General features: G+C 62.0%; 53 protein-coding genes and 6 pseudogenes (2 of these 59 only partly in view). 28 read left to right on the top strand and 31 right to left on the bottom strand.

Annotated features, from left to right (window positions below):
- Positions 1-50: the 5' end (the start) of a cytochrome b gene (locus J2J99_RS28770; RefSeq protein WP_168300457.1), read on the bottom strand. It extends 454 nt beyond the left edge of the window; only the first 50 of its 504 coding nucleotides appear in the window; its start codon is at positions 48-50; the stop codon falls past the left edge of the window.
- Positions 51-204: 154 nt separating this feature from the next.
- Here J2J99_RS28770 and J2J99_RS28765 point away from each other — a divergent pair, with 154 nt between their 5' ends.
- The 4 genes from J2J99_RS28765 to J2J99_RS28750 all read left to right on the top strand — a co-directional run bounded on the left by J2J99_RS28765 (position 205) and on the right by J2J99_RS28750 (position 2034).
- A complete protein-coding gene (locus tag J2J99_RS28765) occupies positions 205-531 on the top strand; it encodes a hypothetical protein (protein WP_168300458.1) in 327 nt (108 codons plus the stop codon).
- 37 nt (positions 532-568) lie between these two features.
- On the top strand, positions 569-1000 hold the full coding sequence (gene copM, locus J2J99_RS28760; protein ID WP_168300459.1) for a CopM family metallochaperone: 432 nt from the start codon (positions 569-571) through the stop codon (positions 998-1000).
- Positions 1001-1011: 11 nt separating this feature from the next.
- Positions 1012-1344, top strand: a complete 333-nt coding sequence (locus J2J99_RS28755) for a four-helix bundle copper-binding protein (RefSeq protein WP_168300460.1) — start codon at positions 1012-1014, stop codon at positions 1342-1344.
- A 141-nt stretch (positions 1345-1485) separates the two neighbouring features.
- On the top strand, positions 1486-2034 hold the full coding sequence (locus J2J99_RS28750; protein ID WP_281410846.1) for a cytochrome c: 549 nt from the start codon (positions 1486-1488) through the stop codon (positions 2032-2034).
- A gap of 19 nt (positions 2035-2053) precedes the next feature.
- On the opposite strand, the gene cueR is transcribed toward J2J99_RS28750, so the two are convergent.
- Positions 2054-2506 (bottom strand): Cu(I)-responsive transcriptional regulator, encoded by a 453-nt coding sequence (gene cueR / locus J2J99_RS28745; RefSeq protein WP_168300461.1) that lies wholly within the window; start codon positions 2504-2506, stop codon positions 2054-2056.
- Positions 2507-2559: 53 nt separating this feature from the next.
- Positions 2560-5034: a heavy metal translocating P-type ATPase gene (locus J2J99_RS28740; protein WP_168300462.1), complete on the bottom strand. Its 2475-nt coding sequence runs from the start codon at positions 5032-5034 to the stop codon at positions 2560-2562.
- 87 nt (positions 5035-5121) lie between these two features.
- Between J2J99_RS28740 and J2J99_RS28735 the strand changes: the two genes are divergently transcribed.
- Positions 5122-5886: an adenylate/guanylate cyclase domain-containing protein gene (locus tag J2J99_RS28735; RefSeq protein WP_246638777.1), complete on the top strand. Its 765-nt coding sequence runs from the start codon at positions 5122-5124 to the stop codon at positions 5884-5886.
- A gap of 54 nt (positions 5887-5940) precedes the next feature.
- On the opposite strand, the gene J2J99_RS28730 is transcribed toward J2J99_RS28735, so the two are convergent.
- On the bottom strand, positions 5941-6141 hold the full coding sequence (locus J2J99_RS28730; RefSeq protein WP_168300463.1) for a heavy-metal-associated domain-containing protein: 201 nt from the start codon (positions 6139-6141) through the stop codon (positions 5941-5943).
- Between the two features lie 541 nt (positions 6142-6682).
- Here J2J99_RS28730 and J2J99_RS28725 point away from each other — a divergent pair.
- Positions 6683-6850 (top strand): annotated as a pseudogene (locus J2J99_RS28725) (IS5/IS1182 family transposase); the annotation flags it as partial.
- On the opposite strand, the pseudogene J2J99_RS28720 reads toward J2J99_RS28725, so the two are convergent.
- A pseudogene (locus tag J2J99_RS28720) lies at positions 6827-7686 on the bottom strand (glycine cleavage T C-terminal barrel domain-containing protein); the annotation flags it as partial. The pseudogenes J2J99_RS28725 and J2J99_RS28720 overlap by 24 nt on opposite strands.
- 2 nt (positions 7687-7688) lie before the next feature.
- Here J2J99_RS28720 and J2J99_RS34245 point away from each other — a divergent pair.
- The 4 genes and pseudogenes from J2J99_RS34245 to minE form a co-directional block, all read left to right on the top strand.
- Positions 7689-7784, top strand: a pseudogene (locus J2J99_RS34245) (TetR/AcrR family transcriptional regulator); the annotation flags it as partial.
- A gap of 314 nt (positions 7785-8098) precedes the next feature.
- Positions 8099-8821: a septum site-determining protein MinC gene (gene minC, locus J2J99_RS28715; RefSeq protein WP_168300493.1), complete on the top strand. Its 723-nt coding sequence runs from the start codon at positions 8099-8101 to the stop codon at positions 8819-8821.
- Between the two features lie 83 nt (positions 8822-8904).
- The gene (gene minD / locus J2J99_RS28710; RefSeq protein ID WP_041683996.1) at positions 8905-9720 is read left to right on the top strand and encodes a septum site-determining protein MinD; all 816 of its coding nucleotides are present in this window, start codon (positions 8905-8907) and stop codon (positions 9718-9720) included.
- The gene (gene minE, locus J2J99_RS28705) at positions 9717-9977 is read left to right on the top strand and encodes a cell division topological specificity factor MinE (protein ID WP_168300465.1); all 261 of its coding nucleotides are present in this window, start codon (positions 9717-9719) and stop codon (positions 9975-9977) included. Before minD ends, minE begins: the two co-directional genes overlap by 4 nt.
- Before the next feature lie 80 nt (positions 9978-10057).
- Here the strand turns inward: minE and J2J99_RS28700 are convergent, their stop codons facing one another.
- Together J2J99_RS28700 and J2J99_RS28695 are read right to left on the bottom strand one after the other, a co-directional pair.
- Entirely contained in the window at positions 10058-11089 is a 1032-nt protein-coding gene (locus J2J99_RS28700) for an aldo/keto reductase (RefSeq protein ID WP_168300466.1), read from the bottom strand.
- Positions 11090-11306: 217 nt separating this feature from the next.
- Positions 11307-12575, bottom strand: a complete 1269-nt coding sequence (locus tag J2J99_RS28695) for a flavin monoamine oxidase family protein (RefSeq protein WP_168300467.1) — start codon at positions 12573-12575, stop codon at positions 11307-11309.
- Between the two features lie 117 nt (positions 12576-12692).
- Between J2J99_RS28695 and J2J99_RS28690 the strand changes: the two genes are divergently transcribed.
- From J2J99_RS28690 to J2J99_RS28665, 6 genes are all read left to right on the top strand, one after another.
- Complete coding sequence (locus tag J2J99_RS28690) at positions 12693-13673, top strand: 3'-5' exonuclease (protein WP_168300468.1); 981 nt, start codon at positions 12693-12695, stop codon at positions 13671-13673.
- Positions 13674-13830: 157 nt separating this feature from the next.
- Positions 13831-13977: a DUF1127 domain-containing protein gene (locus tag J2J99_RS28685; protein WP_168300469.1), complete on the top strand. Its 147-nt coding sequence runs from the start codon at positions 13831-13833 to the stop codon at positions 13975-13977.
- A 153-nt stretch (positions 13978-14130) separates the two neighbouring features.
- Positions 14131-14451, top strand: a complete 321-nt coding sequence (locus J2J99_RS28680; RefSeq protein ID WP_168300470.1) for a hypothetical protein — start codon at positions 14131-14133, stop codon at positions 14449-14451.
- A 124-nt stretch (positions 14452-14575) separates the two neighbouring features.
- Positions 14576-15412, top strand: coding sequence for a 5-dehydro-4-deoxy-D-glucuronate isomerase (gene kduI / locus J2J99_RS28675; protein ID WP_168300471.1), 837 nt, complete (start codon positions 14576-14578; stop codon positions 15410-15412).
- Positions 15409-16173 (top strand): 2-dehydro-3-deoxy-D-gluconate 5-dehydrogenase KduD, encoded by a 765-nt coding sequence (gene kduD, locus J2J99_RS28670; protein ID WP_281438378.1) that lies wholly within the window; start codon positions 15409-15411, stop codon positions 16171-16173. Before kduI ends, kduD begins: the two co-directional genes overlap by 4 nt.
- Before the next feature lie 177 nt (positions 16174-16350).
- Positions 16351-17097: a FadR/GntR family transcriptional regulator gene (locus J2J99_RS28665; RefSeq protein WP_168300473.1), complete on the top strand. Its 747-nt coding sequence runs from the start codon at positions 16351-16353 to the stop codon at positions 17095-17097.
- A 2-nt stretch (positions 17098-17099) separates the two neighbouring features.
- Here the strand turns inward: J2J99_RS28665 and J2J99_RS28660 are convergent, their stop codons facing one another.
- The 3 genes and pseudogenes from J2J99_RS28660 to J2J99_RS28650 all read right to left on the bottom strand — a co-directional run.
- Positions 17100-20387, bottom strand: a complete 3288-nt coding sequence (locus tag J2J99_RS28660) for a GH36-type glycosyl hydrolase domain-containing protein (protein WP_168300474.1) — start codon at positions 20385-20387, stop codon at positions 17100-17102.
- Between the two features lie 105 nt (positions 20388-20492).
- Entirely contained in the window at positions 20493-22034 is a 1542-nt protein-coding gene (locus J2J99_RS28655) for a DHA2 family efflux MFS transporter permease subunit (protein ID WP_168300475.1), read from the bottom strand.
- A 146-nt stretch (positions 22035-22180) separates the two neighbouring features.
- Positions 22181-22426 (bottom strand): annotated as a pseudogene (locus J2J99_RS28650) (flagellin); the annotation flags it as partial.
- Positions 22427-22647: 221 nt separating this feature from the next.
- Here J2J99_RS28650 and J2J99_RS28645 point away from each other — a divergent pair.
- A complete protein-coding gene (locus tag J2J99_RS28645) occupies positions 22648-24669 on the top strand; it encodes a beta-N-acetylhexosaminidase (RefSeq protein WP_168300476.1) in 2022 nt (673 codons plus the stop codon).
- A gap of 154 nt (positions 24670-24823) precedes the next feature.
- Positions 24824-25846 (top strand): class I SAM-dependent methyltransferase, encoded by a 1023-nt coding sequence (locus J2J99_RS28640; protein ID WP_168300477.1) that lies wholly within the window; start codon positions 24824-24826, stop codon positions 25844-25846.
- Positions 25847-25863: 17 nt separating this feature from the next.
- Here J2J99_RS28640 and J2J99_RS28635 read toward each other — a convergent pair.
- A pseudogene (locus J2J99_RS28635) lies at positions 25864-26148 on the bottom strand (sugar kinase); the annotation flags it as partial.
- Here J2J99_RS28635 and J2J99_RS34775 point away from each other — a divergent pair.
- Positions 26122-26286, top strand: a pseudogene (locus J2J99_RS34775) (family 20 glycosylhydrolase); the annotation flags it as partial. The pseudogenes J2J99_RS28635 and J2J99_RS34775 sit on opposite strands and share 27 nt — an antisense overlap.
- An 18-nt stretch (positions 26287-26304) precedes the next feature.
- Here the strand turns inward: J2J99_RS34775 and J2J99_RS28630 are convergent.
- Positions 26305-27168 carry a helix-turn-helix domain-containing protein gene (locus J2J99_RS28630; protein WP_485064286.1) on the bottom strand — a complete coding sequence of 288 codons (864 nt, stop codon included), beginning with the start codon at positions 27166-27168 and terminating at the stop codon, positions 26305-26307.
- A 151-nt stretch (positions 27169-27319) separates the two neighbouring features.
- Between J2J99_RS28630 and J2J99_RS28625 the strand changes: the two genes are divergently transcribed.
- Positions 27320-28234, top strand: coding sequence for a DMT family transporter (locus tag J2J99_RS28625; protein WP_168300478.1), 915 nt, complete (start codon positions 27320-27322; stop codon positions 28232-28234).
- Between the two features lie 3 nt (positions 28235-28237).
- On the opposite strand, the gene J2J99_RS28620 is transcribed toward J2J99_RS28625, so the two are convergent.
- The 5 genes from J2J99_RS28620 to J2J99_RS28600 form a co-directional block, all read right to left on the bottom strand.
- On the bottom strand, positions 28238-29440 hold the full coding sequence (locus J2J99_RS28620) for an ROK family transcriptional regulator (protein WP_168300479.1): 1203 nt from the start codon (positions 29438-29440) through the stop codon (positions 28238-28240).
- A 75-nt stretch (positions 29441-29515) separates the two neighbouring features.
- Complete coding sequence (locus J2J99_RS28615) at positions 29516-30739, bottom strand: MFS transporter (protein WP_168300480.1); 1224 nt, start codon at positions 30737-30739, stop codon at positions 29516-29518.
- Between the two features lie 103 nt (positions 30740-30842).
- On the bottom strand, positions 30843-31619 hold the full coding sequence (locus J2J99_RS28610) for an SDR family oxidoreductase (RefSeq protein WP_168300481.1): 777 nt from the start codon (positions 31617-31619) through the stop codon (positions 30843-30845).
- Positions 31620-31644: 25 nt separating this feature from the next.
- Positions 31645-32508 (bottom strand): MurR/RpiR family transcriptional regulator, encoded by an 864-nt coding sequence (locus tag J2J99_RS28605; protein ID WP_168300482.1) that lies wholly within the window; start codon positions 32506-32508, stop codon positions 31645-31647.
- 22 nt (positions 32509-32530) lie between these two features.
- Entirely contained in the window at positions 32531-32920 is a 390-nt protein-coding gene (locus J2J99_RS28600) for a RidA family protein (protein WP_168300483.1), read from the bottom strand.
- A 111-nt stretch (positions 32921-33031) separates the two neighbouring features.
- Between J2J99_RS28600 and J2J99_RS28595 the strand changes: the two genes are divergently transcribed.
- The 4 genes from J2J99_RS28595 (at position 33032) to J2J99_RS28580 (ending at position 37596) form a co-directional block, all read left to right on the top strand.
- On the top strand, positions 33032-33514 hold the full coding sequence (locus tag J2J99_RS28595) for a hypothetical protein (RefSeq protein WP_168300484.1): 483 nt from the start codon (positions 33032-33034) through the stop codon (positions 33512-33514).
- Positions 33515-33545: 31 nt separating this feature from the next.
- Positions 33546-35021 (top strand): M81 family metallopeptidase, encoded by a 1476-nt coding sequence (locus J2J99_RS28590; RefSeq protein WP_168300485.1) that lies wholly within the window; start codon positions 33546-33548, stop codon positions 35019-35021.
- Entirely contained in the window at positions 35022-36122 is a 1101-nt protein-coding gene (locus tag J2J99_RS28585) for a D-TA family PLP-dependent enzyme (RefSeq protein ID WP_168300486.1), read from the top strand.
- Between the two features lie 568 nt (positions 36123-36690).
- On the top strand, positions 36691-37596 hold the full coding sequence (locus J2J99_RS28580) for a macro domain-containing protein (protein ID WP_343229144.1): 906 nt from the start codon (positions 36691-36693) through the stop codon (positions 37594-37596).
- Positions 37597-37674: 78 nt separating this feature from the next.
- Here the strand turns inward: J2J99_RS28580 and J2J99_RS28575 are convergent.
- The 4 genes from J2J99_RS28575 to J2J99_RS28560 all read right to left on the bottom strand — a co-directional run bounded on the left by J2J99_RS28575 (position 37675) and on the right by J2J99_RS28560 (position 41725).
- Positions 37675-38864, bottom strand: a protein-coding gene (locus J2J99_RS28575; protein WP_132576271.1) for an IS3 family transposase whose coding sequence is annotated in 2 segments (ribosomal slippage) — positions 37675-38612 and positions 38612-38864 — 1191 coding nt in all. Because the reading frame shifts where the segments join, the coding sequence is not laid out codon by codon here.
- Between the two features lie 438 nt (positions 38865-39302).
- Positions 39303-40922 carry an IS66 family transposase gene (tnpC, locus tag J2J99_RS28570; RefSeq protein WP_168302452.1) on the bottom strand — a complete coding sequence of 540 codons (1620 nt, stop codon included), beginning with the start codon at positions 40920-40922 and terminating at the stop codon, positions 39303-39305.
- Between the two features lie 75 nt (positions 40923-40997).
- Positions 40998-41342, bottom strand: a complete 345-nt coding sequence (gene tnpB, locus J2J99_RS28565; protein ID WP_168302453.1) for an IS66 family insertion sequence element accessory protein TnpB — start codon at positions 41340-41342, stop codon at positions 40998-41000.
- On the bottom strand, positions 41339-41725 hold the full coding sequence (locus tag J2J99_RS28560) for a transposase (RefSeq protein WP_168302454.1): 387 nt from the start codon (positions 41723-41725) through the stop codon (positions 41339-41341). The genes tnpB and J2J99_RS28560 overlap by 4 nt, the downstream gene beginning before the upstream one ends.
- Positions 41726-41786: 61 nt before the next feature.
- Between J2J99_RS28560 and J2J99_RS28555 the strand changes: the two genes are divergently transcribed.
- Positions 41787-42338, top strand: a complete 552-nt coding sequence (locus J2J99_RS28555) for a hypothetical protein (RefSeq protein ID WP_168302278.1) — start codon at positions 41787-41789, stop codon at positions 42336-42338.
- 325 nt (positions 42339-42663) lie between these two features.
- Here the strand turns inward: J2J99_RS28555 and J2J99_RS28550 are convergent, their stop codons facing one another.
- From J2J99_RS28550 to J2J99_RS28530, 5 genes are all read right to left on the bottom strand, one after another.
- Positions 42664-43797: an ABC transporter ATP-binding protein gene (locus J2J99_RS28550; RefSeq protein WP_168302277.1), complete on the bottom strand. Its 1134-nt coding sequence runs from the start codon at positions 43795-43797 to the stop codon at positions 42664-42666.
- Between the two features lie 154 nt (positions 43798-43951).
- Positions 43952-45157, bottom strand: a complete 1206-nt coding sequence (locus J2J99_RS28545; protein WP_168302279.1) for an ABC transporter substrate-binding protein — start codon at positions 45155-45157, stop codon at positions 43952-43954.
- A gap of 72 nt (positions 45158-45229) precedes the next feature.
- Positions 45230-46087, bottom strand: a complete 858-nt coding sequence (locus tag J2J99_RS28540; protein ID WP_168302276.1) for a carbohydrate ABC transporter permease — start codon at positions 46085-46087, stop codon at positions 45230-45232.
- The gene (locus J2J99_RS28535) at positions 46084-46968 is read right to left on the bottom strand and encodes a carbohydrate ABC transporter permease (protein ID WP_168302275.1); all 885 of its coding nucleotides are present in this window, start codon (positions 46966-46968) and stop codon (positions 46084-46086) included. Before J2J99_RS28535 ends, J2J99_RS28540 begins: the two co-directional genes overlap by 4 nt.
- A gap of 13 nt (positions 46969-46981) precedes the next feature.
- A complete protein-coding gene (locus J2J99_RS28530; protein ID WP_168302274.1) occupies positions 46982-48139 on the bottom strand; it encodes a Gfo/Idh/MocA family protein in 1158 nt (385 codons plus the stop codon).
- Positions 48140-48425: 286 nt separating this feature from the next.
- On the opposite strand from J2J99_RS28530, the gene yghX reads away from it, so the two are divergent.
- Complete coding sequence (gene yghX, locus J2J99_RS28525; protein ID WP_168302273.1) at positions 48426-49313, top strand: YghX family hydrolase; 888 nt, start codon at positions 48426-48428, stop codon at positions 49311-49313.
- Between the two features lie 57 nt (positions 49314-49370).
- On the opposite strand, the gene J2J99_RS28520 is transcribed toward yghX, so the two are convergent.
- Both J2J99_RS28520 and J2J99_RS28515 read right to left on the bottom strand, forming a co-directional pair.
- Positions 49371-49811 (bottom strand): DMT family transporter, encoded by a 441-nt coding sequence (locus J2J99_RS28520; protein WP_168302272.1) that lies wholly within the window; start codon positions 49809-49811, stop codon positions 49371-49373.
- Entirely contained in the window at positions 49808-50287 is a 480-nt protein-coding gene (locus J2J99_RS28515) for a DMT family transporter (protein WP_168302271.1), read from the bottom strand. Before J2J99_RS28515 ends, J2J99_RS28520 begins: the two co-directional genes overlap by 4 nt.
- 618 nt (positions 50288-50905) lie before the next feature.
- On the opposite strand from J2J99_RS28515, the gene J2J99_RS28510 reads away from it, so the two are divergent.
- Positions 50906-51130 carry a hypothetical protein gene (locus J2J99_RS28510; protein ID WP_168302270.1) on the top strand — a complete coding sequence of 75 codons (225 nt, stop codon included), beginning with the start codon at positions 50906-50908 and terminating at the stop codon, positions 51128-51130.
- Positions 51131-51283: 153 nt separating this feature from the next.
- Here J2J99_RS28510 and J2J99_RS28505 read toward each other — a convergent pair whose 3' ends face one another.
- Both J2J99_RS28505 and J2J99_RS28500 read right to left on the bottom strand, forming a co-directional pair.
- Entirely contained in the window at positions 51284-51547 is a 264-nt protein-coding gene (locus tag J2J99_RS28505) for a DUF982 domain-containing protein (protein WP_168302269.1), read from the bottom strand.
- A 179-nt stretch (positions 51548-51726) separates the two neighbouring features.
- The gene (locus tag J2J99_RS28500) at positions 51727-52686 is read right to left on the bottom strand and encodes a glucokinase (protein ID WP_168302268.1); all 960 of its coding nucleotides are present in this window, start codon (positions 52684-52686) and stop codon (positions 51727-51729) included.
- Between the two features lie 151 nt (positions 52687-52837).
- Here J2J99_RS28500 and ppsA point away from each other — a divergent pair, with 151 nt between their 5' ends.
- Positions 52838-55219: a phosphoenolpyruvate synthase gene (gene ppsA / locus J2J99_RS28495; RefSeq protein WP_168302267.1), complete on the top strand. Its 2382-nt coding sequence runs from the start codon at positions 52838-52840 to the stop codon at positions 55217-55219.
- Between the two features lie 50 nt (positions 55220-55269).
- Here the strand turns inward: ppsA and J2J99_RS28490 are convergent, their stop codons facing one another.
- A protein-coding gene (locus J2J99_RS28490) for a ribose-phosphate diphosphokinase (RefSeq protein ID WP_168302266.1) crosses the window boundary here: on the bottom strand, positions 55270-55964 show its end. It continues 793 nt past the right edge of the window; 695 of the gene's 1488 nt are visible here — the last part of the coding sequence; the start codon falls outside the window, past its right edge; its stop codon occupies positions 55270-55272.

Genomic DNA, 55964 nt, shown 5'->3' with positions numbered 1-55964 from the left:
GCGACCAGCCAGTGAAGTCCTATCTGGGCCAGCGAATAGCCACGTTTCATCGGGTTCTCTCCAAGCGAGGGGCGCAGAGTAGCGGGCGAGGGTTAAACTTTCCTCGTCGGCCGATTGCCAACACGCCTCGCCGCCACAGATCATCGGATACGCGGAACATTTCTGCTGCGGCATGGTTCTGCCGTGGAAGGGAAAGCCATCCAAATGGGACTTGGGAGCATATTCCGTTACGCGCAGGTGTTCGTCATCGCCCTGATGATGGCAGTGAATCCTTTCGGCATCGCCACGCCGTTGGCGGCTCTCCAAGGTCAGCACAGTGCGGTCGCCGCGGAGCATCACCACGGCCGGGATTTATGCGGACACCAGACGGCGTGCTGTTCGGCAATGCACTGCTGCCAGATACTCCTGGAACTCGCTGCCATTGCGGCTCCCCAGACCGAATCCATGCGCCACGACAGCGTGCCGGAGAGCTACCAGCCGCTACTGTTGATCCGGCCAATCGATCCTCCTCCTCGAGATTCTCCTGCTTGAGCCCAATCCATCCTCAATCATTTATAGGAGCACCATTATGAACACACTCGCCACTCTCGCCTTTTTGGCGACCGCCGCCACTGTCTCGTTCGCAGCCCTTCCCTCGGACGCTTCCGCGCAGTCGACGATGGCCTATCCGGAGAAATGCAAGTCCGAAGGCATGATGATGGACAAGTCGAAGGACGACATGTCGTCGGGAGGCATGCAGGTGACCGACTACCAGAAGGCGTCGATGGACGGCATGAAGGACATGAACATGAACATGATGCAGGGAATGATGAAGAAGGATGCCGACGTCTCCTTCGTCTGCGGCATGATCGCTCACCATATGGGCGCGATCAGCATGTCGGAGGTTGAGCTCAAGTACGGCGACAACGAAGAGGCCAAGCAGATGGCCCAGAGGATCATCGAAGCCCAGAAGAAGGAGATCGAAGAGATGTCCAAATGGGTGGACAAGGAAGTCAAGTAGGAGATTCCGCCATGCATCGTATCTCGACCGAGATGAAGGCCTGCATCGACAACTGCTTGGCCTGCTACAGCGAATGCCTGTCGATGGCGATGGGCCATTGCCTGGAGTTGGGCGGGGAGCACACCAAGCCCCCCCACTTCAAGCTGATGATGGCCTGCGCGGAGATCTGCCGGACCTCTGCGCATTTCATGCTGATCGGCTCGGACCACCACAAGCATGTCTGCCGGGAATGCGCCGAGATCTGCGCCCAGTGCGCCGACGACTGCGAGCGGATCGGCGACATGCGGAGCTGCGTCGACGCCTGCCGGCGTTGCGCCGATAGCTGCCAGAAGATGGCGGCGTGACTGGAAGAGGGCGCGGTGCGCCCTCTTTTCGCTCAACTTCGCGGCAATACGATGGATCATCGATTAGGATTCGGCGATGTCTTCCGGCATCTCCGGATCCGGTCACCACGATCGACTGCCCATCACCTGCGCGAGGTTCCTTTGACCACTTCAAGAACGGCTCTCGTCCTCGGCCTCATTGCTATCAGCTCCGTAATCGCCCCGTCGGCGCCTGCGGAAGACGATGTCGTCGCGCTCCGGCAGGCCGACATGAAGGCGATGTCCGACGCAGCAAAGACCATCTCAGATATGTTCCGGGCTCCCGAGTCCTATTCATCGACGGAGTTCAGGCGGGCGGCCGACGTCATCGTGGACCGATCCGGCTCGGTATTGGCCGGCCACTTCGCCGACGGTATGGGCGATCCGAGGTCGAAGGCGAAACCGGACATCGTCCAGGAGCGCAACCGCTTCGACCGTCTCGCCGATGACCTGCGGAACTACGCACTGGCGCTCGACGCAGCGGGTGAAGCCAACCCAGGACCGATGACCGAGCGCATGCGGATGAAACCCGGCGAACCGATGGGCGGAGGTCCGCTTGGGATTCACGTCCGGAGCGAGGCGGAACTTTCCTCCATCCCCGCAGAGCACGTCTTCCACCTGATGCTGCAGACCTGCACGACGTGCCACGCGGCGTTCAGGATCCACCGGTGAGGGCGCCGATTGCGTTTCGCTACTCGGCCCTTAACCCGTTGACGCCGAATCTCGTATCGATGGAAGGCAGGTCGCTCCCTGCGCCCGAGTTGGCAATCTCGTCGATGATCGGACAATCGGGCCGGTCGTCGCCGTGGCAGTGGCTGGCGAGGTGTTTGAGCGTTTTGGTCATCGCAATGATCGCCGCCGCCTTCCGTTCCAACTCGGCAACGTGTTCCAGCGCGATCGCCTTCACGTCGGCGCTGGCCCGCGTCCGGTCGCGCCAAAGCGCCAGCAGCGTCCTCATCTGCTCGACCGAGAAGCCAAGGTCGCGTGCTCCGCGGACGAAACGGAGCGTGTGGACGTCGTTGTCAGTGTAGGTCCGGTAGCTGGACTGTGTCCTGTGCGCGGGCGTGATCAGTCCGATCTGCTCATAATACCGGATCATTTTGGCGGAAACTCCGCTCGCCTTTGCGGCCTCTCCAATGTTCATTCTGTGCTCCTGTCGACGTGTGGCGCGCAGCCGATGGCCACGCTCTGCATTCTTCAAGGTTGGATACGGCGAAGGCGAAGGGCGTTGCAGAGGACGAACACGCTCGACATTGCCATCGCGCCGGCGGCAAAGACCGGCGAAAGCAGGGTGCCGTTGACCGGATAGAGGAGGCCGGCCGCAACGGGCACGAGGCCGGCGTTGTAGACGAACGCCCAGAACAGGTTCTGCTTGATGTTGCGGATCGTCGCGCGGCTCAGCCCGACGGCCCTGACGACGCCGGTGAGGTCTCCGGACATCAGCACCACATCGGCGCTCTCGATGGCGACGTCAGTGCCTGTGCCGACGGCGAGTCCCACGTCCGCCTGCGTGAGGGCCGGGGCGTCGTTGATGCCATCGCCGACAAAGGCGACCTTGCCGCCTTCGCGCAGCCGCTTGACGGCCTCAACCTTGCCTTCCGGACGCACCTCCGCGATTACCCTATCGATGCCGAGCTGGGCGGCGACGGCCTCCGCGGTGCGACGGTTGTCTCCCGTGATCATCGCCACTTCGAGGCCAAGGGCATGCAGGGACCTGATCGCTTCGGGCGTCGTCTCCTTGACGGGGTCTGATACCGCCACGATCGCCGCAAGCTTGCCGTCAACGGCGACATAGATGGGCGATCCTCCCTTGCTGGAGAGTTCCTCGGCGAGCGGGGCGAAACCTTCCACGGACACTCCCGCGCGAACCAGCGCCCGATCCGCGCCGACGAGCAGCGACCGGCCGGCGACGGATCCTTTCACGCCATATCCCGGAGACGCCTCGAATCCTTCCACGCCGCCGAGCGCCAGTCCCTCTGCCTCGGCGGCCTTCACGATGGCTTCGGCGATCGGATGCTCCGACAGCGCCTCGATGCTTGCGACCCAGGCGAGCACCTCCTCGCGCCGGAAGCCTTCGGCGACCCGGATATCGGTCAGCTCCGGCTCGCCTTTCGTCAGCGTTCCGGTCTTGTCCAGGGCGACGATGCGGGCCTCACGCAGGCTCTGCAGCGCTTCGCCCCTGCGAAACAGGATCCCAAGCTCGGCCGCGCGGCCCGTGCCGACCATGATCGACGTCGGCGTCGCGAGCCCCATCGCGCAGGGGCAGGCGATGATCAGGACGGCCACGGCGTTGACCAGCGCGAAGCTTAGGGCCGGGGTGGGTCCGAGGATCATCCACGCGCCGAACGTCAGCAACGCGGCGAGGATGACAGCGGGAACGAACCAGCTTGTCACCCTGTCCACCAGAGCCTGGATCGGCAGCTTGGCCCCTTGCGCGGCCTCGACCATACGGACGATCTGGGCGAGAACCGTGTCGGCGCCGACCTTCGTCGCGCGGAATGTGAACGAGCCCATCTTGTTGATCGTGCCGCCGACCACATCGCTTCCAACGGACTTCGCTACAGGGACGGGTTCCCCGGTGATCATGGCCTCGTCGACGTACGAATTGCCGGAGACCACCGTGCCGTCCACCGGAACCTTCTCGCCGGGGCGGATGCGGATCACGTCCCCGACCACGACCTCCTCGATCGAGACTTCCTCGAATTTGCCGGCCCGCTCCACGAAGGCAGTCTTGGCCTGCAGGCCGAGCAGGCGCCTGATCGCCTGGCTCGTCTTTCCCTTCGCGCGAGCCTCGAGATAGCGGCCGAGCAGTATGAGGGTCACAATGACGGCTGCCGCCTCGTAATAGACGTTCACAGTTCCTGGAGGCAGGGCGGCCGGGACGAATGTCGCCACGGCGGAATAGGCCCAGGCCGCGGTGGTCCCGAGCACTACCAGCGAGTTCATGTCGGGAGCCAGCCGGAGGAGATTGGGAACGCCCTTCCGAAAGAACGCCAGACCAGGCCCGAACAGGACGACGGTTGCCAGCGCGAACTGCAGGTACAGGCTCTCCCGCATCCCGATAGTGTCCATGACGAGCTCGTGGACGCCCGGGATGAAGTGCGAGCCCATTTCGATCACGAACAGCGGCAGGGTGAGAATGGCGGATAAGACAAGTCGGACCGCGAGCGAACGCATCTCGACGTCGCGGCGGTCGGCGGCCGCGGACTGATGCGTCTGGATTTCGGATCTGGGCTCGTATCCGGCTGTTCGGATGGCGCTCTCCAATGCGCGGACGGACGCCGTACCCGCCGCGTAGCGAACCGTCGCCTTCTCGGTCGCCAGATTGACGGCCGCGTCGACCACGCCAGGCACGGCCTTCAGAGCACGCTCGACACGGGATACACACGAGGCACAGGTCATGCCCTCGACAACCATCTCGAGAGTGTCGATCCGGGCCTCGTAACCGGCGCCTTCTATGGCTTGCAGGACAGCGGTCGCGTCCACCGTGTCCTTGAATGTCACCGTCGCACGTTCAGTGGCGAGGTTCACCGACGCCGCGTCGACGCCGGGAACGGCCTTGATTGCCCGTTCCACTCTGGCCACGCACGACGCGCACGACATGCCCTCGATCCCGAACTCGGTCGGAATGGGTAACGAGGTCAATTTCTCGATCTTGGAAGCTGCAGTCATGGGAACGTCCCTTGTTGAACTGCACATATAGGTAATCCTTCCCATGGTAGGAAGGTCAAGGGGCGCCTTGTTTTCCGAAATGGCGTCTTGCTTGAGTTCGGTCTTGATATCTTCGATGATCGATGTGGAGATTTTCGTAACTTCCAGCAGCGCTTTCAAGCGCCGATAGGAGCGGTGATGGACAGCCATTCGAGGCAGCGAGAGGATTCGGTTAAAGCACAGGCCACCGTTGCTTTCATAGATATCGCGGGATTCAGCGCGATTGCGGACATTTATGGAGACGCAGCCGCGCTCGACGTGCTTGAGATATTCGAGAGCATGGTCCGCGACGCCCTGAGCGGCTATGAGCCCCCGATCAAATGGATCGGAGATGAGGCAATGATCTCGTTTCCTGAGCCCGAAACAGCGATCCAGGTACTCGGAACGCTGTTGCAGGCATGCCGTAGGGAACCACGGCTGCCGCTCACCCGGGCGGGGCTGAACCATGGACCGGTCATCAGTAGAGGTGGCGATCTCTTTGGATCGACCGTCAACATTGCGGCACGAATCGCCGCATTGGCGTCTCCCGGTCAATTGCTTGCCACTCAAGCCATTGCCGAGGCGGCTGTCGCCCGAGGCATCCTGGTGCGAGACCTCGGGATGGTGGCGCTTAGATCCGTGGCCGACGAAGTCCCTCTCTATGAGATCGAGCTTGCTCCGTCGGCTGACCCGGCCTGGATCGACCCGGTGTGCAAGATGCATGCACCGTATTCATCCTATAGACGGGCCGCGCCGCAGGGGCCGTGGTTTTGTTCGCCGCGCTGTGAGGAGGCATATCGACAGTCGCCGCAGACCTATGAGTCACCCCGGTGACCGTTTGGGACTTCGGCGCGGAACATCTGGTCAACCAGGCGGTCCGCTGCGAAATCAAATCTGCCTGAAGCTGGACGGATAACCCGCTTTCTCGATGGCCGTGTTGATCGCGGCTGGATCCTTCGTCTCAACCTTGGCAGTCCTGGCTGCAAGATCGATGCTGGCGGAAGCTTCCGGATCGGCCGTCTTGATCGCCCTTTCCACCGTGCTCGCGCAATGGCCGCAGGTCATATTCTGGATTTCGAATTCGTACATGGTGGTCTCCAATCGTGTGACCGCTCCGATATGGGGTTTCCAACCATGGGAAGGTCAAGTCCGATCCTGCACAAAATGGAACTCCGCGGCTTCGACGGCTTCCCAGAGCGCCTCCGGCGACGCGCGAAATCCTGTGTGTGTGCCAGCAACCCCCGCGGCGGATCCGGAAGGATTCAGATCATCGGGAGCCGATGCCGCCCTGGAGGTTCTCCTCTCCGAAGCCAAGCCTATCGACATGGAACGCCGACTTGTGAGTCAGATACAGGCTATACGACAAGGTGGCGACAACCGCGGCACCCGGAACCGGCCATCGTTTGGGACATGCTCCAGGACAAGCATGGCGCCAAGGATGAGGGCGATCCCGATCGAAATGAGCGGAACCCGGCGACTGGAAAGAGGTATTGGCGCGGCCTACCGCTGCTCCAGCTCTCCAATCTGCTTTGTCTTCCCTCAGAGTCTGCCTCAAAAAGAATTGGGTGATTTCAGTCAGTTGTGAGTCTGTCGGATTTGCGAAGATTCGGTGGAGACCACGATGGCCTAGACTGAAACCACCCGGCGGCACTACGAGCGCCGGACGAGCCGGTACGCAAGCGACGCCACAGATCGCGAATGGGAATTTGTTGCCGCGTTCATGCCTGCGCCACGCCGTCTCGATCGTCCGCGCAAGACCGATTTGCGCAATATTTCAAACGCCCTTCTCCACATTGCTTTGCACCGCATCGATGAATTCATTGCGCAGGCCGTTCCAGACCGTCACCTTTTCGCCGATGCGCTCCGGCCCGCGCTTGACGAGCGCCAGGCCGATCGTATGGCCGAGCGTCGGCGAGAAGGCGCTCGATGTGACGCAGCCCTGATCGTTTTCGAGTGCCGCCGCAGTGCCCTCGGCAAGGATATGCGAGCCGGTGCGGAAGCTGCTCGCCGGATTGAACGGCTTGACGCCGACGAGGCGCGGGCGCTCGGGGTCCTGAAGGCCGTCGCGGGCGAGCATCGCCTTGCCGATGAAATCCGGCTTGGTTGATGAAACCATGCGGCCGAAACCGAGATCGTTGGGGGTGACCGTGCCGTTGATCTCGGCATGGGTGACGTGGCCCTTTTCGATGCGCATGACGCCGAGCGCTTCGATGCCATAGGCTGAGATGCCATGTTTTCGCCCGCCGCCACGATGGCATCGGCAACGGTTTCGCCGTAGCCGGCCGGGACCGCCAACTCGTAAGCCAGTTCGCCCGAGAAGGAGATCCGGAAGAGCCGGCCTTCGAGGCGGCCTGCAAATAGCGACACCTTGCGGGCGCTCATCAAGGGGAAGAACGCATCGGAAACATCCTCGTCGACGGCCTCCGAGAGGATCGCGCGCGACTTCGGCCCGGCAACGGCCATCTGCGCCCATTGGTCAGTCGAGGAGGCGAAGCAGACGTCGAGTTCGGGCCAGAGCGTCTGGGCGCGGAATTCGAAATGGGTCAGCACCCCGGCGGCAAGCGTCGTCGTCGTCATGAAGAAATGATCGCCGCTGAAGCGGCTGGTGGTGCCATCATCATGGATGAAGCCGTTCGGGTGCCGTAACCATCTCTCGCATCATGACCGATCAGGCGATGTCGGAGCGTCTGATCGAAGCCGCAGTTGATGCAGTCAAACGGATCGCGGGCGAAAAGCGGAGGAATGAGATCCCGGCTCTGCACCGTCATTGCCGAAAGGGATGGGTGCAGGCGCATAGGGCGAGTCGCCGAGCGGTTAACGCAGCGCTAAGAACTGCGGCGAGGCTATGGACGTGGCTACCGAGCTACAGATCACCATTCCAGTCATATGTGAGGATCATTCATCCTTGCTTTAATTCAACTATTTCATCCACTTAAGTAAAATCCTCGACGGAAGGAAGCGGCATTACGTTAGGGAATTTCGAAGCGGCGTTAACTTTTTGTTAACCATGTCGGCGGTAGACATGGTCAACGATTTCTTCACACAGATGACCAAAGTGCTAACAGACGCTCGCTCTATCCGCATCAAGGGCCGCTCCTTCCTGGCCGTCATGCTCTCCCCGGACCTTCCGTTCGACGATTGGCTGGCGAGGCTGGACGATCTGGCCGCACGTTCGGCCGGCTTCTTCCTGGGACGCCCCGTAGTGCTCGATGTGACGGACCTGCAAATCGACAAGCCGCAGCTGAAGGAGCTCATTGCCGAGCTCGGCAAGCGCAATGTCAGCATCATGGGCATCGAAGGCGCGCGGCCGTCCCTTCTCGGCGCAGGCATGCCGCCGGCGCTCAAAGGCGGCCGCTCCGCTTCCGACATCGAGGTTCAGGCGAGCGAGCCTGTCGAATCGTCGAGCAAGCCGTCGGCTCCGGAGATTCGCCCGGCAACGACGCAATCGATCGTCATTCGCGAGCCGGTGCGCTCCGGGCAATCGGTGATCTTTCCGGAAGGCGACGTCACCATCGTCGGGTCGGTCGCCTCGGGCGCCGAGGTCATCGCCGGAGGCTCGGTCCATATCTACGGGGCACTGCGCGGCCGTGCCATGGCGGGATCGATCGGCAACGCCTCGGCACGGATCTTCTGTCGCAAGCTCGAGGCCGAGCTGGTCGCAATCGACGGTATCTACAAGATGGCGGAAGACATGGCGCCAAATCTTCGCGGACAGGCCGTCCAGCTCTGGCTCGAAGACGATGCGATCATGGCGGAAAAACTGATCTGACCACAGCGCCGCGCGTCCTCAAAAGACGCGCAAAGGACGCGGCGTAACACTTGAATTATTGCGGCACGGCAAAGGAGAGAGAAATGGGGAAAGTGATCGTCGTCACGTCAGGCAAGGGCGGGGTCGGAAAGACCACCTCGACCGCCGCATTGGGCGCGGCGCTGGCGCAACGCAATGAAAAGGTCGTCGTCGTCGACTTCGACGTCGGCTTGCGCAATCTCGACCTGGTGATGGGGGCCGAACGCCGGGTCGTCTACGACCTCATCAACGTCATCCAGGGCGACGCCAAGCTCACCCAGGCGCTGATCCGCGACAAGCGGCTGGAGACGCTGTTCCTGCTGCCGGCGTCGCAGACGCGCGACAAGGACAACCTGACGGCCGAGGGCGTCGAGCGCGTCATCAACGATCTGAAGCGCTATTTCGACTGGATTATCTGCGACAGCCCCGCCGGCATCGAGCGCGGCGCGACACTTGCCATGCGCCATGCCGACGTTGCCGTCGTCGTCACCAACCCGGAAGTTTCGTCGGTGCGCGATTCCGACCGCATCATCGGCCTGCTCGACGCCAAGACCGCCAAGGCCGAACGCGGCGAGCGAATGGAAAAGCACCTGCTGCTGACCCGCTACGACGCCAACCGCGCCGAACGCGGCGACATGTTGAAGGTCGACGACGTTCTGGAAATCCTGTCCATTCCGCTGCTTGGCATCGTGCCTGAGAGCATGGATGTGCTGCGCGCCTCCAACGTCGGTGCGCCGGTCACGCTGGCCGAAAGCCGCAGCCCGGCTGCCATGGCCTATTTCGATGCCGCACGCCGTCTCGCCGGCGAGACCCTGCCGATCGCCATCCCCGAGGAAAAGCGCAATATTTTCGGCAAGCTTTTCGGACGGAGGGCGGCATGAATATTTTCCGTCTCTTCAACAAGCAAAGAACCGCGCCCGCCGCCCGCGAACGCCTGCAGGTGCTTCTCGCCCACGAGCGCGCCTCGGCAGGATCGGACCTGGTCAGCCTGCTGCGCGAGGAAATCCTTGCGGTGATCGCCAAGCACGTCGAACTCGACCACGACAAGGTGCAGGTGACGATCGACCGCAACGAATTTGTCTCGACGCTCGAGATCGACGTCGAAATCCCCCTGAACGCAGCCGTACAGGCCGCCTGACGGCAACGACGACGCACCGGTCAGCCTTTCCGAAAGCCGCCATGGAAGCATGGCGGCTTCTCGTACTTTCGCCGCAAGGTTCAGCGGCCGCCCTCGATCTTGCGGTGGCGCTGGTTGGTGCCGCCCTTGCCGTAGGGATAGTCCATCGGTTGCGGGGCGCTGACCTCGTTGAGCTTTGCCATTTCCCCGTTGGATAGCTCGACCTTCATGGCGCCGAGGTTGTCGGCAAGCTGCTCGGGCGTGCGGGCGCCGAGAATGACCGAGGTGACCGCCGGCTGTGCCGCCGTCCAGGCGAGAGCCACCTGCGCCATGCTGACGCCGCGGGCCTTGGCTATCTCTTCGACCGTGCCGATGATCGCCCAGGTGCGTTCCTGGGCGTTGCGCGGCGCATAGGATTCGCTGCCGCGATTGGGGTTCTCGCCGAGGCGGGTGGCGCCGGTCGGCATCTGGTCGCGCTTGTACTTGCCGGTCAGCCAGCCGCCGCCGAGCGGCGACCACGGCAACAGGCCCATGCCGGCATCCTGGCAAGCGGCGACGATTTCGAGCTCGATGTCGCGCGCCAGCAGGCTGTATTGCGGCTGCAGCGTCACCGGACGTGTATAACCCCGCGCCTTCGCGATCTCCGACGCCTTGGCGATGTGCCAGCCGACATAGTTGGAAAAGCCGTAATAGGCGATCTTGCCTGATGAAACCGCGTCGTCGAGGAAACGCAGCGTCTCTTCGATCGGCGTCAGCGCGTCCCAGGCATGCATCTGGTAGAGGTCGATCTGCTCGAGGCCGAGCCGGCGCAGCGAATCGTCGAGTGCCTGACCGAGATGGCGGCGCGACAGGCCGATATCGTTGGGCCCGTTGCCCATCGGAAACCGGCCCTTGGTGGCGACGATCGCCTGGCGGGCCTCCGTCGGGCGCGCCTTCAGCCAGCGACCGATGATCTCTTCCGACTTGCCGGCGCTGTAGACATCGGCGGTATCGATGAAATTGCCGCCCCAGGCGAAATAATCGTCGAGCAGCTTGTGCGAGGCCGCTTCGTCGGCCTCCGCCCCGAAGGTCATGGTGCCCAGGCAATAGGCGGTAACGACAGTCCCGCTGGGACCGAGCTTGCGATAATCCATTTCTTCCTCCTCATGCGGGGCCCGCAGCCGACGCGCAAAATCGCCGGGGTAGAAGCCGGGGCTTCCGCAATCCAATGACAATATCGAGCTTGAGGCGGCCGCTTGCCGCCGGATGACGTATGGCGCCCTGGGCTCATCCAGCGCAGGGGCGAGGGCAGCATAACCAATCCCGCCCGTGCCACAAGTGGGAAAACATATTCCCGCGGGCGGGCGCCGGTTACGGATTTTTCGAAAACGAGGCCGCGAGCAGCTCGGCTGCCGCGACGCCGGTCTCGTAGGCGCCGTGCGCCGTCGAGTAACGCGCATGCGAACAGGCTTCGCCGGCAAAAAAGATCCGTTCGTCATGCGGTGCGGCGAGTACCGCGCGCAAATCGGAGGCGCCGGGCTCGGCATAGGAATAGGAGCCGCCGATATGGGGTGTAGCGGCCCAGGCCGAGATCGCCGCCAGCGACAATTCCTTACGGATGTCCGCGCCGAATTGCCCCGCCAGCTCATCGGCGGCGAAGGCAAAGGCGGCCTCTTTTCCCTCCCGCTCCAGATCGTACGCGAGGTCGCCGGCAAAATAGGCTTCGACAACGGCATTGCCGAGCGGCCGGAGCTGATAGGTGCCGGTTGCACCCCGGCTGATGGCGCCGAGCATATGGGTATCGGCCGGCAGTGCCTCAGGATGCGCAAGCCCGAGGAAGAGCTTGTCGGCGAGCCCGAGCGGCAAACGGGCGGCCGCCTGCGTTTTATCCGGCAAGGGCGGGTCGAAAGCAATCTTTTCGGCGGCAAGCATATTCGTCGAAACGGTCACCAGCACGGCGCGGGCACTCAGCATCCCCAAGGTCGTCTCGATGCCGATACGGCCAGCATGACGATGGTCGATGCGCCTGACGTTGACGCCGAGCCTTGCCGGAACCGGCTTGCCATAGAGCGAAACCAAGGTTCCATAACCCTCGCGCACCCGCCAGTCGGGGCCGGGGCCTGGGTCATATCTGTTGTAATCGGCGACCGACGAACGCTCCAGTTCGGCGCCGGTGACATAGGTGCCGATCGCCCGGATTTGGCCGTTCCAGGGATTGCCGGGCTCGAGCACCGCGGCCAGATCCGTATCATCGCCTTCATGGCTGTCGAGCCGTTCGAAATAGGCGCCGATCGCCGCTTGCGCGGCTTGGGTCTCGGCGTCGTTCCGCTGCAGCCGCCGTCCGCCGTTCCAGGGCGCCGGTGTGCGGTCGACCGTCAATCCGACCGCCTCGGCAATCGCCGTCCAGGCATTGGTCCGCGCCCCATGCAGCCAGCCGCAGCCGAGATCGAGCGCGACATCCGATGCTCCCGGCAGCCCGACCGTCCAGGCCCGGCCGCCGAGACGGTCGCCGGCTTCCAGCAGGAGGATGGAAAGATCCGGGCGGATCGCTTGCAGGCGCCGGGCGGCGGCAACGCCGGCGGCGCCACCGCCGATGATCACCACGTCCTTGTCGGCGCCCTTGCCATTGTCACCGGGCATGTCTTCTCTCCTGGCTGCTCACCCGCAGCTAAACTTTCCTGTCCATTAAAGGCAAGGGCTGGGTATAGCGCCCCGCGGGCGGTGGATTAAAGCGCGCCTGCGTGACATATAACTCCGATGAGCGTGCAGAGAGATTCGCAACTCGACATGTTTGCCAAGCCGTCGCCGGCGGCAGCGAAGGCGCGCGCTCCTTCGCGTCGGCCGCCGTCGCAACCGGACGCCCGCTCCGATGAAGACATGGCGCGGGCGCTCGAAGAGAGCGGCAACTACCGCATCCTCAGGAAACTGACCGGCCGGCCGATTGCCTCGGTCAGACGGCCGGAATTTTCGCGGCTCGGCGTCGTTCTCGACACGGAGACGACCGGTCTCAACCATCGCAGCGACGAGATCATCGAAATCGGCGCCGTCGCCTTTACATTCGACGACGGCGGCGCGATCGGCGATATTGTCGGCATCTATGGCGGCCTGCAGCAGCCGTCGCGGCCGATCCCGCCGGAGGTCACCCGGCTGACGGGGATCACCGATGCGATGGTTGAAGGACAGGTGATCGACATCAGATCGCTCAGCGATCTGATCGAACCCGCCGATCTGATCATCGCCCACAATGCCGGTTTCGACCGGCCGTTCTGCGAGGCCTTCTCGACGGTCTTCACCGGCAAGGCCTGGGCTTGTTCGGTGTCGGAAATCGACTGGAGCGCCCGCGGCTTCGAGGGCACCAAGCTCGGCTATCTCGTCGGCCAGGCCGGTTATTTCCATGACGGCCATCGAGCCGTGGACGACTGTCACGCGCTCTTGGAAATCCTCGACCGACGGCAAGGTGAGGGTGAAAGCCCCTTTGCCGAGCTCTACCGAGCCAGCCAGCGCTCGCGCATCCGGATATTCGCCGAACACAGCCCGTTCGAAATGAAGGATCATCTGAAGGCGAGGGGCTATCGCTGGTCTGACGGAAGCGACGGCCGCCTGAAATCCTGGTGGATCGAGGTCGGCGAAGACGACCTCGGTAACGAACTCTCCTATCTGCGCACGGAAATCTACAGATGGAGAGAGGCGGACCCGCCGACCGTGCGGCTGACAGCCTTCGATCGTTTCAAATCCTGAACACCCTCTGACACGACCCATGCAAACGCCGCATAGGTGCAGTGATGCATTGGCGCTGCAATAACCGCGGTTCCCATATTATATACAGCTCATCGAAGCGAACGAAGCGCCAAGGACTGGCAGCTAGGCTTCGAAAGCCCACGGAAAGGGGATCATCATGAACGTAGCACGCTCTTTCAACAATTGGCGCAAGTACCGTCAGACGGTCGCTGAACTGGGCCGTATGTCCACGCGCGAACTGGAGGACCTCGGCATCGGCCGCGGCGAAATCCGTAGCATCGCCCGTGCAGCCATCGGCCGCTAACGGCCTGACAGACGACCATCTTCGAGCCTTTGCCCAGCGCCTGCTTCTCACGAGCGGGCGCTTTGCTTATGCGGCGTCTGCCAGCCATGAGCATTTCGCATAATGCATGGCTGCCCTGCAAAGAAATGCCTATCAACTGGGCAGAAAATAAGTATGATTATTTTCATCGAAGCGATGCATCTCCTCCCGCATCCCTTCGATATGCAGGCTCCCATCCTCCTCCCAGGGCTCCTGCGGGAACGACAGCACTCCTCCTCCCAGCTGTCGTTCGGTTCTTTTCGAAAGCCTGCCGCACCTCCTCCCGCGGCAGGCTTTTTCGTTTTGGCGACCGGCAACCGGACCGCGCCGAGAGCTCCCGGTGGCGATGGGGATGCCGTCTTCAATCCCAGGCAAATTCTCCTGTCTGTTCTCAACTCGCTTGAGCGCTCCTGCCGTCTCGCCTCTCCTGCGGCCAAGCGCGGACAAACCTGTTGACACCGAACTTGTCGTACAACTATGTAACCAGACGGATACCACCGCCGCGGAGAAACGTCCGATATGACCCGCTTTCGGCAATAGCGGTGCCGCCTGACGACAATGAAGCTGAAGGAAAACTGACATGCAGATCGACGTGAGGCACGCCTCCCATCCCGAGGCCGTGCGCGGTTACGACACCGAAACGCTGCGGCGTCACTTTCTGGTGGAAACCATCTTCGAAGGCGGCGAGATCCGGCTGACCTATTCCCATTACGACCGCATGGTAATCGGCGGCGCCACACCGCTCGGCACCGGGCTGACGCTGACGGCGCCGACGGCGATCGGACAGGAAACCTTCCTTGCCGAGCGTGAACTCGGCGCGCTCAATATCGGCGGCGCCGGCCGCATCATCGTCGACGGCGCAAGCTACGATCTTGCCAAATATGATTGCCTCTATGTCGGCAAGGGCGCCAGGGACGTCAGGTTCGAGAGCGCGGATGCCACCAACCCGGCCAAGTTCTATCTGGTCTCGACGCCTGCCCACCAGACGCACCCGACCGTACTGCTCACCCGCGAGAAGGCCCGCCACCTGACGCCGGGCGAAGCCGCGACCGCCAACAAGCGGTCGATCTACCAGTTCATCCACCCGGAGGTCTGCCAGTCCTGCCAGCTCACTTTGGGCTTCACCATGATCGAGCCTGGCAGCGTCTGGAACACCATGCCGGCCCACACGCATGACCGGCGCATGGAAGCCTATCTCTATTTCGATCTCGAAGCCGAGCAGCGCGTCTTCCATTTCATGGGGGAGCCGCAGCAGACCCGGCATATGCTTGTCGCCAACGAGCAGGCGGTCATCTCGCCGCCCTGGTCGATCCATTCGGGCGCCGGCACCAAGAATTACAGCTTCATCTGGGCCATGGCCGGCGACAACAAGAGCTTCACCGACATGGATCATATCGCCATTGCGGATCTGAGGTGAGCACCGTGGCCAATCCCTTCGACCTTTCCGGCAAGACGGCCGTCGTCACCGGCGCCAATACCGGCATCGGCCAGGCCATCGCGGCGGCGCTGGCTGCGGCCGGCGCCTCGATCGTCGCAGTCGGGCGCTCCTCGATGGACGAAACCGAAGCATTGGTGAAGCAAACAGGCAGCCGCTTCCATGTCATCAAGGCCGATCTCGCCACCATCGAACCGGTCAAGGGGATCGTCGCCGACGCCGTCCAGATCTTCGGCGGCCTCGATATCCTCGTCAACAATGCTGGAATCATCCGCCGCGCCGATGCGCTCGACTTCACCGAGGAAGACTGGGACGCGGTGATCGACGTCAACCTGAAGACGGCCTTCTTCCTGTCGCAGGCGGCCGGCCGCCACATGATCGACAAAGGCAGGGGCAAGATCATCAACATCGCCTCGCTGCTCTCCTTCCAGGGCGGCATCCGCATCCCCTCCTATACCGCCTCGAAAAGCGGCCTTGCCGGCCTGACCAAGCTGCTCGCCTGCGAATGGGCAGGTAAGGGCGTCAACGTCAACGCCATCGCGCCGGGTTACTTCGTCACCAACAATACGACGGCCTTGCGCGAGGATCCGGATCGCAATGCCGCCATCCTCGCACGCATTCCGGCCGGACGCTGGGGGAAGCCTGATGAACTCGGCGGGGCGGCCGTCTTCCTGGCATCGTCGGCATCCGACTATGTGCATGGGACGGTTCTGCCCGTCGATGGCGGCTGGCTGGCGCGGTGATCCGCCGCCCGGAACGACGCCTGCACAATTCAAACGATAGCACCGCGTCCGAAGAGCCGCGCGGCGCTACAGTGTAGAGAGGCCGTAACCGACGTCGTTTTTGCCTTTCCCGTCGGCATGCGTTAGCAAAGGAAATGAGGCTGGCGCGGCCGCATCGACAGGCAGGATCGACACAGGATGACGGACAGGGACAAGGCGGTCTTCAATACTTTTCGCCAGCCGCCGAACCTGCGCAGCGGCCTTGCCGATACGCTGATGGCGCAGATCGAATCCGGCGACCTGAAACCCGGCCAGCGCCTGCCGACCGAACAGGCGATCATGGCGGCGACCGGCGTCAGCCGGACGATCGTGCGCGAGGCGCTCGCGACCCTGCGCGCCAAAGGCCTGATTACCACCCACCAGGGTCTCGGGGCTTTCGTTTCCAACGATCCCAACCCGCGATCCTTCTCGATCATCCCCAACGATCTGCAGTCGATCGATGAGGTTCTGCGGGTGCTGGAGCTGCGCATGGGGGTCGAATATGAAGCCGCCGGTCTTGCCGCGCTGCGGCGCACACCGGAGGATATCGACCGCATGCAGGATCGTCTCGACGCCCTCGACAAGGCGCTGGAAAAGGGCGGATACGGCGCGCAGGAGGACTACGCCTTCCACCGGTCCATCCTTGTCGCGACGCAGAACTCCTATTACAGCCGCCTGTTCGACACGTTCGGCGATATCATGGTGCCGCGCCAATGGGCGCGCCTCGACAAGATGACGAGCTTCGAGCGCAAGCGCCATGCCGCCCGCATGCGCAGGGAACACCACGCCATCTTCGCGGCGATCCGCGACGGCAACGAAGCGGCCGCGCGCCGCGCCATCCGCAGCCACCTGTCGAAAAGCGCCGCGCGCTTCGAAGAGCTGCGCGACGCGACCCACCTTTCCTGAATTCACATTTGCGGCTTCGGCTTCATCAACCGCCGCCAGGCGGCGTGATCCGTCTGCAGATCGAGGCCGGCGTGCGCCGCCGGCAGAAGCGGTTTGCGGCGGCGCCGGCCGAAGCGTCGTTTGAAACCCAGGATATTTTCGACGAAGCTCCTGGTGTAGAGGCCGGGTCCGCTTGAATAGATGCGCCACCCGCCGTCGACGGCGATCTTGCCCGCCTTGACGCGCGCCCAGTCATCCGCCGCCTGATAGCGGTCATGGAAGGCGGCGTCGCTGCTGCTGAAATAGGTATTGCGCTGGCGCAGCGAAGCATGCGGCAAGGCCGTCGTGACGGCGATCGGATTGGCGACGGCAATCGCCTTCCAGAGCGCATCCGCCGCAGCGTCCAGGGCAAGTGTTTCGCAATAACGCAGATGCGCATGCACATACATCAGCCCGATCTCGCGACCGAAGAACGAGGAAGATTCGGCCCGGCGGAACAGCGTCTCCGGCCCGCCGGCATAGGTCGCAGGCTTTTCCATCAGCCGCACGCCGTCGGGAAAAAGCAGATGCTCCTCGATCAGCCGCATATGATGGCGCCTCTGCGCCGGCGTGAAGAGCTTGCCGAGCATCGCCTGCGTCATGGCGATCAGCGAGAAGGAGAGGCCGGTGCGCGTGTCGCTCGGATGCAGCAGCAATTCGACGCCGTCATGGGCGGGATCGAAGATGCCATAGCCGGCAACGACGCCGTCACGCACCAGATGGCGGTTGAAATCCCGGCGCATCGCCGTTGCGATCGTCCTGAGGGACTTTGCCTTCTTGCCATGGCCGAGGCGGCGCTGGATGGCGGAATAACGGACGATCTGCTCGTAGAGCAGCGCGACGGTCCAGCTGCTGACCATCCAGTCGCGCAGATGCGGATCGGCCGGCTGCAGGGAATCGTTCCAGTCTCCTTCGCCATAGCGGATCAGACGGGTTCCCGGGATGAAAAGCTCGCGGACGGTATCGAGCAGCTTTTCGACATGGGTGGTGATGGTGTCGGCCTCGGGCGACTTCTGCATGGTCTTTTCATCGCGCCAGGGAACTTTCTCGTTGAGGATGGCGAGGTCGCCGGTCGCTTCGATATAGTCGCACAGCGCTTTCAACGGCCAGACGATGATGTCGCCGTGGCTGTCGCCCGCCCGGATGTTGGCATAGGGCTCCAGCATGAACCATTGCGGCCAATCGCCTTTTTCCAGGTACTGTTCGCCGAAAACGGTTTTCAGCACCTCTTTGGCCTCGCGGTCATGCTCATAGGCGAGCAGGAATTCGATCGGCCCCTGGCAGGCGTCGCGCGTACCCCAGGCCGCACCCGTATATTGTTCAAGCCCGTGCGGTACGCTGAGATGCACGATCGCGTCATGCGCGAGCCAGGGCAGGAGGGTCGCCTGGGCGGCAAGGTCGGGTGAGACGCTGCCGATCCGAATGCCGCGCACGGCGTTGCGCCAGAATGCCGATGCCGGCGCCAACATGGTTTCATGGCTGACGCCGGCCTCATACCGTTGCGCCAGCCGCTCGGCGGCTTCAGCATCGGTCATCGAGCCGACGACGGCGAATGACAGGGCCTGCGTCGGCTGCGAGCGTAGCGCGACGAAAGCGCCCTTGCGCGCAAGACCATCGGTATAGAGCAGCTCGTCGCCGCCGATCTCGTCGATGGCGTCGGGCGTCGAACTCACCAGCCAATAGACGGCATGGGGATAACGCTCGCCCCAGAGCCAGGCCGGGTCCGGCCGGAAGGCGATGCGTTTGCGCGAGGGGTCGAAGTCGATCCGCCCGCCCGCATCATATTCGCGCTCGCCGAGCACGACATGGCCGAAGACCAGGAAGCGGCACGGCTTCCCTTCGACGGAGATGCTCCATTGCATCGCCGCATCCTCGCCGGAGGCGAGCGCCGTGACGATGATCGTGTGCTCGGGGCATTGATAGATCCAGCGGCAATCGCTCAAGCCCATTTCGAAAGCCGACGGCACCGCCAGAAGCTGCCAGCCGGCGCCGAGATCGGCCATGATGCGCAACCCGCTGGCGCGCGTGAGGTTGTAGGGATCGCGCGAGACGGAAAAGAGCTTGTGGAAGGAGGTGTTGCCGATCGTCAGCTGCGCGGCGAAAATACCCTGCATCCAGCAGGTGGCGGCAAGCGTGGCGTCATCCAGCAGCATGTTCTGGCCGCTTCGAACGATCGCGCCATGACGCCGCGCGACGATGAGCTCCTTGTCGCGCAGCACGACGTGGCGGTTGAGAGCACCGTCCGGCACAAAAAACGAAAGCAATTTTCCGTGGCCGCGCTCTTCCAGACTCCGCTTGGGATAGAGCCGGCTGATCGTCTTTTTGTCGAGTGTCTCGACCTCCAGCAGAGGAGCGTCCTGAAGCAGGCTCCGGACTGGGGCCGCCGCCTGCGGATGGGCGGCCGCATCTTCCGCAGGCGCGATGCCGTCGAGCCGTGAAAGATCGGCATCGCTCGACGCCTCAGGATGATCGGCGGCGAACAGGGCAAAGAAAGTCGCCGTCGCACCCTCTGGTGTGACGGAGAGCGATCTCGATTGAAGGGCAGGGCAGGACGTCTCCTGCTGCCACCGTTCGCTCGGCAGCCGCGTGCCGAAAGCGCCGACCAGCAGGTCGTCCAGCCGGTCCTTTGCCTGCACCAGCTGGATCGCATCGGTGGCATAGGCGACAGCCCCGTCGAGACATCCTTGCGCGAGCCAGGGATTGCGGGAGCCCGACTGCTTGAGGTTTTGCCGGTTTATGACGACGCAACCATAGGCCCTGTGGTCGGCGACGTGGTGATCGACATATTGCGAGGCATAGGCCTCGCTGTTCATCAGGAAGCCGCGGTCGCCGAGTCCAACATCCTGGATCAGCACCAGATCCGCCGGCAGCGCTCCCTTTTTCAGATGCCGGATCGAGGCACGCCAGAACCATGCCGTTTCGGAGGGATGAAGCGAGAGGCGGACGTCATAGGCGATATCGCCTGTCTTGCCGCTCCAGGAGAAGCTCGTCGCATCATAGGCGAAACTGCCTTTGGCACGCGGCCCGACGATCTCAACGACATCGGGCCGGGCGCCGCCGACGCGCAGATAAAGACGGCCAATGCCGCCGATGAGCGGCGAGCCCTGGATCTGGTTGATCTGCACCGACCCCTTGTCGTCGGCATATTCGATGGCAAACAGCGTCCCGTTCGGCAGCGCCGATATCGACAGGCCGGAACCGTTGCTGATCGCAAAGAGGCCAAGCTCCTCGCGTCGTGGCATTTGCAAACTGCGCGTCCGGTCGGGGGCCATTGAGATCTCGTCGATTGATGTCAGAGCGGTGTCAGAGGATGGCGCAAAAAGAGTGAGAGAAATCTTACCAGTGATCGGAAGATCGACAAGGTGTCGCGACGATCTTCAACCCGGCGCCGGCCGCTTGGCGAAGGGCACGCAAAGCAGGGCGCAGCCGGTCAGGATGGCAACAGTCATCCAGGCTTCGTTGATGGCCTGAACGATTGCCGCCGTCTGGATCAGCGGATCGAGCAACGCCGTGGTATCGGCATCGAAGCTGCCGCCATGTCCGGAGATCGTCTGAAGTGGTGCGCCGACGAAAGTCGCCGCGTCGATGTCGCCGGCTTGAAGCCGCGCCCACAGGCCTTGGCCCAGCGGTTCGGAGCGCGTGTAGATGATGGTGTCGATCAGCGCAATGCCGATGGCGCCGCCGAGGTTGCGCATCAGATTGAAAAGGCCGCTAGCGTCGGGAATGCGATCGGCCGGCAGCGTGCCGAGCGCCAGCCGTGTCGGCGGCAGTAGGCAAAACATAATGGCGACGCCGCGCACGATCTGCGGCCAGAACATCACATCGTAATCCGAACGCGGATCCTGAAAGGCGCTCATGCCGACACCGACCGCAAACAGGGCGAAACCGACAGCCGACAGCAGCCGCGCATCCATGCGTTTCTCCAGCGCAACTGCGACCGGCGCGGTGACCAGCTGCGCGATGCCCGTCACCAGCATCGTCATGCCGATTTCGAGCGCATCGTGGCCCCTGACGAAAGCGAGAAAGACCGGCATGAGATAGACCGAGCCGAAGAGGCCGATGCCAAGGACGAAACTCAGGACCGAGCCGACGAGAAAGTTGCGATCGGCGAAGTTGCCGAGATCGACGATCGGCCGGCGCCGGCGCAGCGTCCGGCCGATGAACGCGCCTGCCGACACAAGACAGACCGCCAGCAGGCTCAGCACATAGCCCGAAGACCAGCCGCTGGTCGGCGCCTCTTTCAGGCTGAGCTCCAGGGTCGTCAACGCGGTCGCCATCAGGAGAAGCGACAGGCCGTCGAGATGCCTGAGTTCGGACGGGTCGGCCGCCTGCCGCGGCAGGAAGCGGGCCGCCAGGATGGCCGAGGCAATGCCCGGAAGAATATTGATCAGAAACAGCCAGTGCCAGGAATAGGTTTCGGTCAGCCATCCGCCGACGATCGGCCCGATGGTCGGCGCCAGCACCGCCAGCACGCCGGCGATCGTGGTCGCCAGCGCCTGCCGCTCGTTCGGGAACAGGATGAACACGGCCGAAAACACCGAGGGGATCAGCGTCCCGCCGGAAAAGCCCTGAAGCACCCGCCAGGCGACCAGGGTGCCGAAACTGCCGCTGGCGGCACAGCCGGCCGAGGCAATCACGAACAGGGTGATGGCGGCAACGAACAGCCATCGCATCGTCAGGAGCCGCGTCAGCAGACCGGTAAGCGGGATCGCGATCACTTCGGCAATGAGATAGGCTGTCTGTATCCAGCTCATCTGATCCGGATCGATATCGAGCGCCGACTGGATGGTCGGCAGCGACGTCGCCACCACCTGGACGTCGAGGATGGCCATGAACATGCCGACACACATGGCCAGGAAGCCCAGCCAGACGATGGCGGGCGTTCGATCAGGACGAACAGCTTCAAGTTCAACCGACATGCGACGATCCCACCGGCGCGGCATCCAAGGTGTCATGTTTGCGATCGAAACGATCGGCCTGTCAATCGGCAGCTTGAGCAAGACGCGATGCCCGGCGCAAGCAGCAGAAGCCGAAACGCAACCGAGCCTGGCGCGAAAGACCAGGCTCAGGGTTCGGTCAGCGAATGTGGGTTGACCAGGATCGACAGGATGTCCTGGGAACACGAATTCGCGATCGACAGCGACTGGATCGCCAGCTGCTGTGTCTGCAAGGCGGACAGTTTGCTCGATTCCTCCTCCATATCGGCATCGACCAGCCGGCCGACGCCCGAGTCGATCGAATTCGACGGCGCGCCGACGAAGTCTTCCTGCAGGTCGATGCGTGTCGAGATCGAACCCAATTGCGCACCGGCGCCCGCCGGTCGGCGATCGCACAGGAAAAGCCTTGCCCGTTGATCGGCAGTAATCAATTGAGCTCGAGATCGGCCGCAAAATTTCCGCGTCGCCGATTGACGCCCCGGCGAAAGACCGACTATCAATATTAACTCAATTTGATTGACTTCAAATCGCATTCCCATCCCGGCGACCGTGCCGGAACGCTCAAAGCCTGGTTTCCCTTGAAGGAAGAGTGACGATGTCGACACCGCGACCGAACGCCCTGCGGCTTGAAACCCTTTGGAACCCGCCGGCCGACGGCAAGGAATTCTCCTATGTCCTGCGCCTCAGGAACCTCGGCAGCGGGCCGCTTTCAGCTTTCTCGCTCTGCATCAGCGGTCCGGGCCGGGTCGATCCGGCCGGGCGGGTCGAAGGCGCGACGGTCTCGAAGCGGCTCTCCAATTTCACCGAATTCCAACCGCCGGCCGATTTCGTTCTCGGCGCCGGCGAGACCTGGACGATCTCCGTCTATGCGCTGAACTGGCAGTTCCGCCACTGGACGGATGGGGCGACGAGCGCCTATCTCGCACTTCCCGATGGCAGCACCATCATGCTCGGCGTCGAACCGACGCGCTCTTCGGTCAGCAATGCGGCCCTGAAGCGCGGCGCCGAGATCTATCCGGTTCCCGCCAACGCGCCGGTTCAGGTGTCGGTCATTCCCTGGCCGAACCATGTCGCGGTCGCCTCGCGCCGGCCGCTGCCGGCCGGTTTTGCGCCGCAGGCGCAGAGTGGCGAAGGGGAGGCTGCGGCGAAAGGCTTCGCGGCGCTGGTCGACCATCTCTTCGCCGTCGAAGGCATCGTGCGCACCGAGGCGGAAGGCGCAGTACCCGTCATTCTGAAGGATGCCGCCGGCTTCGCGCCGGAAGCCTATCGGCTGAGCTTCGACGAGGAGGCCCTGACGGTGGAAGCGAGCGGCAGCACTGGCTTCCTCTACGGCCTCGTAACACTCGGCCAGATCTGGCGCGGCGCCAGGCTGCATCCCGGTGTCTTCCAGTTTCCCGCATCCGGCGAGATCGTCGACGAGCCGGTAATGGGCTGGCGCGGCCTGCATCTCGACGTTGCCCGTCAGTTCTATGGCGCCGCCGAGGTCAAGAAGCTGCTGGCGGTGCTTGCCTGGAACAAGCTCAACCGCTTCCACTGGCACCTTTCCGACGACGAGGCCTGGCGCGTCGAGATCGACGCCTACCCCGCCCTGACCAAGATCGGCGCCTGGCGCGGCCACGGCCTTGCCGTTCCGCCGCTCCTGGGTTCGAGCCCCGCCCGCACCGGCGGTTACTATACCAAAGCCGTCATCCGCGACATCGTCGCCGAGGCGAAGAGCTTCGGCGTCGAGATCGTGCCGGAGATCGACATGCCCGGCCATTGCTACGCCATGCAGCAGGCGATACCGGAACTGCGCGATCCGGCCGAGAAGGGCAGTTATTATTCGGTCCAGGGCTTCCCGAACAACTGCATCAACCCTGCCCTCGAGAAGACCTACGAGATCGTCGAGACCATCCTTTCGGAACTGATCGAGCTCTTCCCGTTCAAGGTCATTCATCTCGGCGCCGACGAAGTGCCGCTCGGCGCGTGGTCCGGCTCGCCGGAAGCGCTCGCGCGCCTTCGCGCCGTCGCCGGCGATGCGGTTGCCGATGCCCATGCCAAGCGGCTGAACGTCGTCACCAATACACACGGAGCCGACGATATCCACGGCTCGGGCGCGGCGATCCTGCAGGCCGAATTCCTGGAGCGCGTGCAGCGCTTCCTGGCGAGCAAGGGCTGCGTCACCGGCGGCTGGGAAGAGGCCGCGCATGGCGACGTCATCGACAAGGCGAAGAGCTATCTCTGCAGCTGGCGCAATGTCGAGGTCTCGGCCGAGCTTGCCGAACGCGGCTATCGAATGGTCGTCTGCCCCGGCCAGGTCTACTATCTCGACATGGCGCTGCGGCCGGACTGGGACGAACCGGGCGCCAGCTGGGCGGGGAATTCGGATGCGGAAAAGCTCTATATGTTCGATCCGCTCAGTGGCTGGACGGCGAGCCAGAAACGGCAGCTCCTCGGCATCCAGGCCTGCATCTGGTCCGAACCGATGACCGACCGCGCCGTCTTCGACCGACTCGTTTTCCCGCGCATCTCGGGGCTTGCCGAAACCGGCTGGACGAAACCGTCCGCCAAGTCATGGGAACGCTTCAAGGCGCTCGCAGGGCTGATGCCGCTGCTTTACGGGCTGCAGGAGTCGTAAGGTGACGATCGGGACCGTGATAAAACGGTCCTGATCAGCCTCTGGGGCACCCGATCGGGTTAGCGCGGTGAGTATTGTAGAATATGCTCATGTCCGCATAATTTCGGCGGCTGGCGCTGCCAGGCAGAACGATCGCGAACCCCGGGGTAATGCCATGGAAACAATCGCCGAAGACGCCCGTGCCGGCGCCGTTTCGCCCGAACTCGTTGTCGATGCCCTGTTTGCATGCCGAAAGACGGCAGCGATGAGGGCGGCCATCGAGCTCGATCTCTTTACCCATATCGGCGAGGGCAAGACGACAGCGGCGCTGGCGTCGGAGACGAGCGCCTCGGAACGTGGGGTGCGCATCCTGTGCGACTACCTCGTCGTCCACGGCTTCCTGACAAAGGAGAGCGGACAGTACCGGATGACGCCCTCGACCAGAATGTTCCTCGATCGCAATTCGCCGGCCTATATGGGCTCCGCTGTCGAGTTCGTCGCCGCTCCCGAAGTCCTGGACAATTTTCTGCGCGATCCGGCCGCGGTCGTGCGAAACGGCGGATCGGCGGGGCTTGCGAACCTGTCGGCCGACAACCCCGTCTGGTTGAAGTTTGCGCGCGGCATGGGCTCCTTTACCGGGCTCAGCGCCAAAATCCTGGCCGGCGAAATCTCCGGCTGGGGAAAGTCCTTCAGGAAAGTTCTGGACATTGCCGCAGGTCCGGGCATGTTCGGGATCGAGATCGCCAAGGCCTTTCCGTCTGCTGAGATCGTCGCCGTCGATTGGGCCGGCGTATTGGAGCTGTCGCGGCAGAATGCGGAAAGACAAGGCGTGGCTGACCGGTACCGCACGGTCGCCGGCAGCGCCTTCGATGTCGACTGGGGGAGGGATTACGATCTCGTCCTGCTGCCGAATTTCCTGCACCACTTCGACCTGCCGACATGCGCAGGGCTGCTGCGGAAGATCATCGCCAGCCTTGCGGAGGGCGGCCGGATCGTCGCGGTCGATTTCGTGCCGAACGAAGATCGCGTGTCGCCGCCTTTTCCGGCGGCCTTCTCCTGGGAAATGCTCGCCGGCACACCGGCGGGCGACGCCTATACGCAGAGTGACCTGACCGAAATGGCAAGACAGGCCGGCCTTGCCGGCGTCACGGTCAAACCGATGCCGCCAACGCCGGCAAGCATCATTCTGTTTGAATAGGCCGCGACCGAAGCGCGGTTGGTTTCGGAAAAGATCGGCAGGGCGGCGGCGCCGAGGACGGCGGTATCCTTGCCGGTCATGCCGATCATGACGCGGGGCAGGCTGCCCTTGCGGTTGGGATCGATCGGCACGTGCAGCGGCTCCAGCCGTTCGGCCAACCGGCGCATCAGCGATGTCGACAGGCTGCCGCCGAGCACGATGGTCTGCGGATCGAAGGCAAGTTCGAGAAAGTCGAGGGTCTGCCGCAGAGGCTGGACGGCCTGGTCGAGCCAGGCGTCGAGATCGACGCCTACCCCGCCCTGACCGAGATCAGCGCCTGGCGCGGCCACGGCCTTGCCGTTCCGCCGCTCCTGGGTTCGAGCCCCGCCCGCACCGGCGGTTACTATACAAAAGCCGTCATCCGCGACATCGTCGCCGAGGCGAAGAGCTTCGGCGTCGAGTTCACCCGCGGTGGCATGTCACAGTCGCTGCCGGTAGGCAGAGGGCGTGACGCCTGCGCCCAGCTTGAATGCCCGGGTCATGTGGCTCTGGCTGCTGAAGCCGCAGGCCGAAGCGATCTGCGCGATGGGGTCCTTGCCGCGCAGCATCGACTTGGCGCGCTCGACACGCCGGTGGGCCACCCAGCCATGCGGGGACACACCGTAGCTTGCCCGGAACATCCGCTGAAAATGAAAGGCGCTGAGCTGCCCGATCGCCGCCAGATCCTGCAAGCGGATCGTCTCGTCGAGATGGGCCTCGATATAGTCCAGGATCCGGCGCCTGATATGAGGAGCGAGCCCGCCGCTGATGGCGCGGGAACGCATCCCTCCGTAACGGGGATCAACGAAGAAATCCTTGATCGTCTGCGTCATCGCTTCTTCAGCCATGAGATGATCGCCCGCCGACATCGCTTGCGTCATCTGCCGAAGCGTGCGCGCCAGGGCGGGCGCATCTGCGAAGGTCGCTTCGGGGAGCACCATAAGCCTGGAATCGCGGTCAAACGTCTCGGCAAACATCCGGCGCATCTGATCGTCTGGAACATAGAGATGGACGAATTCGAAGTGGTCGGTGATTTCCCATTCCGACGAGTGCCCCTGCGGCATGATGCACAAGGCTCCGGGCCGGCCTCGCGCGGCGGGGCTGCCATCCAGACGGCGCGTTCCGGCGCCACCAGTGAGATAGAGGCTGAACGTATGTCCGTCCGGCCGCTCATAGCTCATCCTGTCGCTGCCATTGCTCCAGAGGGCCGCCGATCGCCCGAACCCCAAATCGATCGACTGCGACATGAGAGCAGAGGGAGATGCGGACAAAAAGCTGTAAACCGAGAGGCGGCTATCTTTCACCTGTTCTTCCTCACCTGTGCGTCCTGGCGAATAATACCGGCGGACGGTCCGCGTGGCGAGCGGGAAGTCCGGGGCAATAAATTTCGCAGCAAGAATCTGCAAGAGCCCGGCTCATGGTTGGCCTATCGATCGAGAAAACGAGGATCACTCCATGGCAAATGCCGCTCTCTTCATCGCCACCGTCCTGATATGGGGGACGACCTGGATCGCCATTGCGATGCAGGTCGGTCCCGTGCCGGTGCTGGTCTCGGTCTTTTACAGATTTGCGCTCGCAGCGGTGATCCTCGTCGCCATCCTGGCCGTCATGCGGCGGCTGAAGCTGCCTGCCTTGCACGATCAGCCTTTCATCCTTGCGCAAGCGCTCTGCCTGTTCAGCCTCAATTTCATCTGTTTCTACAACGCCGCCGGCTTTATCCCGTCCGGGCTGATCTCGGTCATCTTCTCGCTCGCAACGATCTACAATGCCGTCAATGCGCGCCTGTTCTTCGGCGACCGCGTTACCGGCCGCACGCTTCTCGCGGCCGCGCTCGGCGCCACCGGCCTCCTCCTGCTGTTCGCAGAGGAGGTTGTCGTCGATTTCAATCTGGACACGTTGAAAGGAATCGGGCTCGCAGCGCTCGGCACGCTGTTCTTCTCGCTCGGCAATATGGCGTCACGCCGAAACAGCGCGGCCGGAATTTCACCGGTGACCGCCAATGCCTGGGGCATGACCTATGGCACGATCGTCCTGCTCTTCTTGATTACCGTGACGCAAACGCCGGTCGTGGCGCCGCCCGACATCAAGTATCTCGTCGCACTGCTCTATCTCGCGGCGATCGGTTCGGTGATCGGCTTCACCACCTATCTCATGCTGGTGTCGCGCATCGGCTCCTCACGCGCCGCCTATGCTACCGTCCTGTTCCCGATCGTCGCCCTGTCCTTGTCGACGGTCTTCGAGGGCTACCACTGGACCGGTCTTGGCCTGATCGGCCTGGCGCTGACGCTTCTCGGCAACGTGGTCATCTTTGCGCGGCCTCCGGCGCGCCGCGCGCTGCAAGCAGATGCAAGGGTGCCGGCAGGCGAATGAGGGTCAGCCGACCGGTTTCTGCAGGACGTCGAAGCGTGGATTGGTTTCGGAAAAGATCGGCAGGGCGGCGGCGCCGAGGATGGCAGTATCCTTGCCGGTCATGCCGATCATTACGCGGGGCAGGCTGCCCTTGCGGTTGGGATCGATCGGCAGGTGCAGCGGCTCCAGCCGTTCGGCCAACCGGCGCATCAGCGATGTCGACAGGCTGCCCCCGAGCACGATGGTCTGCGGATCGAAGGCAAGTTCGAGAAAGTCGAGGGTCTGCCGCAGAGGCTGGACGGCCTGGTCGAGCCAGGCGTCGAGACCGTCGCTGCCCTTGGCGATCAGCGCGTCGAGATCGTCTGATGACAGCTCCTCGACATTGGCGATGCCCATGAATTCGTAAGCGACGGTCGGCGAGATGTAGCGGTCGAGGCAGCCGCGCTTGCCGCAGTTGCAGAGCTTGCCGTGCGGCTCGACGATGATATGGCCGATCTCGCCGGCATTGTTGCGGCTGCCCTTGTAGAGGTGGCCGTCGAGGAACATGCCGGCGCCGATGCCGCCGCCGCCGGCCAGAAACAGATAGACGAAGCTGCTCAAACCGCGGGCGACGCCGTGAAGGCGCTCGCCGATCGCGGCGGCCGTCGCATCGTTTTCGACCAGCACCGGCATTTTCACCCGCTGCTCCAGCTCGTGCCCGACCGGAAAATCCTGCCAGCCGGGCAGGCTCTTCGGGCTGAGCGAGGTGATGCCGCCATCGGCATAGCGGCCGGGCAGGGCCATGCCGACGCCGAGCAGCCGGTGTCGGTCGAATGCGAAGGCCTGCTGCAGATCCTCGACGATTGCCTGGAGAACCGGCATCGCCTCCTGCGGATCGGGGTGTTCGACATGACGCTCGATGCGCGCGCGAACGGCGCCGGTAAGATCCGTCAGCACCCCGCTGGCGCGCTGGCGGCCAAGCTCGAGGCCGATCGAATAGGCCCCGGCGGGATTGATCGAATAGGGGATGATCGGCTGGCCGCGCGCCAGTTTCTGCGCCTCGGCCGGAACGAGAAGATGCGACCGCTCCAGCTCCTCGACGATATTCGACACGGTCTGGGCGGTCAGCGCCGTCATCCGGGCGATCGCCGCGCGCGACAGGGGACCGTGCGTCCGCACGGCCTCGATCACCACCCGCCGGTTGTGAGACTTGGCCTGCTCGAGATTCGTGCCGGAGATCGCCTTCATGTCGCCTTCAAAGGAAATGCAGCCCCACCCTTGTCACAAGACGGATGGCGATGAAAGCCACATTCTTCGTGCGGTTTACTGAACCTCGGCGTCGATAGGCGCAACGGCATCGCGCCTCTGCAGAAGGCCGAGGGTTGCGATGCCCGACAGTCCGGTAACGGCGCTCAGCATGGCGGTTCCCGAATAGCCCGTCGCCCATGTGCCGGCGGCAAAGACCAGGGCGCCGATCCCCGCACTGGCAAAGACATTGACCGAGATGAGCGCACTGCCGAGCCCCGGCCGGTCGGCGATGAGATCCTGCAGATAGGTGATCGGAATGCTGATGATCGCCGCAGCACCGATGCCGGCGAGCAGCGTCAGCGCATAGAGATGCCATGGCTCGGAGGCGAAACCGAGAAGGCCGAGGAACAGGGCGTAGATGACGGTGCCGGCGGCAAGCGCCGTCATCTGCCCCGCTTCCCGCGCGATCCGCGACCAGACGATGATGAAGACGATCTCCAGCAAGGCGACGATGCCGACCAGAATGCCGACGTCGCTGAGCGCCCCATGGGCGGCACCAGTGGCGATCAACGGCAGAAGAGCGTCGTTGAGATGCAGCGTGCTGGTGATGAGCGCCACGCCGGCGACATGCGCCGAAATCCGTGGCGACACCACCTGCCGCAGCGCGCCGAAATAGGTGAGATGATGAACCGCTGTTATCTCCGTTGCCACCCGGTTCGGCAGGGCGAAGAGGATGATACCCTGGCATAAGACACATGCGATGGCGGCAAAGAGATAGGCCGGCAGCATGCTCGATGCGCCGGAGAGCGCAAGGCCAGTGACCCCGGGGATCAGCACCCAGGAGAGCGAGATCATTGCGCGCACGCCGGAGTTGGCCGTCACCATGTCGCTGCGGTTCATGCCCTGCATGGCGGCGCGCGCATTGGCAAACAGCAGCGAATTCAGCGCCCCGTAGATCGGCAGCGGCAGCAGCGCGCTGATGACGAAGACGGACGCTGTCGGAAAGGCGTAAACCATGCCGTAGCCAACGATGCCGAAGAGGCAGGCGCCGATCATCGCCGAACGGTATTCGCCTAGCCGATCGGCAAGATTGCCGAGCAGAACGCTGATGACGACGTTCACCGCCGCCGAGGCGAAGGCGAGGAAGGAATAGAGCCCGTCGCTCAGGCCCAATTCGCGGATGCCGACGATGGACCGATAGGGCGCCGTCATTGCGCCTGCCATGCCGAAAGTGAAAATGGCAATCATGCTGGCGCGGATCGCCGGATTGCGGAAAACGTCGGGGAAGAGGCGGCTCATGGGGTCATCAATCGTCAAGAAAATCGGCAGGCGCGGCCGCGGCGGGCAGTCCCGAAAGTCAAATTATGCTGTCTTGCCGGCTCAGGGATCGGAGCCCTGAATATCAATAATGCTCCGACTGGGAGAAGGTTCGCGCCAGCTCGGCCTGGCCGGCCGTCAAGCCGCAATCGACGGGCAGGCAGACACCTGTGATGGCGGCGGCGAGTGGCCCGGCAAGGAAACCAACGGTATTGGCAACATCCTTGGGATCGACGACGCGCTGCAGCGGATACCAACGCCGTGCCTCTTCGAAGACATTCGGATTGGCGGCAGCCCGCGCTTCCCAAGCCTGCGTCTTCACCGTGCCGGGCGCGACGGCATTGGAACGGATGCCGAACTTGCCGTATTCCACCGCGACCAGCCGGGTGAAATGCAAGAGGCCGGCCTTGGCGGCGCTATAGGCCGGGTGGCCGAAGACATGCAGGCCATTGACCGAGGCGATATTGACGACGGAGCCCCTCGAAACTGTCAGCATCGGCTCAAAGGCACGGAAACACAGAAATGCCGCCTCGAGATTGAGCGCAAGATCCGCCCGCCAAATGTCCGGCGTCGTCTCGTGCAGGCTGGTGGCGCGGGCAGCACCGGCATTGTTGACGAGGGTTCGCACCAGCCCGGCATCGGCGGCGCGTTTTGCCAGTTCTGATATGCTCGTCTCGCTGGTGACATCGCAGCCGACGGCGACGAAGCGGCTGGCCGGCCCGAGCTTGGAAGCGACGGCGGCCGCGGCGGCGGCATCGATATCAGCGAGCAGCACGACGTCGTGATCATCGGCAAGCCGTGCGGCGATCGCCGCACCGATATCGCCTGCAGCGCCGGTGACGATGGCTGCCGATTGGGTCATGGTCTCTTGCTCCCGCTCATGGATTTCAATCTCCAAGCAACTGCCGGTCGTCGCCGTCGCGGTGGATGACGAGCTGCTGCTTGATGCGCCGAAGCGTGGTCGTCGCCTTCGGCTGGACGGCATAGGCGACCAGGCTTGAGAGAATGTCGACCGTCGCGATATAGGCGATGCGCGTCGAGGTCGGACGGTAGATGTTGTTGCCCTCGGGAAGGTCGATCGGCACGACGATTTCGGCCGCCTTGGCGACCGGGCTGTCTGTCTGGGTCAAAGCGATCGTCTTCACCTTGTTCTCGCGGGCAAGCGCGAAGGCGCGCACCAGCTCCATATTGCGCCCGGAGAAGGACGAGCCAATCAGCACGTCGCCCGGCTTCGCCGCCGCCGCCATCATCAGCTGCATGCTGTGATCGGAACTGGCGGTGATGCGCAGCCCGAGACGGAAGAGACGGTTCTGCAGCTCGTCGGCGATCATCGACGAATTGCCGCCCGAGCCGAAGGCATAGATCATATCGGCCTTGGCGATAAACGAAACGGCCGCTTCGATCGCCGCGAGATCGAGCGAGCGGTGCAGGAGAAACAGCGCGTTCTGCGCCTTGGTGATGATATCCTGGGCGACATCGGCCGGATCGGTGCTTTTCGATTCCGGCTTCAGATAGCGCACGCCGATATGGGCGGTGCGGGCGAGTTGCACCTTGAAATCGGAAAAGCTCTCGCAGCCGAGCCGCCGGCAAAAGCGGGTGACGGTCGGCGGCGAGACCTCGGCCCGTTCGGCGAGCTCGATGATCGAGGCATTCACCGCAAACTCGAAATCGTTGACGATGATCTCCGCGATGCGGTTTTCCGAAGGAGAAAGCCGGCTCTTATCTTCCTGCAATGTCGAAAAGATATCCAAACCGCCTCCCTCCGATTGTTCGCTACGCGTCCTTCTTTTTATAGGCCACGCAATCGATCTCAACCTTGCAATCGACCATCATCGACGATTGCACACAGGCGCGTGCCGGCGGATGCTCGCCGAAATATTCCTGATAGATCTTGTTGAAGGTCCAGAAGTCGCGGGGATCATCGAGCCAGACGCCGACGCGCACCACATCCTCGACGCCGTAGCCCGCCTCTTCCAGGATCGCGAGCACGTTGGCGATCGTCTTATGGGTCTGGGCGACGATGTTGCCGTCGATGATTTCGCCGTTTTCCATCGCAACCTGCCCGGAAACATAGAGCCAGCCATCGGCTTCGACCGCACGCGCGAATGGCAGCGTCTTGCCGCCGGCGCCCGTTTGAACCGTGCCATAGCGCTTGATGGACATGCTGAAGTCCTTGCAAATTATTTTCTTGATACGTTGACAAATGACCATAGAAAGCAGAATTTGACCAGTGAAAAACACGATTTATGAAAAGAATTTCAATCCGGGGCGGACATGCGCGATCCTTTTCAGAACCCTTTCCCATCCGACAGCGCCCGGCATGCGATCTGGGAAATGCTCGTTTCGCGCGATATCGACGCGTTTCTCGCCGCCGACTGGTCGATGGTCGAGGATGATTTCGTCGAAGAGGGCTTCATCGGCATCGACGGCCGCAAGGAGGTGAACCCCGACAAGTGGCGGCTCGCCTTTCCGACGCTGTCGGCCTATCGCGAGGAGTGGCTGCGGCAGGCGAGGGATTTCGCCGGACAGAGCTTCGCGGAAGATCCGCGCACGGCGATCTTCACCACGACGACGCTCGAAGATATCGAGATCGAAGGCGACATGGCGCTCGTCCGCAAGAAATTCGACGGCGGCATCACCAGGGCCGACGGCAGCCGCGATGTCCTGCAGTGGCAGACGCTCTATTATTGCAGGCTGCACGAGGGACGCTGGAAGATCTCAGGTTTCACCGGCTACCTGCCGAACCCGATGGGGTGAAAGCGGGGCCCGCAACACGAAGGCCACTTTCTTGCGCATATTCACGGCAGCATTGGCGACCGAGACCAACACCTTCTCCCCGATCTGCGTGGATCGCCGCGCCTTCGAAGCCTCGCTTTATGCCCCGCCCGGCCAGCATCCAGAAACGCCGACACTCTGCACCGCACCGATCACCGTCGGCCGGCGCGTGACCAAAGAAAAAGATTGGGAGCTGATCGAGGGCACCGCCGCCTGGGCCGATCCGGCGGGCCTGGTCAACCGGACGACCTATGAGGGTTTGCGCGACGAAATCCTCGACCAGCTCAAGGCGGCAATGCCTGTTGATGCCGTCGTCATGGGCCTGCACGGCGCCATGGTCGCCGCCGGCTACGAGGATACCGAAGGCGATCTTCTCTCACGCATGCGCGAGATCGTCGGGCCCGACGTCCTCATCTGCGCCGAGCTCGATCCGCACAGCCATCTGACTGCCAAGCGCGTTGCGGCGCTTGATTTCGCCGTCTATTTCAAGGAGTTTCCGCATACCGATTTTGTCGATCGCGCCGAGGACCTCTGGCGCATCACCGTCGATACATTGGAAGGCCGGGTGAAGCCAGTCATGTCGGTATTCGACTGCCGCATGATCGACGTCTTCCCGACCTCGCGCGACCCGATGCGTTCCTTCGTCGACAAGATCATGCGGATCGAAAGGGACGATGCCGAGGTCCTGTCGATCTCGGTGATCCACGGCTTCATGGTCGGCGACGTTCCCGAGATGGGAACGAAACTGCTCGTCGTCACCGACAACAAGCCGGAGAAGGGTGCGGCCTTGGCGCGCGAGCTCGGCCTCGAACTCTTTTCCAAACGCGGCACCTTCATGGTGCCGCAGATCGATGAAAAGCAAGCCGTGGCGCGCGCTATCGCCGCCACCCAATGGCCGGTCGTCATCGCCGATGTCTGGGACAATCCGGGCGGCGGCACGGCGGGTGACGCGACCGTCATCCTCGCCGAGCTGATGGCCCGCGGCGTCAAGAGTGCTGTCATCGGCACCATCTGGGATCCGATGGCGGTGCAGATCTGTTTTGCGGCAGGCGAGGGGGCTGAAATCCCGCTGCGCTTCGGCGCCAAATCCGCACCCGGCACCGGCAATCCCATCGACGGCACCGTCAAGGTCGTCAGGCTGGTGAAAAATGCCGAGATGCGTTTCGGTGAGAGCCTGGCGCCCTTCGGCGATGCCGCCCATATCGTGCTCGATGGCATCGACATCATCCTCAATTCGACGCGCGCCCAAAGCTTCGATCCGAGCCTGTTTTCGGTGATGGGCATCGATCCCACGAAGCAGAGGATCCTGGTGATCAAATCCACCAATCACTTCTTCGCCTCCTTCTCGAAGATCGCCGCCGAGATCCTTTACTGCTCCGCCGGAACGCCCTATCCCAATAATCCGGCGACGACACCCTATCGGCGGGCGCCGAAGACGATCTGGCCGATCGTCGCCGATCCACACGGGGTACAACGCGGAGCCGCCTAGATGCATGATGCCAGCTTTGCCGTGGTCGCCAGGGCAGGAGACAGGATTGCCGATCTCTCGACGCCGCGTCCTGTCATCGATGAAGACCGGCTGGCTGCCAATATCGCCCGCGTTCAATCCTATATGGATGAGCACGGGCTGAACTTCCGCCCGCATATCAAGACGCACAAGATCCCGGCGCTCGCCGTCGCCCAGGTCGCCGCCGGCGCCAAGGGCATCAATTGCCAGAAGGTCACCGAAGCCGAGGTTTTCGCCGAAGCCGGTTTCAACGACATCCTCATCACCTTCAACATCCTCGGGCAGCAGAAGCTCGAGCGCCTGGCCAGGTTGAACGACAGGATTTCAGCCCTCAAGGTCGTCGCCGACAGCGAAACGACGGTCGACGGGCTGGCTGCGCATTTCTCCGGCCATAAGCCACTGACCGTACTGGTGGAATGCGATACCGGCGGCGGCCGCTGCGGCGTGCAGACATCGGATGAAGCCGCCTCGCTCGCCAGGCGCATCACCGCTGCCGACGGCCTGATCTTCGGCGGCATCGTGACCTATCCGAAGCCGCAATCGGCCGCCGCCGTCGAAGCCTTCATCACCGAGACGCTGCAGCGCCTGCGAGCGGACGGCATAAGCTGCCCGATCGTCAGCAACGGCGGCACGCCGAGCCTGTTCGAGGCGCACCTCGTCCCCTCGGCGACGGAACACCGCGCCGGTACCTATATCTACAACGACCGCCAGATGCTGCGCATGGGCCATTGCAGCGAGGACGATTGCGCCATGCATGTGCTGGCGACCGTCGTCTCCCGCCCAACCGCCGACCGCGCCGTCATCGATGCCGGCTCGAAGGCGCTGACCTCGGATCTTCAGGGCTTCAGCGATTACGGCCTGATTGTCGGTTATTCAGAAGCCCGCATCACCAGCCTCTCGGAAGAACACGGCGTGATCGATCTTTCGACCTGCACCGGCCCCCGCCCGCAGATCGGCGAAAAGCTCTTCATCATCCCGAACCACACCTGCGTGGTCTCCAACCTGTTTGATACGATGGTGTTTCATCGGGGTGGAGTGGTGACGCGCGTCGAGGAGGTCGCAGCCCGCGGCCTCGTCTGGTAGGGGGCAGTTTCGGTTGAGGGCGAAATAGGCCCGGTCCCCGAAGGTCGCAGTTCGTGGTGGATCACTCGCGATTTTAGTATCGGCAAGAATACAGTTGCCGATGTCGCGAGACATGGTGGCGACGCCTTTCTTGAATGGGACCTACAGCAGAAGAACGCCGACTTCCGCAACGCGCAACAGCGATCTTGGTCCCGGCTTCGAGAGTGACCGATTTGGGCCGGAAGGGGGACTGACTGCCATTAGCGACGTTCTATCGGAATGCTACTGTAAATGAACGCAGTTTTGGTGACTCTGAGGTCGTGAAATTCATCCTTCCGATAGGAGCGCTTCAGGTTGAGGGCTCTCTATTTTGCGATGCCTCGACTACCCTCGTTTTATCGCGAAGGAGCTCGATGCAACGTTATAGATTGGCGGACTGTTTCCTGAAATCGCGGCAATATGGCCACACCTACGTTCATCACGTGGACACACAATAGCGCTTGACTGAATCAGCGCGACCTCATGCGGGCAATATGGTATAAATTCCAGAACAGATAGAGAACATTGGGGTGATTCTTTGCTAACATACGTGCGAACAAGCCTATTCGACTCTCCTGCTCAGACCCTCGTCAACACTGTGAACGTCGTAGGCGTGATGGGAAAGGGTATCGCACTCGAATTCAGAGAGCGCTACCCCGCCATGTTCAAGGCCTACAAGAAGCTTTGCGACAGCCATTCTCTGGACGTCGGAAAGCTCCATCTTTGGCGCGCGTCGGACCACTGGATTCTGAACTTCCCGACTAAAACGACCTGGCGGCAACCTTCAAAGATTGAGTACATTGAAGCTGGACTCGAGACCTTCCAGCGGTCCTACAAACAGATGGGAATCGCCTCGATTTCCTTCCCACCTTTGGGCTGCGGAAATGGAAACTTGAACTGGAAGGATGTTAGACCGCTGATGGAACGCTACCTGTCAAAGATCGACATTCCCGTCTACGTTCACGACTATCAAGTTCCTCAGACATTTGTTGCTGAGCATAACAGGCCGGAAGTGCGGCGAGTGCCTATCAGCTTCAACGAATTCCGCCATGACATCATGACGAGAATTCAGCGCGGCAACCATTTCTCGACGCTTCGAAAGACATCGGAATTTGTAGCCCGCTGGGTCGATGACGGTGATATTCTAATTGAACGGTCAACCGGCCGAACGGAGATGATCGACCACGAACTTGTTGAAGCGGCGTGGTCGTCACTCCAGAACGGTATGTTTACCGGTGACCAGTTCGCAGACGAGCCATCAAAGAAGCTGAAGTCCTATCTCTTTCCAATCCTCGCGTCGTTGCCTTACGTGAGAGTTGCAGAGATTAGTAAACCCGGCTGGCCTGAGGCTAGCCCCGGTCATGCACTGTACATCAGCCGCGAAGACCGAAAGAGTGGTGCTCAACTGGATACCGTGGCGTCCGGTTACGGAGAGCAAGCGTGCCTCTCACTCTAGCGCGGGCTCAACAGCATGTGAAAGAGCAAGCCGATCGTCTAACTGGAAATCGAGCCAGTTTGACCTGCCACGGAAGTTTCATCCGGCTGCGATTAGAGCCTCGGCGGCTTTGAATACGCCAACTGGCGCGGTGGGAGCAACCGGCGGAAACGCGAAGCTTTCATCTTGCGCAGCGTTGGAGCCGGTTGCGGCGATGCTCCCGGCGTAGCCTGCCGGGGTCTGGTATCCGAGCGACGAGTGTGGCCGGAAATGGTTATAGTCGTCAGCCCATTCAGCAATGGCGCTGCGGGCATGATCGAGGCCGAAGAAGAGGCTCTCGTTGAGCAACTCGTCGCGCATCCGACCGTTGAAACTCTCGACATAGCCGTTCTGCATCGGCTTCCCCGGCGCGATGTAGTGCCACTCCACCTTGTGATCCCTCGACCAGGCGAGAATGGCATTCGACGTTAGTTCGGTGCCGTTGTCGGAGACAATCATTCCGGGCTTGCCGCGTCGTTCGATCAGCGTTGTCAGTTCTCGAGCAACACGTCGACCAGAGATAGACGTGTCCGGGATCGCTGCCAGGCATTCGCGCGTCACGTCATCAACGACATTCAAGACGCGGAATCGTCTGCCGCAGGCAAACTGGTCGTGGACGAAATCCAGCGACCAGCGGGCATTGGCTTTCGCCTCGACCAGGATCGGTGCACGCGTGCCGACAGCACGCCGCCGGGCCTTTCGCTTGCGAACGGAAAGCCCTTCCTCGCGATAAAGACGGTATATGCGATTGACGCCGGACGGCTCTCCATCTCGCCGAAGCAGGATGAACAGCCGACGGTAGCCAAAACGCCGCCGCTCGTTGGCGAGGTCGCGCAGCTTCGCTCGCAGATCGACCTCCGGCGGTCGACTTGACCGATAACGGATCGTCTTGCGGTCGGCAGATATGATCTGGCAGGCCCGACGCTCCGAAAGACCCATGACGGCCTTCAGATGCGTGACGGCTTCACGCTTGGCGGCAGGCCCTACCATTTTTTTGCAAGAAGCTCGCGGAGTGCGGCTGCATCCAGCATCTGCTCGGCCAGCAACTTCTTTAGCTTGGCATTCTCGTCCTCGAGCGCCTTCAGACGCTTCGCCTCGGAGACGTCCATGCCGCCAAATTTGGCTTTCCAGTTATAAAACGTCGCTTCTGAAATCCCGTGCTTGCGGCAGAGGTCGGCTGCCTTCGCGCCAGCCTCCTGCTCCTTCAGCACCGCAATAATCTGCTCTTCCGTAAATCGCTGCTTCTTCATTCGTCCGTCCTTCAATGGGCCGGACTCTAATCCATCCTGGAGGAAATTCGCAGTGGCAGGTCAAGTTGGCCCCACTTTCTGTATCACGCGTGCGACGTCACCACAGCAATTAATATTGTCCGGCATAATGAACTTCGTTGCCGGAACAATGCGACTGACTTTCTTGATGTCGCTAACGGCGGGGCACTCAATATTTTTGATGGTGCCCACTCGTGCGCACGTCTCTATTTTCGACCCAAAAATGGATTTCACTTCCGGACGGAGGGCATAAAATGCATCGCTGACCAATGGCGCCTGCCAAATCATATGTCCATTCCGGTCATGTTTTTGTTCGACTTTGTCTCCGTAATCACGCTTCCAGGAGCAAAGTTCAGTAGCGGCAATGTGCAACGTTCGAAGACATTCCTAGATGGCGATGTGGCGTTTAATCGTAAGCGGTCAGCCGATAACGTCAGGCTTGAAGTTCCAGGGCATGAGCGCTTCGATTTCGGATGCTGGCCAGCCTTGAGCAATGCGGGTCAAGGTCTGCGAGAGCCAGTCGAGCGGATCGACGCCATTCATTTTGGCCGTTTGCAATAAGGTGGCCACCGTCGCCCAGGTTCGTCCACCGCCCTCGCTGCCGGCGAATAGACTGTTCTTTCTCGTAATCGTTTGGGGCCTGATCGCCCGTTCGACGATGTTGGAGTCGATCTCGATGCGACCGTCCGTGAGAAAGCGTTCCAGCGCCTCTCGCCGGGTGAGCGCATAGCGGATCGCCTCGGCGGTTTTGGATTTTCCCGAGACCTTGCCAAGCTCCTTTTCCCAGAGCTCGAAGAGGCTGGCGACGATGGCCGCGGATTCTTCCTGGCGTCGCGCCGCGCGGCTCTCGGCATTCTTGCCGCGGACTTCGTCCTCGAACTTCCACAACTCGGTCATGGCGACGATCGATTCCGTTGCGGCCTGAGAGACTCCGCTGATGTGCAGATCGTAAAACTTGCGCCGCAGGTGTGCCCAGCAGCCTGCGAGCTGGATGGGTTCATTGCTGCCGGTTTTGGCCCGCGTCTTGGCCAGGCTGGTATAGGCTGAGTAGCCGTCAACCTGCAGGATGCCGCTGAATCCGGCGAGATGACGCGCCACGCAATCGCCGCCCCGGCTGTCCTCAAAGCGATAGGCAACCATCGGCGGACTGGTTCCACCGTAGGGTCGATCATCGCGTGCGTAGGCCCACAGCCAGGCCTTGGTGGTTTTCCCGGAACCGGGGGCAAGCGTGGGCAAGGTCGTCTCGTCGGCGAAGACCCTTTCGCCCTCCTTGACCCGGTCGAGGATATAATCGGCGACCATCTGCAATTCGAAGCCCAGATGCCCCATCCACTGCGCCATCAACGACCGGCTGACCTCGACGCCATCGCGCACATAGATCGCCTCCTGCCGGTAAAGCGGAAGTCCGTCGGCGTATTTCGACACGGCGATATAGGCGAGCAGCCGCTCCGTCGGCAGGCCGCTTTCGATAAGGTGTGCCGGCGCCAGGGCCTGAACTACACCGTCGCGGCCCCGGAAAGCGTATTTGGGGCGGCGCGTCACGATCACCCGGAACTTCGGCGGCACCACGTCCAGCCGCTCGGAGCGATCCTCGCCGATCAGAACCTTTTCCAGCCCCGCGCAGTCGGCCGGGATTTCCGGCTCGATAACCTCCTCGATGCGTTCGAGATGAGCGGCAAAGCCCTTGCGCGGACGCGGCGCGCGCTTCGGCTTGTCCCCGGTCGCGCGGTGGAGTTCGCTCTGGATTGCCGCAAGGCCGGTCTCGACCTCCTCGAACGCAAAGGAAACCTGTTCGTCATTGACGGCCAGGCGCAGCCGCTCGGATCGCTTGCCATGTTGCGTGCGCTGCAAAACCTTCAGGATCGCCGTGAGGTTGGCGATCCGTTCGTTGGCGCTCACTTCGACGGCCTTCAGCCGCTCGACCTCTGCCGCCGCGGCTGCAAGCCGGGTCTCGTTCGCAGCCTGCTCGCGCGCCATCGCAAGGATCATCGCTTTCAGCGCATCGACGTCGTCTGGCAGGTCGGAAACGGGCAAATCCATGGAGGCAATAGAGCACAAGAACAGCCGCTTTCCCAATCATTACAGCCACATGATTCATCTTGCCGCAGGCCGGTTTCAGCCCGTCAACAACGGCCGCCTGATCTTGGCCGGTCGGATCTTTTTCCAATCGAGCCCCGCCAGAAGCGCCATCAGTTGCGAATGGTCGAGACGCATCCGCGCCGCCGATATACCCGGCCAGCAAAAGCCTTGCTCTTCCAGGGTTTTCGAATAGAGGCAGACGCCTGAGCCGTCCCACCAGACAATGCGAACACGGTCCGACCGCTTCGACCGGAACACGTAAAGCGAGCCATTGAACGGGTCGAGACCGCCATCTCGGACCAGCGCCATCAAAGACGCGGCCCCCTTGCGGAAGTCGACCGGCTGGCACGACACGTAAACCACCACACCGGAAGCGATCATGCCGTGCGGACCACCCGGAGTATCTTGGTCAGGTGATCGGCATCAACATCGCCGCCGACGCGCACCACAACATCGCCCACGACGATCTCCACCATCGAACCGGCCACCGCCTCAAAGCGCGTGAACTTGACTGGCGCGCGCGCTCCCTCCGTCAGTGGCGCGACCATTCCCGACGAGAGCGCCTTACGACGCCAGGCATAGAGCTGCGACGGGTCCAATCCCTGAGACCGCGCAATCGCCGACACATTGGCCCCCGGCGAGAGTGCCTCGGCGACAAGCTGTGCCTTCTCTTCGTCCGACCAATGACGTGGCTTGCGTCGAGACTGCACCGGCTCCGCCGTCAGGACCTCGAATGTTCGATGATGATTCACACTGTCGCTCATAGGTTTCTCCGCATGACTCATGCTAGAGAATGACCGTTCAGCGGCCCTAAAGATACGTGGGGTGACCTACCCGCTTACGTTTAATCAGTTAGATTTCGACGCGATCTATCACGACGCCCCCACAAATTCCGAAAACAAAGAATACATCACCAACATGCGGATGTCCGAGGTGAGCGTCGAGGGGCACGTCCCTTTGACTCCACACCTTCGGGGAATCGTCTTCAGAACGCAGTCGGATATGCAGACATTTGGATATTTACTTGAGCAGGCGGGAATTGCTTGCCCCTACAAACTCATCGTTGAACGGGCTCGCGGCACTCTCTTTCTCGCCAGAGCACTGTACTTGAATGATCTCAGCTTCGCCGGGAACACTATAAGTCTAACATTCAATTTTCCGACTGATTTCTCGCCTCCCGACCGTATTTATAAGGTCTTCATCAATCAGACTGTAGGCCACAGTAATAAGACCTACGATAAATCAGTCGAGCTGAGGGCAACCACATTCAATGTGACCAATTACGACCCGGACCCGTTGGGTGTCTGGTTCATCAAGTTGGAAGATCAACTCGCTTTCAACGGACGTCTTCAAACGCAGGCATCAGAACTCTTTTGAATACAAGGATGCTATACGGCTTCTGTGATGATGGTTAAGCTTCCAGTCTGTGCCGCGAACGAAGACTGCCGCGGGATCCGCCGTGATCTCACAGTTGTACAATTATTGCGGATCATCTAGAACGGTTACATGAGACTTTCGTCGAGAATGGGTTATGTGGCTCGGCCATGTAGGTATTGCCAGCGCTCCAGCCAACGGCGGCTTTCAGGGTGCGCACCGCGGCCAATTGGTGGCCAACTTGAAGACGCAATGCAGTCATATCACCAATCCCCGCAATCGACCGACCCCCGGGCAGAAACGAACTGCCGACACTGAGGCAGTCGTTTCAAGCGGCCGTCGGGTTGATCACATTCATATCGATTTCCGTCAGCTCCACCCGCCGCTCGAAGGCGATGCCCGCCTCGTCGAAGAGATGGCAATCGGCGGCATTGATGCCGGTTGTCACAGGCGCGTCGGCGCGGATGCCGACGCTGCCGGGGAGCATGGCGCAGAAATTTTCGGCCTCGCCGTTGAGAGAGGCGTAGGCGACCGTGTTGGCGCCGAGGCGTTCGATCACCGTCGGGGTCACTGTGAAGACGATATCGCCGCCGTTGAGCTGGATATGCTCCGGCCGGATGCCGAGCGTCAGGGTCTTGCCTGATATGCCGTCGCGCGGCATTACCGGCAGAACGGCGGTCTGGCCTTGATAATCCACCTCGACGCCGGCGGCGCTGACGCCCTTGCAGGTCACGGGCAGGAAATTCATCTTCGGATTGCCGATGAAGCCGGCGACGAACTGGTTGGCCGGCTTGTGATAAAGCTCCAGCGGCGCGCCGGTCTGGGAGATGTTGCCGGCGTCGAGCACGACGATGCGGTCGGCCATCGTCATGGCCTCGACCTGGTCGTGAGTCACGTAGATCATCGTCGCCTTCAACGCCCGGTGCAGCTTAGCAAGCTCGATGCGCATGTCGGCGCGCAGCGCCGCATCGAGGTTCGAGAGCGGCTCGTCGAACAGGAATATCTTCGGTTCGCGCACGATGGCGCGGCCGATCGCGACGCGCTGGCGCTGTCCGCCGGAGAGCATGCCGGGTTTTTGCTGCAGCCGCTGGTCGAGATGCAGGATGCGCGCGGCGTTTTCCACCTTGGCCTTGAGCTTTGCCTCTTCCATCTTCTCGACGCGCAGCGGGAAGGCGATGTTTTCGAAGACGGTCATGTGCGGATAGAGCGCGTAGGACTGGAACACCATGGCGATGCCGCGCTTGACCGGCGGCAGGTCGTTGACCCTGACGCCGTTGATGATGATGTCGCCCGCCGTCGTTGCGTCGAGACCGGCGATCATCCGCAGCAGCGTGGACTTGCCGCAGCCGGACGGGCCGACGAAGACGACGAACTCGCCATTCCTCACCTCGAGCTGCACGCCCTTCAGAACTTCATAATCGCCGTAGAATTTCTGAACTTTGTTGAGAAGGAGCTGTCCCAAAAATCTGTCTCCGCCGGCGGCCTTTGTCGCACGTTCGATCATCATTACTGCATAATGCAAGGCGCTGCAGCGTTGCGCATCCGACAAGACGTGCGACGCTGCAGGGGAGGGATCGCGGATTGTTGCCTCCGCGATCCCAAGGCGTCGAAGCCGCTTACTTGAAAGCTTCGATTTCGCCGGCAGCCTTCTTGAGCGCGGCTTCCGGTTCGGCCTTGCCCGTGACGACCGACTGGATCATCTCGATCATCGAATTCTGGAAGCCCTTGTAATCGGTGAAGAGCGGCTCGGGACCACCATAGTCGATGCCTTCGATGAGCGGCTTCCAATAGGGGTCCTTGGCGACGAATTCGTCGACCTTCTTCGAGGGACGCAGCGGCGTGAGGCCGGCGCCGCCCTGCAGTTCGTATTCCGACTGCACATCCGGCGAGGTGATGAACTTGGCGAATTCGGTCGCCTTGTCCTCGACGCCCGAACCCTTGAAGATCGCCAGGCTGTCGGTGATCAGGAGCGTGCCCGGACCCTTGGCATCGGGGCCGAGCGGCAGCGTCGTGATGCCCCAGTTGATCTTCGTCTCCTTCAGGCGGGAGGCGGCACCCGATCCGGCCTGGATCATCGCGACCTTGCCGTCGAGGAAGATGGCGCGGACTTCGTTCTGCTCATAGGCCGTCGGGCCTTCCTCGGAGTAGGGGACGATATCCTTGTAGGCCTTCAGCGCGGCGAGAATCTGCGGGCTGTCGAGGGTGATCTTGCCTTCGGCATCCGTTACCGCGCCGTTGTTGGTGTAGACCCAATGCATGAACTGGTGCATCGTGTTGTCGAAGGTCTTGGCCGAGAGACCGAAGCCCGGAATGCCGGTCTTTTCCTTGATGGTCTTGGCCATCTCGATTTCTTCGGCCCAGGTCTTCGGCGGCTTCTCGGGATCGAGGCCGGCCTGCTTGAACAGGTCCTTGTTCCAGTAGAGCGCCTTGGTGGAGAAGGCGATCGGAACACCCCACTGGTTGCCCTCGAAGGTCACCGTATCGACGATGTGCGGATAGTAAGCCTTCTTTTCCTCATCCGTCATCGGCACCGGAACGATGAGGTCGTTCTGGGCGAATTCCTTCAGCGTGCGCGAGCCGACATAGGCCATGGCCACCGGCGTGCCGGCGGCGGCAAGCGTCGTTGCCTTGTCCTGGCACTGCGCCCAGCCGACGACTTCAGGCGTGACCTTCCAGCCCGCGTTCTTTTCTTCCCACTGCTTGATGTATTTGGTGTGGACCGGATCGATCGTGTCGCCGCAATAGATCCAGCTGATTTCCTTGTCGGCCGCATGGGCAGTGACCGCGGTCAGTGCCGTCGAACCGAGCAAGGCGAGCGCCATAAGGCCTGTCTTGATTGTTATGCTCACGTCGTAACTCCCATTCTTGGTTGGCTGTTCACACGTTTTTTGCTTTTATTGTTTCACCGCACCGGCGGTCAGACCGCCGACGAGGTAACGCTGAAGGAAGAAGATGACGACCATCGCCGGCGCGATGCCGACGAAGGAAGCCGCCATCAGTTCGTTCCAGATGACCTCCTGCTTGCCGAAGTAAGCAAAGAGCCCCACCGGCAGGGGCATGTATTCGGTCTTCGAGTTGAAGGTCAGCGCGAAGATGAATTGCTGGGCGTAGGCGCCGATGAAGGTGGTGATGGCGACGACGATGATGCCCGGCATCGCAATGGGCAGGATGACGCGGCGAAGCGTGTAGAAGTGGCTGGCGCCATCCATATAGGCGGCTTCGTTGAGCTCCTGGGGAATGCGGATCATGTAGGTGCGCAGCAGCCAGATCGCCGACGGGATGAGGAAGGCGACGCCCGGCACGATCATGGCGAGATAGGTGTTGAGCACACCCATGCTGCGCATCAGCCGGAAGAGCGGGATCAACAGCACGGCGCCGGAGAACATGTTCACCGTCAGGAAGGCGCCGAGCAGGATACCCATGCCCTTGAATTCGAACTTGGCGAAGGCATAAGCCGCCGGAATGACGAGGCAGAGCACGATCAGCGTGACGATGATCGAGATGAAGAAGGAGTTGAAGATATAGCGCCCGAAGCCCGGCACGCTGATCCACATCGTCCGGTAGGCTTCGAACGAACCGTTCTCCGGCCAGAAACGATAGGGCGAGGAGAAGAGCTGGGCGAGCGGTTTCAGCGACACCAGGAAGCCCTCGACGAAGGGCGCCAGCACGAAGAACAGAAACAGCGCGATGCCGCAATAGATCAGGATGATTTCCCACCAGCGGTAACGGTCGATCATGGCAGCACTGCTCATGCGCGCTTCTCCGGGTTGAGGCGGCGGGTGACGCGGAAATAGGCGAAGCAGAAGAGCGACAGGAAGATGCAGATCAAGACGGCGCGCGCTGCACCTTCACCGTATTTCTTCGAGCCGATCGCCGTCTGGTAGGTGTCGATGATCATCGTCGTCGTCTCGCCGCTCGGGCCGCCCTGTGTCAGGATCCAGATGATGTCGAACGAATTGAAGGTGGCGATCAGCGACAGCATCGACATGGTGATGATGGCGGGCACCATCAGCGGCAGGGTGATGCGGCGGAAGCGGTACCAGCGGCCGGCGCCGTCGGTCCAGGCGGCCTCGTAGAGATCCTTCGGGATCGACTGGATCGCCGCCAGGAAGTAGATCGTCACCAGCGGCACGCCGATCCAGACATCGGTGACGATCGTCGCCCAGAAGGCGGTGCTGCCATAGGCGAGGAAGGCGACCGGGCCGTCGACCAGGCCGAAACGCTGCAGCAGACCCGAGATCATCCCGAACTGGCCATTATACATCCAGCCCCACATGAAGATGCCGATCGCCATCGGCACGATCCAGGGCGGCATGGTCAAAAGCCGGAACAGTGAGCGGCCGGGCACGGCGGCGTTCAGCATGCAGGCGCCGAACGTGCCGATCACCATTTTCAGCGCGACCGAGAAGAAGGTCCAGATGAAAGTGCGGAAAATGACCTCGGCAAAGGTGGCGTTGAAGATCTTCTCGTAATTGATCCAGCCGACCCAATTGGTGGTCTTCTTCAGCGACGCGTCGGTGAAGGAGAGAATGAAGGTATCGACGAGGGGGTAGGCGACAATGGCGAGAACGTAGAGAAGGGCCGGAAGGAGGAGGATCCAGGCGAAGATGAAGGCGCTTCTTTGAACACTCATCTTGCCGCCTTCCTCAAGCCGCTCTGGCGTGAAGGGCCTCGTCGAAGCGATCCCAGACGGGACGCAGGTCGATGACCGATTTCTTCATCCTCGCTTCGTCCATGGCAAGGGCCAGGATACCGGCCTCGAGCGCATTGAGGGTGGAGACGGGAAGCTCGAGCCCGGTGCGCACGCTTTCCAAGAGGTCGCTCGCCATCTGTTCGTCGGCGCCGTAATGCTGGGAAAGTTCGGTGGCGGCATAAGTGTTTGCGACGATCTTGTCGCCGGTCAGCTGCTCATGCACGTTGAGATAGCCACGCACGAAATCGCCTTCGGCCATGCCGCGCGAGCCCATGATGGCAAAGCGGCGGAATTGGTCGGGCACGTTCAGATTGGTGTGGAAGTTCATGCCGACGCCGTTTTCATATTCGACGATCGCCACCTGGTAATCGATGATGTCGGCATCGCTGTCGAAGACCTTGTCCGACCCCATCCAGCCGCTCGGCTTGCGGTGGAACAGCTCGAGATCGTTGATGCCCTCCCGAGCCGGATCGTTGGCCGGGATGAAGCTCTTGCGGCCGCCGAAACTGGCAACCCGCTCCGGCCGCGCGCCGACCACACCATTGTAAAGGTCGAGGTCGTGGCAGCATTTCTCCAGCATGAAACTGCCGGAATAGCGCTCGTAGCGGCGCCAGTCGCGCATGAAGAAGGCGCCGTGATAGGGCTCGATATGTTCGGAAGCCTCGATCGAGACGATCTGGCCGAGCTTGCCCTCGGCCTGGATGGCGCGCAGGTCCTTGTAGAGCGGGGAGTAACGCAGCACGAGGCCGACCATCAGCCGCTCATGGCCGAACTGCGCCATCAGATGGGCAAGCTCGATGCTTTCGGCGATGGTCGTGACGATCGGCTTTTCGCAGAAGACTTTCAGACCGGCCTGAAGCCCGAGCCTGATATGGCCGAGATGCATATGATTGGGCGAGCCGATCATCAGCAGATCGAGCTTTTCGGAGGCAAGCAGCTCTTCCGGCGAGCCGTAGGCCTTGCCGGCGGAAATACCCTTTTCCGTCAAGCCGGGAAGTCCGGCGGGATCGGGATCCACGTAACCGACGATGTCGAAGCTGCTATCAATCGCTTTGAAGACGTAGCCGAGGTAGCCGAGCCGGAATCCGAGCCCGATGATGCCCACTTTCATGCCGATCCAGTTCCCGATTAAGTAATTTATTTTCTTTAAGTTGGGACAAAAATTGAGAGGCGTCAATAGAAAACGGGCCTCACGCCACGCCTATGAAATTAATTTTCATAAACCGGCGGGCGGCTTTCGATTTTCGTGCGGTCGATGACCGGATGCGGAAGCGCCGAATGGTTGCAACTGTCGGCAATAGCGCCGGCAAGCTCACGCAGAACTCGCGAAATGTTGAAAAGTCGAGCACGCTGGCGTGTGTAAGATGGATGGGAACCCGAGGCCAGGAGGAGCCATCATGACCCGCATGACAGCCAAGGATTTCCCACAGGAACTGCTCGAACTCTATGATTATTACGCGCACGGGCGGATCACCAAGCGCGAGTTTCTCGACCGCGCCGGCAAATTCGCCGTCGGCGGCGTGACCGCGGCCGCCATCCTGGCGTCGCTGAGCCCTGATTATGCGCTGGCGACCCAGGTCGAGGCCACCGATCCGGATATCGCCGCCGAATATATCACCTACCCCTCGCCGAAAGGAAATGGCGATGTGCGCGGCTATCTCGTCCGCCCCAAAAACGCCACCGGCAAGGTCGCCGCCGTGGTGGTCGTGCACGAGAACAGGGGCCTCAACCCCTATATCGAGGATGTGGCGCGGCGCGTGGCGAAGGCCGGCTTTATCGCGCTGGCGCCCGATGGCCTCACCTCGGTCGGCGGCTATCCCGGCAATGACGAAAAGGGACGGGAACTGCAGCAGAAGGTCGATCCGGAAAAGCTGATGAACGACTTCTTCGCGGCAGTCGAGTTTCTGATGAAGAGCGACCTCACCACCGGCAAGGTCGGCATCGTCGGTTTCTGCTACGGCGGCGGCGTGGCGAATGCGGCGGCGGTCGCCTATCCCGAACTTGCCGCCGCCGTGCCGTTCTACGGCAGGCAGCCGCGCGCCGAAGACGTGCCGAAGATCAAGGCGCCGCTGCTGCTCCACTATGCCGGGCTGGACAAGGGCGTCAACGAAGGCTGGCCGGCCTATGAAGCGGCGCTGAAAGCCGCGGGAAAAACTTACGAGGCCTATATCTATCCCGACGTCAATCACGGCTTCCACAATGATACCACGCCACGCTACGACGAGGCGGCGGCCAAGCTGGCCTGGCAGCGGACGGTCGACTGGTTTACCAAATACCTCGCTTGAGGATGCAGCGGCTTGGCGATCAGGCGGCGGGGAGGCGTTCCCGCCGGGCCGCCGGAGTTATTTCGGAGCGCCGGCCTTGCGCCGTCCCCGGCTGACCATCATTCCGCCGATGATGAGAACAATGCCGCCGGCATTCGCCCAGAAGGAGGCCGGCACGGCGCTGAGATAGTCAAACGCCACCCCCGTGACCATCTGCCCGCCGATGATCAGCAGAGCCGAGTTGACTGCGCCGATCCGCGCAATCGCCCAACTGCCGGCCGCCACGAAGACGACGCCGAGCGGACCGCCGAGATAGGCATACCAGGGCGCCTCGGCAGCGCCCGCAGGAAGCAGGCCGCCGACGACGATACCGAGGCAGGTGAGGACCGCAAAGCCTATGGCGTGATTCCAGAAGGATGCGATCAGCGGCGTCGTCGAGATGCTCAGCCGCCCATTGAGCTGACGGCTGAGGCCGACGAGCACGCCGCCGAGGCAAGCGAGGAGAATGAAGAGCGTCATGCCGCGCCTCGCCCGAACAGGATGATCAGCGCCGCTCCCGCAACGACCAGGCCGAGCGCAACGATGTCGCGGGTATCGGGATGCCGCTTTTGCAGGCCGAACAGCCCCCAGAAGTCGGCCGCGACGCTGAAGACGACCTGGCCCGCCAGCCCGAGGGCCAAGGTGCCGGAGAGCCCGAGCGGCGAGTTGACCGTCGTCGAAGTCAGCATGACCGTGGCCGCGCCGGAGAGCCCGCCGAGATAGGCCCACAGAGGCGCGCGCAAGCCCGGCTTTGGCCTGCGCCGCCGATGGACCAGCAGGAGAAGAATGACGGCTGCGAGCATGCCGGTGCCATGCGCGGTCCAGGACGAAAACAGCGGGTTTCCATAGCGTGCCAGCTCGCCGTTCAGGTGCACCATGAAAGTCAGGAGCCCGCCCGTGGCAAAAGCGCCGGCAAAATAGATCGGATGCGGATTTCGTGCGGCGTCGATGGTCATCGGAGTTTCCCGTCAGCGAATCGATTGCGGCGGATGCTTTCATTTGCCACTAGAGCATGATGCCGAAAAGTGTGAGCGGTTTTCGGCCGGCATCAGGCTCTAACTCTTTCGTTGAGAACAGGGTTTGGATTTTGGGCCGACCTGGCCTGAAATCATCCTGTTGCGGGCCGTTCATCGGCCTCTACCGCAAGACGATGACCACCGCCTGCCTGTTGGTCCCACGGCGCACGTGTTCGATTGATAGCAGCAGCCGTTCTCACGCATCTCTTTCCGGCGGCGAACTGTCTCGTCAGAACCTGGCAGGCATGGAGGATGCGATACGGCGGCGCTCCTCTTAGCGCGCCATTCCTGCAAAATCCGCGATGCACGCCGCAAAATAGGGCGATTTCCGCAAATTGCTTCCGCTTTCGGCGATTGTGCGGTAGCCTGTCCGTTCGTTCACATCGAGCGATGAATTTCGCTGCCACCCCGGAGACGCCGGGGACGGATGACGTTGCGACCGTCCAGAGTTTCGCAACAGTTTCCGTCAGCCGTGATACGGCCAAAAAATGCGATGTGAGCGGAACAAGCATGCCTGCGATCGTGTTTCGAACCTTAGCGTTCAAAAGGAGGAGCATTATGCCTACGGTTGCCGCGACACCCATTACTCCGCCCGATCAGCACGTGGTCACCGCGCGCGAGGCCCTCGAGCCGCTCTATGAGAAGCTCGAGCTTCAAACGGAGTCGCGGCTCCTTTCCGCAGCACTGGAAGCAGGATGGTCTCCCGACGAGGCAACGGAAGCACTGGCGGCTCTCAGACTGCAGGACGCCCTGTCCATCCTCGACGAACGATCTGGCCAGTAAGGTCGGGAAGAGACTCCGGTCATGGTGGCAGATCTGCCTGCCTCTGCTTCTCAGGTCCCGTATATCAGCTGGGACCGACGGATCCTTTGCACAAACAGGCATCGCGGCGCTGAAACTGCGGCAGCATCGGAGGGGAACGTTTGACGCTCGGCATTAAGGAACGACCGTGATCGCGCTAAGGCCGGCTTCATTTGCCGCGCGGATCATCGCCTCGCGCAGCTGGTCCGGCTCACTCTCGCCAACGATGACATCCAGACAGGTCTTTACGGCATCCAAAAACTCTTCTCCGTCATCGAGGGGCCATTCCTTGATCAGGATTTCAGCGGCCTCCCGCGCGGTTCGTATGATCCTGCGGCGTCCGGTGTCAGTGAAAATCAGTATAATAGGCTCGATGCGCCTAGATGCGTTCCACTCCATCGCTCCACCCCGAAACGTAAACACGCATGATCCCTGTAGCCTTTTCACCACCTTGGCCGTTCGAGATTCCTGCGGCTTTGCCTCTCTTGCCACGCCCTCTTTCTGGCGGTGAGGAGAGCCGGCTTCGATCCAATGACCAGGTTTATCCCCTCCCTGCAGTGGCCGATGGTCTGTACTGATCAGGAAAGCGCCAGAGCTGCGCCGCGCAGGCTTGTGTTCGATGCCGTCACGAGATGGACCGAGGCCGTTGAGGTGAAACCTGACGGACCGCCTGCAGCCTTGAACGAGGCTGCGAATGCCCCTTCCGTCAGAACGCCGCGCAGGTCGTTCGCCAGGCCGCCGACGAGATAGACGCCTCCCGTGGCGCCATAGACTGCAGCCAGATCTCCCGCGAAGCGGCCGAGCCAGGTCACAAAGCGCTGGAGCGCCTGCCGGGCATAAGGGTCCGGCTCGTCGAGTTCGGATGCTTCAACGATCTGATGAACGTTCCAGCCCGATAGGTTCAGTCCCGCCCGGATCCGCAACGCATCATGAAGAGCGGCAAAACCGATTGACGTCAAAAGGCTCCTTAGGCCGATCCTGGTCGGCCCGCTTCGCAGGCTGTTGATGATAAGAAGTTCTTCTTCGTCCTCGGCGCCGAAAGAGATATCGCCGGCCCGCCCGCATACCGTCGTCCACGATCGAGCATTCGGGATGGCGACTGCCGCCTCTATGTCCCTTTCGACCAGCGCGATGGCCTTCGGTCCGGTTTGGGCAGAGGCGGTTCCACAGATCGGCAGGAGGTCATGTTGCGCCAGCAATGGCACGGAGAGGGACACAGCCTCGATATCGCGCATCAGATTGACCGATTGCAGGGAAAACGCGTCCTGCAGCTGTTTTGCCTTGAAGTTCCAGGGACGATGGAAGAGACGCGCCTGCCCATCGACGACATCGCCGGCCACGGCAAGGCTCAGCCTTCCCGGGCGATGCGGCAAGGAGTTCAGATAGGCGTCGATGATCAGTTCGATCGTATCGAAGTCATCCGTTCGCAAAACGACATAATGGTCCATCGTCGTTTCGTCGATATCGGCCACGGCAAAGCGTGAATGGGTCGGGCCGATCTCGCCGACGATGGCGATGCGATCTGACAGTATCGACATGTCTGCTCCCCCATTGGTCAAGGATCACCGTCAGTCTGCGACAACCGACACGCCCTGACCTTGATTTCCATCAAGGTCGAACGATCCATGAGGGCCTAGCCTCGATGCTTTCATTCTGCGGCTGCGGATCGGTCGAGATCAGGAGGGCGCCATGGCGGGCGAGAACGAACAAGTGATCTGGTTTGAGCATCTTCGGCGCACCGACGTCGCCCGGGTCGGCGGCAAGAATGCCTCGCTGGGTGAAATGATCCAGGATCTGACCCCAAAAGGCATAGCGGTCCCGGCGGGTTTCGCGACGACAGCCGAGGCCTATTGGCATTATGTCGATGCCAACGGCATCCGCGACAAGATTGCAGCACTGATCGGGGACTGGCAGCAGGGCAAGGCGGGCCTCGCCGAAACCGGGGCAGCCATCCGCAAGCTCTTCTTGCGGGGTGAGTGGCCCGATGATCTGGCCGCTGCCATCCAGATCGCCTATGCGGCGCTTTCCCGCCGCATGGACGTCGACGAAATCGCAGTCGCGGTGCGCTCGAGCGCGACTGCGGAGGACCTTGCGGACGCAAGTTTCGCAGGACAGCAGGAGAGTTTTCTCAATATCCGCGGCAAGCGGGCGCTTCTGGATGCCTGCCGCCGCTGCTACGCCTCGCTTTTCACTGACCGGGCAATCTCTTACCGGCAGACCAAAGGCTTCGAGCACCTGAAGGTAGCCCTTTCGATCGGCGTCCAGCAGATGGTCCGGTCCGACCGGGCCGGATCCGGTGTCATGTTCTCCATCGACACCGAGACCGGCTTCAACAAGATCGTGCTTATCAATGCCGCCTGGGGCCTTGGGGAGAATGTCGTCCAGGGCGCTGTCGATCCTGATGAATATCAGGTGTTCAAGCCTTTTCTCGACAGCCACGCCCTATCGCCCATCATCGCCCGCAAATGCGGCACGAAGGCGAAGAAGATGATCCTCGGATCGCTGGAGGAACCCACCCGCAATGTTCCCACCTCGCGATCCGAGCGGATAAGTTTCGTGCTTGATGACCAGGCGATCCTGCGGCTCGCACGCTGGGCGTCGCTTATCGAAGCGCATTATGGTTGCCCGATGGATATTGAATGGGCGCGCGATGGCGAGAGCGGCAACCTGTTCATCGTCCAGGCGCGGCCTGAGACCGTTCAGTCCACACAGCGGGCAGGCATCCTCAAGAGTTACAAGGTCAGGCACCGGGGACGAACATTGGTCGAAGGTCTGGCGATCGGCGATGCCGTCGCCTCCGGTCGTGTCTGCATGATCGAAACAGCCGACGATATCGATCGCTTCATCGACGGATCGATATTGGTAACGGCGACGACCGACCCCGACTGGGTGCCGATTATGAAGCGAGCTGCAGCAATCGTCACCGACCATGGAGGGCGCACCTCACATGCCGCAATCGTCAGCCGCGAACTTGGCCTGCCCGCGGTGGTGGGAACCGGCAAGGCGACGCTGCTATTGCATACGGGCGCGGAGGTTACGGTCTCATGTGCCGAGGGCGACCAAGGCTTCGTTTATGAGGGGCTGGCCGAGTACGAGGCCGAAACGCTTGATGTCAATGATCTGCCCGCAACACGCACCCAGGTCATGCTGAACCTCGCAAACCCCGGAACCGCCCTCCGCTGGTGGCGGCTGCCCGCCGATGGCGTCGGCCTTGCCCGCATGGAATTCGTCATCAGCAACGCCATCCGCATTCATCCGATGGCGCTCGTCCATTTCGACCGGTTGAAGGACCGAGCCGCCAAAGACCAGATTGCGGTCCTTACCCAGGGCTACGAAGACAAATCCGACTATTTCGTCGACAATCTCGCGCGCGGTCTCGCCCGCATCGCGGCGGTCGTTCACCCCAATCCCGCCATCGTTCGGCTGAGCGATTTCAAGACAAACGAATATGCGGGGCTTCTGGGAGGAGCCGAATTCGAGCCGAAGGAAGAGAACCCGATGCTCGGCTTCCGTGGAGCATCCCGTTATTATTCGCCGCGCTATCGCGAGGGTTTTGCGCTCGAATGCCGTGCGATCCGCAAGTTGCGAAACGAAATCGGCTTTACCAACGTCGTCGTCATGGTCCCGTTCTGTCGATCGGTGGCGGAGGCGGAGAAGGTGCTGCAGGTCATGGCGGAAAATGGCCTGAAGCGCGGGGATGACGGGCTGGAGATCTACGTGATGTGCGAGATCCCGTCCAACGTCATCCTGGCGGGGGATTTCGCACGCCACTTCGACGGTTTTTCCATCGGCTCGAACGATCTTACCCAGCTGACGCTCGGCGTCGACCGTGATGCCGGCGATCTTGCCGATCTCTTCGACGAACAGGATCCGGCCGTGAAATGGATGATTTCCCACGTCATCACCGAAGCCGGAAAGGCTGGCGCCAAGATCGGCATCTGCGGCCAGGCCCCAAGCGACTATCCCGACTTCGCCGCCTTCCTCGTCGAATGCGGGATCAACAGCATTTCCGTCACGCCCGACAGTTTCGTCGCGGTCAAACGCAGGGTGGCGGAGGCGGAGCGGCGATAAAGGCAGGCGTCGCGGTCGGGCGACCGGGCCGAAAGCGCCGGCGGCCGAATTTACCGCGCCTCCGCCTCATGGAACCGGGCGATTGCGCCGGCAAAAAGCCCCGCCACCGGCATGATCGTGAGGCGCTCGTCGTCTCGGTAGGGTGCCGCAACCTCCACCGTGTCGCTGACCAAAATTTCGTCGATGAATGGGGCAGCCAAGTTCGCCGCTGCATCCGACGAAAACAGTGCATGCGAAGCGCAAAGATGGATATGCGCTGCTCCTCGGTCGGCGCAGGCCTGCGCGGCACGCGCCATCGTCGTGCCGGAACTGATGATGTCGTCGATAATAACGGCCGTCCGCCCTCGGACCTCTCCGGCAAACAGGTCACCACTCACTATGCCCTGGCTACGCTGCTTTTCCATAAAGGCCATTCCGACGGGCCGGTGAAGCGACTTTTCCAGCGCCTCCCGAAACATTTCGGCGCGCTTTGCCCCCCCGAGATCGGGAGAGACGACCGTCACTTCAACTGAACCGGCCAGATTTGCGAAATGGGAAGCAAACGCTTCGTATGCCGTGAGGTGGACAGTGAGGCATCGGAAGGCGTTCTGAAAGGCGGAGAGATTATGCGTATCCATCGTCAGCAGGCAGTCCGTCCCGACCGCTTCGAAGAGCCTTGCGACATAAGCTGCAGTGAGGGGGTCCCGAAGTTTTGTCTGTCGGTCCTTGCGCATATAGGCAAGATAGGGTGCAGCGACGGTCACAC

Source organism: Rhizobium binae (assembly GCF_017357225.1).
GTDB lineage: Bacteria > Pseudomonadota > Alphaproteobacteria > Rhizobiales > Rhizobiaceae > Rhizobium > Rhizobium binae.
This window is presented reverse-complemented; position numbering and strand designations above follow the sequence as displayed.

Bases quoted from the DNA above. Each gene is read 5' to 3' on its own strand.
- J2J99_RS28765 (WP_168300458.1), top strand. From the start codon at position 205: ATGGGACTTGGGAGCATATTCCGTTACGCGCAGGTGTTCGTCATCGCC.
- copM (WP_168300459.1), top strand. From the start codon at position 569: ATGAACACACTCGCCACTCTCGCCTTTTTGGCGACCGCCGCCACTGTC.
- J2J99_RS28755 (WP_168300460.1), top strand. From the start codon at position 1,012: ATGCATCGTATCTCGACCGAGATGAAGGCCTGCATCGACAACTGCTTG.
- cueR (WP_168300461.1), bottom strand. From the start codon at position 2,506: ATGAACATTGGAGAGGCCGCAAAGGCGAGCGGAGTTTCCGCCAAAATG.
- J2J99_RS28740 (WP_168300462.1), bottom strand. From the start codon at position 5,034: ATGACTGCAGCTTCCAAGATCGAGAAATTGACCTCGTTACCCATTCCG.
- J2J99_RS28730 (WP_168300463.1), bottom strand. From the start codon at position 6,141: ATGTACGAATTCGAAATCCAGAATATGACCTGCGGCCATTGCGCGAGC.
- minC (WP_168300493.1), top strand. From the start codon at position 8,099: ATGACCAAAGTGCTAACAGACGCTCGCTCTATCCGCATCAAGGGCCGC.
- minD (WP_041683996.1), top strand. From the start codon at position 8,905: ATGGGGAAAGTGATCGTCGTCACGTCAGGCAAGGGCGGGGTCGGAAAG.
- minE (WP_168300465.1), top strand. From the start codon at position 9,717: ATGAATATTTTCCGTCTCTTCAACAAGCAAAGAACCGCGCCCGCCGCC.
- J2J99_RS28700 (WP_168300466.1), bottom strand. From the start codon at position 11,089: ATGGATTATCGCAAGCTCGGTCCCAGCGGGACTGTCGTTACCGCCTAT.
- J2J99_RS28695 (WP_168300467.1), bottom strand. From the start codon at position 12,575: ATGCCCGGTGACAATGGCAAGGGCGCCGACAAGGACGTGGTGATCATC.
- J2J99_RS28690 (WP_168300468.1), top strand. From the start codon at position 12,693: ATGAGCGTGCAGAGAGATTCGCAACTCGACATGTTTGCCAAGCCGTCG.
- J2J99_RS28685 (WP_168300469.1), top strand. From the start codon at position 13,831: ATGAACGTAGCACGCTCTTTCAACAATTGGCGCAAGTACCGTCAGACG.
- J2J99_RS28680 (WP_168300470.1), top strand. From the start codon at position 14,131: ATGATTATTTTCATCGAAGCGATGCATCTCCTCCCGCATCCCTTCGAT.
- kduI (WP_168300471.1), top strand. From the start codon at position 14,576: ATGCAGATCGACGTGAGGCACGCCTCCCATCCCGAGGCCGTGCGCGGT.
- J2J99_RS28665 (WP_168300473.1), top strand. From the start codon at position 16,351: ATGACGGACAGGGACAAGGCGGTCTTCAATACTTTTCGCCAGCCGCCG.
- J2J99_RS28660 (WP_168300474.1), bottom strand. From the start codon at position 20,387: ATGGCCCCCGACCGGACGCGCAGTTTGCAAATGCCACGACGCGAGGAG.
- J2J99_RS28655 (WP_168300475.1), bottom strand. From the start codon at position 22,034: ATGTCGGTTGAACTTGAAGCTGTTCGTCCTGATCGAACGCCCGCCATC.
- J2J99_RS28645 (WP_168300476.1), top strand. From the start codon at position 22,648: ATGTCGACACCGCGACCGAACGCCCTGCGGCTTGAAACCCTTTGGAAC.
- J2J99_RS28640 (WP_168300477.1), top strand. From the start codon at position 24,824: ATGGAAACAATCGCCGAAGACGCCCGTGCCGGCGCCGTTTCGCCCGAA.
- J2J99_RS28625 (WP_168300478.1), top strand. From the start codon at position 27,320: ATGGCAAATGCCGCTCTCTTCATCGCCACCGTCCTGATATGGGGGACG.
- J2J99_RS28620 (WP_168300479.1), bottom strand. From the start codon at position 29,440: ATGAAGGCGATCTCCGGCACGAATCTCGAGCAGGCCAAGTCTCACAAC.
- J2J99_RS28615 (WP_168300480.1), bottom strand. From the start codon at position 30,739: ATGAGCCGCCTCTTCCCCGACGTTTTCCGCAATCCGGCGATCCGCGCC.
- J2J99_RS28610 (WP_168300481.1), bottom strand. From the start codon at position 31,619: ATGACCCAATCGGCAGCCATCGTCACCGGCGCTGCAGGCGATATCGGT.
- J2J99_RS28600 (WP_168300483.1), bottom strand. From the start codon at position 32,920: ATGTCCATCAAGCGCTATGGCACGGTTCAAACGGGCGCCGGCGGCAAG.
- J2J99_RS28595 (WP_168300484.1), top strand. From the start codon at position 33,032: ATGCGCGATCCTTTTCAGAACCCTTTCCCATCCGACAGCGCCCGGCAT.
- J2J99_RS28585 (WP_168300486.1), top strand. From the start codon at position 35,022: ATGCATGATGCCAGCTTTGCCGTGGTCGCCAGGGCAGGAGACAGGATT.
- tnpC (WP_168302452.1), bottom strand. From the start codon at position 40,922: ATGGATTTGCCCGTTTCCGACCTGCCAGACGACGTCGATGCGCTGAAA.
- tnpB (WP_168302453.1), bottom strand. From the start codon at position 41,342: ATGATCGCTTCCGGTGTGGTGGTTTACGTGTCGTGCCAGCCGGTCGAC.
- J2J99_RS28560 (WP_168302454.1), bottom strand. From the start codon at position 41,725: ATGAGCGACAGTGTGAATCATCATCGAACATTCGAGGTCCTGACGGCG.
- J2J99_RS28545 (WP_168302279.1), bottom strand. From the start codon at position 45,157: ATGGCGCTCGCCTTGCTCGGTTCGACGGCACTGACCGCGGTCACTGCC.
- J2J99_RS28540 (WP_168302276.1), bottom strand. From the start codon at position 46,087: ATGAGCAGTGCTGCCATGATCGACCGTTACCGCTGGTGGGAAATCATC.
- J2J99_RS28535 (WP_168302275.1), bottom strand. From the start codon at position 46,968: ATGAGTGTTCAAAGAAGCGCCTTCATCTTCGCCTGGATCCTCCTCCTT.
- J2J99_RS28530 (WP_168302274.1), bottom strand. From the start codon at position 48,139: ATGAAAGTGGGCATCATCGGGCTCGGATTCCGGCTCGGCTACCTCGGC.
- yghX (WP_168302273.1), top strand. From the start codon at position 48,426: ATGACCCGCATGACAGCCAAGGATTTCCCACAGGAACTGCTCGAACTC.
- J2J99_RS28520 (WP_168302272.1), bottom strand. From the start codon at position 49,811: ATGACGCTCTTCATTCTCCTCGCTTGCCTCGGCGGCGTGCTCGTCGGC.
- J2J99_RS28515 (WP_168302271.1), bottom strand. From the start codon at position 50,287: ATGACCATCGACGCCGCACGAAATCCGCATCCGATCTATTTTGCCGGC.
- J2J99_RS28510 (WP_168302270.1), top strand. From the start codon at position 50,906: ATGCCTACGGTTGCCGCGACACCCATTACTCCGCCCGATCAGCACGTG.
- J2J99_RS28505 (WP_168302269.1), bottom strand. From the start codon at position 51,547: ATGGAGTGGAACGCATCTAGGCGCATCGAGCCTATTATACTGATTTTC.
- J2J99_RS28500 (WP_168302268.1), bottom strand. From the start codon at position 52,686: ATGTCGATACTGTCAGATCGCATCGCCATCGTCGGCGAGATCGGCCCG.
- ppsA (WP_168302267.1), top strand. From the start codon at position 52,838: ATGGCGGGCGAGAACGAACAAGTGATCTGGTTTGAGCATCTTCGGCGC.